The sequence below is a fragment of the Nonomuraea sp. NPDC004186 genome (genome assembly GCF_053603495.1).
The window spans coordinates 1-55,257 of sequence record NZ_JBSGFQ010000045.1; the positions used below are offsets into that span (position 1 = coordinate 1).

The following is a 55,257-nucleotide window of genomic DNA, read 5'->3' on the forward strand; positions in this document are numbered from 1 at the left end:
AACACTCCTCCCGCTCCCGCCGCGACTCCGTCGGCGACGTGCCGGGCCAGCGCGGGTTCGGCGAGGTCGCCACCGGATTCGAAGGGGGTCACCGGCCTCGGGATAGGACGGGATCGTCTCGCAGGCCAGCAGGTCGGCTCCGGCCGAGGCGAGGATCTCCCAGCGCGGCAGGTGCCAGTCGAACAGGCCGTCCTCGTCGAGGTCGTAGTCGCCGGTGTATTCGGCGCCGTTGGCCAGGAAGGCGCCGTACGGGCCGACCGAGGCCGCCACCAGCCCGTGCCCGGCCTCGTCGCGTGCCTGCGCGGCCAGCTCGACCGACAGCCTGATCAGCCGCTCGGCCGCCGCCACGTCCAGGCCGCGCCGGACGAACCCGGCGATCGTGGCCTGGTAGCTGGCGGTCGTGGCCACGTCGGCGCCCGCCGCGAAGTAGTCGGCGTGGGCGCGCCGGATCACCTCGGGCCGCTCCAGCAGCAGCCGCGCCGACCAGAGCTCGTCGCCGAGGTCGGCGCCGAGCCGTTCGAGCTGGGTGGACAGGCCGCCGTCCAGGACAAGTGCAGTCACCCCACCAGGGTACGAGCACGTGGGCGGGCCCGTGGCCGCCTACCGGTGGCGTGAGCCCGCGCCCACCACCGGAGGCCGACCGGGGAAGGCGCTGATCACGTGGTCGAGCAGGGCCGGCGTGTCCTCGGGGGACTCCACCGTGAAGTCCGCCACGCGGGCCAGCTCGTCGCCCGTCTCGGTGTTCGCCACCGCGACCCGGACGCCCATGAAGGCCGGGTCCCGCTCCTCCCTGCCGCGCAACGCGTCGAAGGCCCGGCCGTCGGAGAGGTCGTCGCCGAAGTACCAGGCGCGGGTCAGCGTCTCGATCTCGCGGGCGACGACCGTGCCCTTGTCGCGTTCGACGGGCGGCCTGAGCTCGACGACCATGCGCCCGTACTGCTCCCGCAGCCCCAGCTCGGCCGCCTTGCGGGACGACCACCGCTCGACCGCGCCGCGCAGCGCCGGGGCCGAGCGGTAGTGCAGCGCCACGATCAGCGCCTTGTCCTCGATCAGGATCTCGCGCGGCAGGTCGCGGGCGGCCTCCTCGGCCACCCGCCGCATGACGGGGGCCCACGGCTCGGCCTCGGCGTCCGTGCGCACGCGGCCGTCCTCGACGGTCTGCATGCCGTACAGGCCGAACAGGCGCAGCTGGGGAGCGCCCGAGAAGCGGTCCCGCAGGTACGCGGCCGGGCGGGAGGACACGATCGCGACCTTGCTCACGAGCCTGGCCAGCACCTGCAGCCGTTCCAGCGCACCGGCCACGGGGAACACCGCGCCAGGGTCGCGCATGATCGGGGCGATGGTGCCGTCGTAGTCGAAGAAGAAGCCGGATCCGGTGCTCTCCGAGACGGTGGCGGACACTGCTTCGGCGAAGCGGAGCGGGGCGCGAGAGGTCGCCATGCTCAGTGACGATAGAACAGCGCGACCGGGTCGGACAGACGCCTTCCCGTGAATTTCCCGGCCCTTGCCCGCCACCCGCCGTTCATGATCACGACGCCTGGCCCAGTTCCTCCGGGGGCCCGGCCGGACCCCCGGAGCAGGCCTACGAGCGCTTCCAGAAGGGTCCGCGGCGAGGGCCCCCGGACCCGCCCGGGCCGGAGCCGCCCACGAGGGTGGTGAGGACCTCCACCGCACGGTCGTGCAGGGCTTGGGCGTCGGCGCCCGGTCGCTCGGCGGCCTCCAGCTCGCGGGCCAGCGTCTCCAGCTCCGCGTTGCCCCCGAGGTACGCCGCCAGCGCCGCCAGTCGCGAGCCCAGGTCCGCCAGGTAGAGCAGGTCGGCCATGGGCAGCGCCTTCAGCCGGTCGAGCTCGGCCACCAACTGCGGCCGGACCGAGTCCAGCGGGTGACCGGGACGCGGCGCGGACTTCGGCGCCCTGCCACCACGGGGGCCACCACGGGGCCCGCCCGGCGCGAAGGGGGCCGGACTCGGAGGCCCGGCGAACCCTCCTCCGCCTCCCGCCGGCCCACCGGTCAGGAAGTCCGGTGACGCGTCGGCGGAACCGAGACCGGGGTCCGGCATCCGCATCCGCGGGGCGGCCGGCGGTGCGGCCGGCGGGGCGGCCATCACCGCCGCCTGCGCCATGAAGCCCATCATCGGCGGGTTCTGCGGCAGCTCCCACCCGCTCGGCGGCTCGACCGGCTGGATGACGCGATGCTCCGGCCCTCCGTCGGCGACCTGCCTGGTGTCGACCGCCACGTACGCGGTGAAGCGGCACAGCACGCCGTACTCCAGCGACGTCCGCACGATCCGCGGCTCCAGGTCGTGCTCGCCCATGGCGTAGCGGTCCTCCAGCTCCCGCAGGTGCGCGCGGGCCCACACGGCCTGGATGGCCGGATTGTCCACCGTTACGCCCGTGACCTGCTCCTCCCACGGTCCTCCGGCCGCCAGGCCGCGCACGGTCAGCGAGGAGCCCTCGCGGTGGCGCCCGTACACGCGCAGCGGCACGCCCGGGAAGATCGACCCGAGATGGGTGACGGTGTCCGGTTCGAGCTCGAGCCCCTTGAGGGAGAGGTCGGTCACCAGGGGGGCGCCGATCCTGCGGTGGATCTGCTCCATGGCCGCGTCCAGCCGGTCCTCCGACTCGACCAGCTCGCACCGGCCCGCGCCGAGCCCGGCCAGGCGGCCGAGGAAGCCGGCGTTCACGGCGCGGTCGATGCCGACCGTGTGCACGCGCATCGCGGACAGGGCGCCGCCCGCCTGCTCCAGGATCTGGTCCTCGTTGCCCACCTGGCCGTCGGTGACCAGGACCACGACCCGTTCGCGCTCGTCGCGGCCGCCCAGCAGGGCGACGGCCCGGCGCAGCGGCTCCAGCAGCTCGGTGCCGCCGCGGGCGTCCACCCGCGCGAGGTGCTCGACGGCGCGGTAGCGGTTGCGGTCGGAGGCCTCCACCAGGCCCTCGAACGCCTCCTCCACCACCGAGTCGAACGTCAGCACCGCGAACCTGTCCTGGGCCGTCAGCGTGTCGACGATGCGGGCGGCGGCCCGCCTCGCGGCGACCATCTTCCAGCCGCCCATGCTGCCGGAACGGTCGAGCACCAGCACCAGGTCGCGCGGCGGGCGCGTGGACTGGAGAGGCGGCGGCACGACCGTGAGCGCGAAGGTCCCCCGGCTGTCGAGCTGCAGGGACGTGGACGCGTCGAACGACAGCCGCAGGATGAAGTCGCGGTCGAGGCGCTCGCCGGGACGCAGGCGTACCGTGTGGCCCTCCTCCTCCACCACGTGCAGGCTGGAGGCCAGCTCGCGCAGCTCCAGCCCGGCCGCGTCCACGGTCGCGCTCAGCGACAGGCGCACCGGGTCGGGGAAGCCGGGCAGCAGGACCGGCGGGCTGATCCTGGACGCGTCCGGCACCGCGTCGGTGTCGGGCGCGACGCCGTCGCCCGCGGACGGGCCGTCGACGGGGTTGCCCGGGATGTAGCGCGGGGCCACGACCAGCGGGAACCGGAACGTGGCCGCCCCGTCCTCGTACGGCAGGGGCTGGCTCATGGTCAGCCGGACCGAGACGCGCTCGCCGGGCAGGATGTTGCCCACCCGGATCGTGAACACGTCGGGCCGGTCCTCCTCGGCGATCGCCGCCCGCCTGCCCTCGCGCAACGCCTGGTCGTAGTCGGCCCTGGCCTGGGCGCGCTCCTTCAGCACGCCCTCGATCACCCGGTCGTCGGCCTCCATCCGGAACCCGGTGACGGCCGCCCGGTCGGGCAGCGGGAAGACGTACGTGGCCTCCAGGGTGACGTCGAACGGATTCCTGAACCCCTGCGTCACCTCGACCCCGGCGATGAGGCCGGAGATGCCGGCGTTCACGTCAACGCTCTCGAGCGGCAGGTTGCCGCGCTCGGTTCGCAGCGCGCCGAACCCGGCGTCCGGCACCGGCAGGCACCGTGCGGGCTCCAGCGAAGTGATCTTCATATGAGCTCCCTTTCTTCGAGCACCGCGAGCAACGGCCCCGCTGCCGCCAGCACCGCCTGAACGTCCTCCTCCGACGGGACCCGGCCGGCGTCCAGCACCAGCCGCACCCCATCCCCCAACCTGACCCCCACGACAACCGCCCCACCCGGCCGGTTTTCGGGCATGCCGCCCGGCGCGGTCGAATGGGCCCCGCTTGGCGCGCCGGGCGCGCTCGGGCTGCTGCGATGCCCGTCGGCCGGCTCGGTCAGCTGATGTGCCGCCCCTGAAGCCCGCACGCTGCCCTTCCCCGGCCGCTCAGCCCAGAACCGCCCCCGCACCGACTCCCGGTCGCCGCCATGCCGATCATGCCCGGCTTCGGCCGTGCCCGGCACCTCATCGCCACCGGCCCGCACATCGCCGCCGGCCCGTGCATCGCCGTCGGCCCGTACATCGCCGTCGGCCCGTACATCGCCGTCGGCCCGTACATCGCCGTCGGCCCGTGTATCGCCACCGGCCCGCACATCGCCACCGGCATCCGTCGCTCCGCGCTCGGCCGCTTCCTGCCCGGTCGCGCCGCGCTCAGGCGCCCCGCGCTCGGCCGCGCCACTGCCCGGGCGGGCGCCGGCTGCCGGGTGCGCGCCGTCGGGTGCCTCGCTCGAGCCAGGGCCCACCCGGTCGCGCACGGCGCCGGTCATGGGGGGAGTGCCCGCACCCGCGGCGGTTTCCAGCATGCGGTCCGTGGCGCCCGCGAGGGCCGCCTGGATCTGGGCGATCGAGTGCCCGGCGGCCTGCAGCCGTTTCACGGCCACGAGTTGCAGCAGGTGCCGCCGCCCGTACTGGGCGATGCGGCCGCGCCTGGTCAGCGGCGGGTCCACCAGCCCGATCGTCGTATACCACCTGATCAGCCGCTCGCCGGGCACATCGCGGACCCGGCCGTTGCCGGCGGATGCGCCGTCCGAGCTTGCGCGCAGCGCCAGCGCCGCGCGCTCGGCCAGCTCGCCGATGGTCCAACCGATGGGCTCGGTGGAGGCGGAGGTGTCGCTCATACCTCCACAATGACACTGTCATTGTTACACTGTCAACGTTGCGGAAGAATGGCCGCCGCCATGTCGTTCTAAAGAGGGAAAACTCCTATCGATGGGGAGGAACAGGACATGGCCATGATCACCGGCCCACTCTCGGGAGAGGCCAAGGACACCGTCGCGCGGGCCCTGCAGGGCGCCCTGGTCGATCTCATCGACCTCTCGCTGGTCGCCAAGCAGTCGCACTGGAACCTCATCGGCCCTCACTTCCGCCCGATCCACCTCCAGCTCGACGAGCTCACCGACCTCGCCAGGTCCCACATGGACACCATCGCCGAACGCGCCGTCGCCGTCGGGATCAACCCGGACGGACGTTCCACCACGGTCGCCAGGTCCACGAAGCTCCAGCAGCCGGAGTCCGGCTGGATCGAGGACGGGAAGGTCGTGGCGACGATCACCGACCTGCTGGACGGTGTCAGCAAGCGCATGCACGAGCGCGTCCGGGCCACCGACGAGCCCGACCCGGTCACCCAGGATCTGCTCATCGCGGTGGCGCAGGACATCGACAAGCAGCACTGGATGTTCCAGGCCCAGGCCTGACCTGCCAGAAAGCCCGGGAGCCCGCACGGGAGCCCGGGCTTTGGCATGCCCGCCGACATCCCCGCCGACATCCCCGCCGACATCGCCGCCGACATCGCCGCCGACATCCGCGCCGACATGCCCGCCGTCAGGCCCGCCGACATGCTTGCCGGCGGGGCCGTTCCCCCTGGCGGGGGCCCGCCGACGCGAGTTGGCCGGATGATCGCGCAGTGGGAGTTCGGGGTTTGCGCAGAGTTTGATGTCGCGAGTCCCTGCCATTCATGTCGGTGCGGTCGACTAGCGTGGCACCTAGAGGGAGGCCCCACGATGTCCCACAAGACTCTCCTCCGCACGGGCCCGCTCTTGCCGGGCGGCATCAGCCCGTACGGACCGCTCGGCCTGCCGGGCGCCGACGGCCTCGCGCTGCCCTCAGGCTTCACCGGCAGGGTGGTGGCCCGCTCGGGCCACAAGGTCGCCGGGCTGACCTGGCACGCGGCCCCCGACGGCGGCGCCTGCTTCCCCGACGGCGCCGGCTGGATCTACGTGTCCAACTCCGAGCTGCCCCTGCTCGGCGGCGCGTCGGCGCTGCGCTTCCGCGCCGACGGCACCGTCGGCGACGCCTACCGCATCCTGTCGGGCACCGACCTCAACTGCGCGGGCGGCGCCACGCCGTGGCACACCTGGCTGTCGTGCGAGCTGGGCCACCGCGGCCGCGTCTTCGAGTGCGACCCGTACGGCGCCCGCGCCGCCCGCCCCCGCCTGGCCATGGGCCGCTTCAAGCACGAGGCCGCCGCCTGCGACCCCGAGCGGCGCGTCGTCTACATGACCGAGGACGAGCCCGACGGCTGCTTCTACCGGTTCCGGCCGAGCGACTGGGGCGACCTGACGGAGGGCACGCTGGAGGTGCTGTGCTCCTCGGGCCACTGGCAGGTGGTGCCCTCGCCGGCGGCGCTGCGCACGGAGGCTCGCCACCAGGTCGAGGGCGCCCGCCACTTCGACGGCGGCGACGGCTGCCACTACGCGGGCGGGGTGTGCTACTTCACGACCAAGGGCGACACGGGCCTGTGGGCCTACGACGCGCAGACCTCCGCGCTCGAGCGGCTGTGCGAGGGCGTGCGCGCCATCACCGCCGCCCCCTCCGGCGACCTGTACGTGGCCAGGGAGACGACGGAGATCGACGTCATCACCCCCGACCGCGCGGTCACGCCGTTCCTCAGGCTGGAGGGGCACGCCGGGGCGGAGCTGACCGGGCTGGCGTTCTCGCCGGAGGGCGATCGGCTCTACTTCTCGGCCCGGCGCGGCCGCACCGAGGGCCACACCTTCGAGGTGTCGGGCCCCTTCCGCGGCTGAGCGCGCGGCCCGCGCTCGGCTCGGATAGCGCACCAGGGCCAGCTTCGGTCCGCGCTCAGCCCAGATAGCGCACCAGGGCCAGCTTCAGCTCCGCCACCAGCTCCGCGCCGCGCTCCGGCGTCGCGGTGGTGACCAGCGGCATCACCGCCTTCACCATGGCCACCGCCATCGTCCCCATGAGCGCGGCGCGCTCCTCCGCCAGACCGGGGGAGCGGCGGCGGAGCATGGCCGCGACCTGCCGGGCGATGTCGTCGTGCAGCCGCCGCGAGGCCGAGGCCAGCTGGTCGCCCGTCGCCGACCCGTACAGGAGCGACCAGTACGCCGGTGACGCGCTCTTGAACCTGACGCTCTCGTCCACGACCTGCCCCACCAGCGCCTCCAGCGGCACCTCCGGGGTGACGGCAGCCAGCCGGGCGGCCCAGAACTCCTGCCGGTCGTCGGTGTAGCGGGCCACGAGCCCGTCGAGGATCTCCTCCTTGTTGCGGAAGAACTGGTAGAGCGACCCGGGCGACATCCCCGCCCGCGTGGCGACGTGGTTCGTCGTCATGTCCGGGTATCCGACCTCGGCGATCACCGACTCGGCGGCGTCGAGGATCTCCGCCATGCGCTTCAGGCCGCGCGCCTGCCGGCGGACCGTGCGTTCAGGCATGGGTCTCCTCGTTGACAAATGCGAGCATTAACTTGTATTTCTGGTTGGGAGAGCAAACACGAGTAGTTTACCGAGTTTTGAGGCGGGGGCACCTTACATGGCGCTGAACACGCGGCCACGGCCGGTCCACACGAAGACGGCCGGGCCACCGCTGCGCAGGCTGGGCTTCCTTATCGCCCGGCGCCGCCGGGCCGTGCTCGTCCTGGCCCTGGTCGTGCTCGCCGTCGCCGCGGCGCTGGCGGCCGGGACGGTGCCGCGGTTGTCGCTGGCCAGGTTCGAGGCGCCGGGGTCGGAGTCGGACCGGGCGCAGGCCGAGCTGGTACGGCGGTTCGGGACCGGCAGTCCCGACATGATCTTCCTGGTGACCGCGAAGGCCGGCACCGTGGACGACCCCGCGGTCGAGGCCGAGGGCAGGGCGCTGACCGCGCGGATCGGTGGGCGGGAGGGGGTCGCCGAGTCCGCCTCGTACTGGACCCGCGGCAGGCCCGCCACCATGCGCAGCGAGGACGGCAGGCACGCGCTGATCGTGGTGCGCATCCCCGGGGACGCCGACCACGTGCGCGGGCGGGTGCTGCCCGGGCTCGTGCCCGAGGTCACCGAGGGCACCGGCCTGCTCCAGGTGCGGGCCGGGGGAGGGGAGGAGGTCTTCAGGGAGGCCGTGCCGCTGTCCAGGCAGGACTTCGTACGGGCCGAGCTGGTCATCTTCCCGCTGGCGTTCGCGCTGCTCTGGCTCTACCAGCGGCGCGCCATGGCGGCCCTGGCGCCGATCCTGGCCGGGGTGTTCGCGATGGTGATCGGGCTGGCGCTGCTGCGGGTGCCCCTGGCCTTCACCGGGATCTCCACGTTCGCCCTGAACCTGACCCTCGCGATGGGGCTCGGGCTCGGCATCGACTACTGCCTGTTCGTCATCCAGCGCTTCCGCGAGGAGACGCGGCGCGGCGCTGACCGGGCGAGCGCGGTGGCCGGGGCCGTGGAGCACGCGGGGCGGACGGTGCTGTTCAGCGGGCTCACCGTGGCCTCGTCCCTGGCCGTGCTGTTCGCGCTGCCGTTCGACTTCCTGAGATCCTTCGCGTACGCGGGCATCGCCGTCGTCGCCGGCGGCCTCTTCGCGGCGGTGATCGTGCTGCCCGCCGTGCTGGCCTCGATCGGGGCCACGGTGCTCCCCAAGCGGGTCGGGCCGGAGCGGGAGGCGGGGTTCTGGCACGCGCTGGCCGTCCGGGTGATGCGGCGGCCGCTGGTCTTCGGCGGGCTGGCCACGGCGGTGCTGCTGCTGCTCGCCTCGCCGTTCCTGGGGCTGCGGTTCGGCGTGGCCGACGACCGCATCCTGCCCCTGGAGGCGTCGTCCCGGCAGACGCAGGAGATCATCCGGCAGTCTTTCCCGGCGGAGGAGACCGATGCCATCCAGATAATCGCCAAAAATCAGACGTCAGGCGATATTTCGCAGTATGCGGTGGCGTTGTCCCGGCTCCCCGGGGTCGCCCAGGTCGACTCCGCCGCCGGCTCGTTCGCGGACGGCGACCGGGTGGGCGACGGCGACCCCGAGAGGTTCCGGCGCGGGTCGGTCCGGGACGCCTGGCTGTCCGTGGTCCCGTCCGCCGAGACGCTGGCCGACGACCCGGTGCGGCTGGTCCAGTCCGTACGCGCCGTCGAGCCGCCCTTCGAGATCCTGGTCGGCGGCTACCCGGCCGAGCTGGCCGACTACCGCGCCTCCATCGTCGACCGGCTCCCCCTGGTGCTGGCCCTCATGCTCGGCGTCACGTTCCTGGTCCTCTTCGGGATGACCAGGAGCCTGATCATCCCGCTCAAGGCGTCCCTGCTGAACCTGCTCAGCATGGGCGTCATGTTCGGCGCCATCGTCTGGGTCTTCCAGGACGGCAACCTCGCCGGCCTCCTCGGCTTCACCCCGACGGGCACGCTCGACCCCAGCATCCCGATCCTGATGCTCTGCGTCGCGTACGGCCTGTCGATGGACTACGAGGTCTTCCTGCTCTCCCGCATCAAGGAGGAGTACGACCGGACCGGCGACACCGAGGAGGCCGTGGCCACCGGCCTGCAGCGGGGCGCGCCGCTGATCACGGCCGCCGGCGGGATCCTGGCGCTCACGTTCGCCGCCTACGCCACGGCGCAGGTGATGTTCGTGCAGATGCTGGGCGTCGGCATGGCGGTGGCCGTGCTGGTCGACGCGACCGTGATCAGGGCGGTGCTGGTGCCGAGCCTGATGCGCCTGGCGGGCCCGCTCAACTGGTGGCCTAGAGGTCGCGTGACCACATCTGCTCGGTGACCTCGACCCCGTTCTCCACGCCCCTCTCCTCCGAGTCCAGCGCGAACCCGGTCCCCTCGTAGATCCGCCGCGCGCTCACCAGGCTGTCGCGGGTCCACAGCGTGATCCGCTTGTACCCCTCGGCCCGCGCGTGCCGCAGGCACTCCTCCACGAGCCGCCGCCCGAGCCCCAGCCCTCTGGCGGACGGCTCCACCAGCAGCAGCCGCAGCTTGGCCGTCGTCTCGTCCTGCCGCACGCAGAACACGCAGCCGGCCCGCTCCCCGCCCACCTCGGCGATCCACCCGGCGTCCCGGGAGAAGTCCAGATCGCCGACGATCCTGGCGACGAGCTGCTCGAACTCCGTGCCCCAGCCGTACTCGCGGCTGTAGAGGTCGCCGTGCCGGTAGACGACCCAGCCCAGGTCGCCGGTGCGCGGGGGCCTGATCACGTACGGCTGCCCGGCGCCCCCGTCGCCCAGCAGCTCCCTGATCGTGGCCATGCCGGCCACCAGCCGCCCCTGGCTCTCGTCCGGCAGCCCGGACAGCAGCCGCTCGATCTCCTCGGCCGAGCGCCTGTCGAGGTCCGCGAACGTCTGCGTGCCCCCGGAGGTGAGCCGTACGAGCTGCTTGCGGGCGTCCGACGAGGAGCGCTCGCGCGAGATCAGCCCGTCGGTCTCGAAGCGCGCCAGGATGCGGCTGAGGTAGCCCGCGTCCAGGTCGAGCAGGGAGCGCAGCGCCCCGGTCTCCATCGGCGCGGCGTGCGCCAGCTCGAACAGCACCCTCACCTCGGTCAGCGAGTACGGCGAGTCGAGCATGCCCGCCTGCAGCACGCCGATCACTTTCGTATAGAACCGGTTGAAGGCCCTGACCTCAGAGACCCTTGCCTCTGTCAACGAACTCATTGCTACAGTCAACCATGAGAGGATCCCTGTTGTGAAGCGCGTCTACATAGGCGGATACGGCCCCGGCATCGTCACGGTCGGCGGCGGGCTCACCAGAGTGGCCTCGCCGTCGTTCCTGGCCGCCCATCCCACCCTGCCGGTGCTGTACGCGGCGGGCGAGCTCGAACGCGGCTGGCTCACCGCGTTCCAGGTGGGCGAGACCCTCGACGTGCTGGACGAGCGGCCGAGCGAAGGCTCCCTGCCCTGCCACGTCGCCGTGGATCCGACCGGCAGCGTGCTCGCGGCGGCCAACTACGGCGACGGCGTCGCCGTCGTCTACCGCCTCGACGATCGCGGCGCGTTCGAGGGCGAGCCGATCGTGCTGCGCCACCAGGGCTCGGGCCCGGACCCGGAGCGCCAGGAGGGCCCGCACGCCCACGAGGCCGTCTTCCACGACGGGATCCTGCACGTCTCCGACCTCGGCACCGACGAGATCCGCCGCTACCGCTACGACGGCACCGCGCTGGAGCCGATCAGGCTCGAGCCCGGCACGGGCCCGCGCCACTTCGCCTTCTCCGGATCGCGCCTCTACGTGGCGGGCGAGCTGGCCGGCACCGTCACCCTCATCGAGGACGGGCGCCACACGGTCGTCCCCGCCTCGCGCGCGCAGGGCAAGAACGCCCCGTCCCACCTCCAGCTCGCCGGCGACCTCGTGTACGTCGCCAACCGCGGGCCCGACACCGTCACGGTGCTGCGCGCCGCCGACCTGTCGTACGTGGCGGAGGTGTCGGCGGGCGGCGACTGGCCCAGGCACTTCGCCCTCGACGGGACCACCATGTACGTGGCCGACCAGCACTCGGACGCCGTCACCGTCTTCCGGCTCGAGGACGGCGTGCCCGAGCCCTCGGAGGAGTCGTACGAGGTCGAAAGCCCGGCCTGTGTGCTGATCATGTAAGGAGTTCGCCAAGTCACGGCTCATCGGGTCGTTCGGTCATGACCATGGACGGGTGCGAAAGATCCTCGTCATGCTGTCGTCGCTGGTCGTCGTCGCCGGGTGCGGCGGCTCGCCCCCGGCTCCCGCCCCAGTCCCGGTCCAGCGACCTGACCAGGCCGGGCCGCCTCCGCCCGCGGCGGAGGTGCAGGAGTCGTGGCACATCACCCGGCGCGGCGCGGAGCACGAGATCGAGGGCTACGCCGACCGGGTGAGCGTCCTGCCGGGCGAGCGCTTCGGGCTGCGGGTCTCGACGACCGCTCCGCGCTTCTCGGCGCGCGCCTTCCGCATGGGCGCGAACCCGGTCAAGGTATGGGAGTCGCCCGCCGTCCAGGGTGTACGGCAGGCGCCGATGCGGCTCGTGGGCGGCACGGTGAGCGCGGCCCACTGGCGGCCCTCGCTCACCGTGGACACCGCGGGCTGGCCCGAGGGCGCGTACCTGATCAGGCTCGACGCCTCGACCGGCGCCCAGCGGTACGTCCCGATCACCGTGCGCTCGGCCTCCACCGCCGGCCGGGTGGTGATGGTGAACGCGGTCACGACCTGGCAGGCGTACAACCGGTGGGGCGGCCACAGCCTCTACACGGGCCCGCGCGGGTACGCCGACCGCTCCCGCGCCGTGACCTTCGACCGCCCGTACGACGACGACGGCGCCCGGCTCTTCCTGGACTTCGAGAAGGAGGCGCTGGCCGTGGCCGAGCAGAGCCACGTGCCGCTGGCGTACCTGACGAACCTGGACCTCAAGCCCGGCGTGCTCGACGGCGCCCGCGCGGTGGTGTCGCTGGGGCACGACGAGTACTGGTCGCCCGGCATGCGCACGGTCGTCACCACGGCCAGGGACGCCGGCACGAACCTGGCCTTCCTCGGCGCCAACGCCGTCTACTGGCGGATCGCGATGCACGACCGGACGATCGCCTGCGACAAGGAGCGGCTCTGCCGGCTGTGGCGGGACTCCAAGCCGGAGAGCACGCTGGTGGGGCAGATGTACGACTGCTTCCCGGCGGAAGGCGCCTACCGGGTGACGCGGCCGCACCACTGGATCTTCGCCGGGACCAAGGGGAGGCGCTTCCCGGGGATGGTCGGCGTGGAGTCCGACAAGGTGTCGCGCGGGTCGCCGGGGAACGTCCAGGTGCTGGCGGAGTCGCCGTACTCCTGCGGCGGCGGGCGGGCGACCCACTCCGACAGCACCTACTACGTGGCGCCCAGCGGGGCGGGGGTGTTCGCGTCGGGGACGATGCGCTGGGTGTGCGCGATGCGGGGGGAGCGGTGCGGCCACGGCGTCTCCGACCGCGCGGCTGCCTTCACCCGCCGCGCGACCACCAACCTCCTGACCCGCTTCGCCCAGGGCCCGGCAGGCGCCCCCTGACGCGCCCCTCCCGGGACACCAGGTCTCGATCAGGCCATGGTGTCCCGCAGGATCTCGCCGAGCGTCCGGACGATCTCACGCTCGGCGGGCTCCCTGGTCACGCCCAGCTCGGCCAGCGCCCGGGTCACCGGCTCGTCGTCCAGCGACAGCACGCCCAGCAGCAGGTGCTCGGTCCCGACGAAGGGGTGGCCCAGCCGCAGCGCCTCGCGCAACGTCAGCTCCAGCGCCTTCTTGCTCTGCGCCGCGAACGGCACCGCCTCGATCGTCGGCTCCCCGCCCGGCCCGAGCGCTGCCCTGGCGGCCTCCGCGACCGCCTCCGGCGAGGCCCCGAGCGTCACCATGGCCTTGGCCGCCAGCCCGTCCGGCTCGCTCAGCAGCCCCAGCACCAGGTGTCCCACCTCGATGTGGCCCTGCCCCGCATCCTGGGCCTCCTTCTGCGCCCGCACGACGACCCGGCGGGCCCGATCGGTGTAGCGGGCGTAGGCCCGCAGCTCCCCGGCCAGGGAGCCGCCGTCCTTGGGCACGAACCGCTTCTGCACGGCCTGCTTGCTGACCCCCATGCTGCGCCCGATGTCGGTCCAGGACGCCCCGGACCGCCTGGCCTGGTCCACGAAGTGCCCGATCAGATGGTCGGCCACCTCGCCGATGTGCTCACCCAGCGTCACGGCGTCGGCCAGCTCTTCCAGCGGGTCGCCGTCCGGATGGCGGCCCTTGATCGCGTTGATGAGGTCGTCGAGACGAACGATTCTCTCCATGCGTCAACCATAGGTTGACGACCCACTCCCGTCAACCTTGGGTTGACGCTCGGAACTTGCCGGCATGAGGCGTGCTGGGACGGGGGCCGGCATCGGGACGCGCTGACACTGTTGTCGGCGATGCCGGAGAGCGTACGACGCTCCCAGGAAGTCCGGGCGACGGCCCGCTGGATCTACGAGGCGATCGGCTGGTACGCGCACGCGCTCGACGAGGCTCGGTGGCTCGCGTACTTCAGCGGATGGCGCCGGATCAGGTTCGACTCCGGAGCGCGCCCGCGGGCGAACCCGGGCACGATGACGGTGTCGGCGGCGCCGGCGGCCCCGCCCCTCATGCCCGAACGGACGCGTGTGTCGCGATCGTCAGGTCGAAGGCCACGACCGACGGCAGGGCGAGCACGGCGACGCGACGCGTGGCGGATTCCCTACGCACGATGGCAAGGTTGCCACTCGCCGGGACGGCGCCGCGGCGAGATCATGGCTGCGTGCGAATCGAGATCGTGGTCTTCGACGGCTTCGACGAACTGGACGTGTTCGGGCCGTTCGAGGTGTTGTCCATAGCCGGGCTCACCGTCGAGCTGGTCGCCGCCGAGCGGCCCGGCACCGTGACCAGCATGCGCTCCGTCAGGGTCGAGGTGCCCAGCGTCCTGGGGCGGGCCGACGGGGTGATCGTGCCGGGCGGCGGATGGCTGAACCGGGCCCCGGCGGGCGCCTGGGCCGAGGCGCAGCTCGGCGTGCTCCCGTCCAGGCTCGCGGAGGTGGCGCCCTCGACCCGCTGGATGGCCTCGGTGTGCACCGGCGGGCTGCTGCTCGCCGCCGCCGGGCTGCTGGCCGATCGGCAGGCGACCACCAACCACAACGCGTACGAGGAGCTGCGATCCTACGGCGTGGACGTCGTCGAGGAACGCGTCGTCGACGCCGGCGACCGCATCACCGCCGGAGCGCTGAGCGCCGGGCTGGACCTGGGCCTGTGGATCACCGAACGCGAGCTGGGCACCGCGACCGCCGACCGCGTCGCCGCCTCCATCGGCTACGCGCGGACGGCCCGCGTCTTCCACGCACGAGGGCGGTGACGAACCGCGGGCGCGTCCTATCGCCGGGAGGCCAGCTGGACGGCGGCCCGCCAGCGCTCGTAGGCGGCGTCGTCCCGCGGGCCGGGCTCGAAGCGGCGTTCGAGCTGCCACGTATGGCGCAGCTCGGCCCGCGAGGCCCACACGCCCGCTCCCAGCCCGGCCAGGAAGGCGGCGCCGAGGGCCGTGGTCTCCTGGATCGCCGGGCGCTCCACCGCCGCCCCGAGCTGGTCGGCCTGGAGCTGCATGAGCAGGTCGTTCGAGGCGGCCCCGCCGTCGGCCTTGAGCACCGGTACGGCGCCCCCGGTCATCACCTCCACCACGTCCCGCACCTCGAACGCGATCGCCTCCAGCGTGGCCCTGACCAGGTGCGCCCGCGTCGTGCCCCGCGTGATGCCGGTGATCAGCCCGCGCGCGCCGGGGGCCCAGTGCGGCGCCCCGAGCCCCGTCAGAGCCGGTACGAACACCACGCCCCCGCTGTCGGGCACCGTGCGCGCCACGGCCTCGGACTCCGGCGCCGTGCCGATCAGCCCCAGCCCGTCGCGCAGCCACTGCACGGCGGCCCCGGTCACGAAGATCGACCCCTCCAGCGCGAACGTGCGCTCGCCCGACGGCGTCTGCCAGGCCACCGTGGTCAGCAGCCCCTTGTCGGAACGGACGATCTCCCCGCCGAGGTTGGCCAGCACGAACGAACCCGTGCCGTAGGTGCACTTGACGTCCCCCACGTCGAAGCACGTCTGCCCGAACAGCGCCGCCTGCTGGTCGCCGGCCACCCCGCTGATCGGCAGCTCCAGCCCGAGGAAGGCGGACGGCTCCGTGAGCCCCAGCGGCCCGTAGTTGGGCACGATGTCGGGCAGGGCCTCCATGGGCACCCCGAACAGCTCGCACAGCTCCGGCTCCCAGTCGCCGGAGGCGAGGCCGTACAGGAGGGTGCGTGAGGCGTTGGACGGGTCGGTCACGTGCCGCGCGCCCGCCGTGAGCCTGGCGATGAGGTAGGAGTCCACCGTGCCGATGGCGATGTTCCCGGACCGGACGCCCGCCCACGTGGTCTCGTCGTGCTCGGCGAGCCAGGTCAGCTTCGTCGCGGTGAAGTACGGGTCGAGCCGCAGCCCGGTCAGCTCCGACACGCGCGGCTCGTGGCCCGCCTCGCGCAGCCGATCGCAGATCCCGGCCGTACGCCGGTCCTGCCACACGATGGCCCGGCACGGCGCGGCCAGCGTGTGCCGGTCCCAGAGCACGGCGGTCTCGCGCTGGGTGGTGATCCCGACGCAGGACGGGGAGCCTGTGGCCCCGCTCAGCGCGGTGCCGCACGCGGAAAGCGTGGCTTGCCAGATTTCTTCGGGATTGTGCTCCACCCATCCGGGGGAAGGAAAGTGCTGTGCGAACTCCTCGTAGCCCCTGGACTCGATTTGTCCGTTTTCAGTGACTACGAGAGCGGTTACGCCTGTCGTCCCGGCGTCAATGGCCAACACACTCACGAAATACCCCCGCAATCTGGGCAGCCTGGCGTTTGGTCTAGACCACTGCCCGCGACGACGGGCAGAATGCGAGTCTGACATCAAGGTGACCCCCATCGGGAGGAACCCGCCATGCGTATTGGAGTGCTGACCGGGGGCGGCGACTGCCCCGGCCTCAACGCCGTGATCAGGGCCGTGGTGCGTAAGGGGGTGAGCGTCTACGGTCACGAGTTCGTCGGATTCCGTGACGGCTGGCGCGGCCCGCTTGAAGGCGACACGATGCCGCTCGACATCCAGGCCGTGCGGGGCATCCTGCCGCGCGGCGGAACGATACTGGGTTCTTCCCGCACGAACCCCATCAAAATTGAGGGCGGGGTCGACCGGATCAAGGAGAACCTCGCCACCACCGGCGTCGACGCCTTGATCGCCATCGGCGGCGAAGACACGCTGGGCGTCGCCAAACAGCTGTACGACCGCCACGTCAATGTGGTGGGCGTGCCCAAGACCATCGACAACGACCTGTCGGGCACCGACTACACCTTCGGTTTCGACACCGCGGTCAACATCGCGACCGAGGCCATCGACCGCCTCCACACCACCGCCGAGTCCCACCACCGGGCGCTCATCTGCGAGGTCATGGGCCGCCACGCGGGCTGGATCGCGCTGCACGCCGGCATGGCGGGCGGTGCGAACGTCATCCTCATCCCCGAGCGGCCGTTCGACATCGACCGGGTCTGCGAATACGTCGAGTCCCGCTTCCGCACCCGCTATTCGCCGATCATCGTGGTCGCCGAGGGCGCCCACCCGATCGAGGGCCAGATGGAGCTGCAGACGGGCGAGCTCGACGCGTTCGGGCACGTACGGCTGGGCGGCATCGGCGAGATGCTGGCCAAGGAGATCGAGAAGCGCACCGGCAAGGAGGCCCGCACCACGGTGCTCGGCCACATCCAGCGCGGTGGCACCCCGACGGCCTACGACCGGGTGCTGGCCACCAGGTTCGGGCTGCAGGCCATCGACGCCGCCCACGAGGGCGACTACGGCAAGATGGTCGCCCTGCGCGGCACCGAGATCGTCCGCGTCGGGCTCGACGAGGCCACGGCCGAGCTGAAGACCGTGCCCGCCTCGCGCTACTCCGAGGCGGAGGTGTTCTTCGGCTGAGTGAAAGCCGCTTGCAAGCGCGCGGCCGTACCTTCTGAACCAGCGGGGGCAATCACCGACGACAACCCCGCCTCAGGGTACGGCTTGCGCCGCGGCGAGTCGGCGGCCCACCACGCGTCGCAAGCCGTACCTGGGAGATAGCTCAACCGCGGGGCGTGCCGAAGAGATCCACTTCCGGCGCGCCCTCGTCGTTCCCATGCAGCCGCGCCCGGTATTCCGCCTCGCTGCGCAGCTCCTTCTCCGAGGGGGAGAGGATGACGGCGAGCAGCAGCCCGACGGTGATCACACTGATGCCGACGATCAGCGGCAGCAGCAGGTCGACGGCCTTGACGCCGGGCACGGGCACCATGTCGGAGTGCACGGCCACCGACATCGAGTACATCCCCGTGTAGTGCATGCCCGAGACCGCCACTCCCATGACCAGCGCCGCACCGCCGATCTTGAGGGCGCCGCTGACCCGCACCGTGAACCAGAGCGCCACCGTCGCCGCCGCCACCGCGATCAGCACGGACACGGAGACGATCACCGGGTCGAAGGATACGAGGGCCGACATGTTCATCGCGTACATGCCGAGGTAGTGCATGCCGGCCACGCCGAGGCCGGTCAGGACGCCGCCGCCGAGCAGGTAGGCCGGCCGCTCGCCGCCGTAGGAGACCAGGAACAGGCCCATCCCCACGACGACGACCGCGATGAGCGCGGACAGGGCGGTGAGCGGCACGTCGTAGCGGATCACCGAGCCGGTCACGGAGAAGCCGAGCATGGCCAGGAAGTGCATCGTCCAGATGCCCGTGCCGCCGATCGCGAAAGCGGCCCCCACCAGCCATAAATGACGCTCGCGCCCGCCGGCGAGGCGGGCTCTCGAGGTCAGCAGCAGGCCCAGCATGGAGCCCACGCTGGACATGACGTACGCGAGCACGGGCGTTGACAGCCCGAAGGAAAAATGATCGATCGGCGACACGACCCCCACCCCAAACCCCTACGCACCGATAAGGGAGTATGAACAGGGAGTCGCCGACCGCGCAACTATCTTCTGCGGCCCTGCATGGCCTGGCGGCGCGGCCTCGGCATCGGCGGCGGCGGCGCGGGGTAGGTGAGCTGCTCCTGCTGGGTGGTACGCCGGCGCAGCTCCAGCTTGGCGACCAGCTCGGCGTCCTCGTGCAGCTCCTCCTCCGAGGGCGAGAGGATCACCATGAGGAGCATGGTCAGCGTGATCAGGCTGATCACGGTCATGAGGGGCACGAGGAAGTCGAGCGCGTCGGCGCCCGCGACCACGCCGGGTTCGGCGTCGACCGTGACGTGCATCGCGTAGATGCCGGTGTAGTGCATGCCCGAGACCGCCACGCCCATGACCAGGGCGGCGAGGGTGATCCAGATGGGCTTCTTGACGCGCAGCGTGAACCACAGCGCCACCGTCGCGGCCACGACCGCGATGACCACGGAGGCGGCCACGGTGAGGCGATCATAGGAGACGTGGGCGGACATGTTCATCGCGTACATGCCCAGGTAGTGCATGGAGGCCACGCCCAGGCCGGTGAGCAGGCCCCCGCCGAGGAGCGCCAGGACCCGGCCGCCACCGTACGAGACCAGCAGCAGGCCGGTGCCCACCACGACGATGGCCACGACCGCGGAGGCGACGGTGAGCCACACGTCGTACTTGATCTGGGTGCCCTCCACCTCGAAGCCCATCATGGCGATGAAGTGCATGACCCAGATGCCGGTGCCGCCGATCGAGATGGCCGCGCCCAGCAGCCAGCGCACCCGGGAACCGCCGCGGGAGGCGTGCGCCTGGGCGGTGAGCCGCAGTCCGAGCATGGATCCGATGCAGGACATCACGTAGGCGAGCAGAGGGGTCAGCAGGCCGTAGGTGAAATGATTCACAGCGGAGGTCATCTATCGGTCCTTGGTAATTAGGGGTTCCCGGATTGTGCCATCCGGGATGTCCCATTCGCATGGATATCACCACTATCTGTCAACCTCCCTGTCGGAACATGAGAAGGACTCATGGCTATCGAAGGCCCGTTCTGGCGAGCGATCGCGGTCTACCGGGTGGCGTCGCTGGTGTACGCGGCCGTGCTGATGGCCCAGCACCGCGGCTACGAGCAGCCCGTGCTCGGCTGGCTGGTGATCGGGGTGATGGCGCTGTGGACGGCGGGGGCGACGTTCGCCTATTCGGCCGGGTCGGTGCGCCGGTGGCCGCTGCTGACGATCGACCTGCTGGTCGCCGTGGCCTGCCTGCTGGTCTCTCCGTACGTCGAGGGCGCCGGTCAGGGCGCGGAGGGCACCATGCCCGTGCCCGCGACGTGGATAGCCGCTCCCGTGCTGGCCTGGGCCGTGCACGGGGGCAGGCGGCTGGGCGCGGTGGCGGCGGCCGTCGTCGCGGCGGGCGACCTGTGGCTGCGCGTCCGCACCGGCCAGGCGCCCATCCTGATCAACGGCGCGGTCCTGCTCTTCCTGGCGGGCGTCGTGGTCGGCCACGTGGCCCGGCTGGCCAGGCAGGCCGAGGAGCGCATGCAACGGGCCATCGAGATGGAGGCCGCCCAGCGCGAGCGCGACCGGCTGGCCCGTGACATCCACGACTCGGTCCTGCAGGTGCTGGCCCTGGTCCAGCGGCGCGGCCGGCAGATCGGCGGTGAGGCGGCGGAGCTGGGGCGGCTGGCCGGCGAGCAGGAGGCCGTGCTGCGCAGGCTCGTCGCCCCGGCCTCCGCCCCCGTCCCCGTGGGGTCCGCCGACCTGCGTAACCTCCTCCTGGCGCACGCCTCGCCCCAGGTGACGGTCTCGACGCCCGCCACGCCGATGATCCTGCCCGCGCCGGTGGCCGCGGAGACGGCCGCCGCCGTCCGGGCGGCGCTGGACAACGTACGGGACCACTGCGGGCCCGGCGCCCGCGCCTGGATCTTCGCCGAGTCGTCGGACGGCGCGATCACGGTGACGGTGCGGGACGAGGGTCCGGGCATCGCCGAGGGCCGCCTGGCCGAGGCCGCCGCGGCCGGTCGCCTGGGGGTCGCCCAGTCCATCCGCGGCCGGATCGCCGACCTCGGCGGCACGGTCGCCTTCGCCGGCGGCGTGGGGGAGGGCACGGAGGTCGAGATCAGTGTGCCCGCCTCGGGGGCGCCGCGGCCGGAGGGCGGGGCCGGGGCGCGCGGTTAGAGTTGCGGCATGGTGCGGGTGATGGTGGTGGACGACCATCCGATGTGGCGTGACGGCGTCGCCAGGGATCTCGCCGAGGCCGGATATGAGGTCGTCGCCACCGTGGGGGAGGGGCGGCAGGCGGTACGGGCGGCCGGGGCGGCGCGGCCGGACGTCGTGGTGCTCGATCTGCGGTTACCGGATATGTCGGGCGCGGAGGTGGCCGCCAGGCTGGCCGCGGTGGAGCCGCCGCCCAGGGTGCTGGTGTTGTCGGCCAGTGCCGAGCAGGACGACGTGCTGGAGGCGGTCAAGGCCGGCGCATCCGGATATCTGGTGAAATCGGCCAGCCGGGAGGAGTTCCTCGACGCGGTACGCCGCACCGCCGACGGCGACGCCGTGTTCACCCCGGGCCTGGCCGGGCTCGTGCTCGGCGAATACCGGCGGCTGGCCGCGCAGCCGGCGCCCGCCGAGGGGCCGCGGCTGACCGAACGCGAGACCGAGGTGCTCAGGCTGGTCGCCAAGGGCCTGTCCTACCGGCAGATCGCCGAGCGGCTCGTGCTCTCCCACCGCACGGTGCAGAACCACGTCCAGAACGCGCTGCGCAAGCTCCAGCTCCACAGCCGGGTCGAACTGGTCCGATATGCGATCGAGCACGGGCTGGACGCGGACTAAACTCGATGGCGCGCGGCGTTGCCTTCGACGCGTGCCCTTCCCCGTCTTCCCGGAGGTTCCACCATGACGATGTCCGCCCTGGGCGAGCCATGTGTTCTGCTCAAGCTGGGCGAGATCGTCCTGAAAGGCAAGAACCGCGAGCTGTTCGAACGCCGCCTGATCAGCAACATCCGTGACGCGCTCCGGTCGCTCGACCTCAAGCTCGACGTGCGCAAGCGGCACGGCGTGATCGCGATCTTCCTGCCCCAGGGCGCCACGGTCGAGCAGGCGCAGGCCGTGGCCCAGCGGGTCGCCGACGTTCCCGGGCTGGTCTGGATCCACCGGGCCTGGCGGGTCGCCAAGGACCCCGACGCCGTGCTGAAGGCCGGTCTCGAGCTGGTCGGCGAGACCGAGGAGGCCAAGCGGGGCGCCCGCTTCGCCGTCCGCTCCCGCCGCCGCGACAAGCGCTTCCCGCTGCACTCCAACGAGCTCGACCGCCTCGTGGGCGGCGCGATCAACGACGAGTACGGCCTGCCGGTCGACCTGAAGAACCCCGAGCTGACGGTGTTTATCGAGGTCGACAGGGACGAGGTGTTCGTCTTCACCGGCGGCATCCCCGGCCAGGGCGGCCTGCCGGTCGGCAGCAGCGGCCGGGCCCTGGTGCTCATGTCGGGCGGCATCGACTCGCCGGTGGCGGCCTACCGGATGATGCGGCGCGGGCTGCACGTCGACTTCCTGCACTTCTCCGGCATCCCGTTCACCACCTCCGAGTCGATCTACAAGGCGTACGCGCTGGTCAAGAAGCTCGACCGGTTCCAGGGCAGGTCGCGGCTGTGGGTGGTGCCGTTCGGCAAGGCGCAGCAGTCGATCCGCACCTCCGGCCAGGACCGCCTGGCGGTGATCGCGCAGCGGCGGCTCATGCTCAAGACGGCCGAGGAGGTCGCTCACCGCATCCACGCCGCCGCGCTGGTCACCGGCGACGCGCTCGGCCAGGTCTCCTCCCAGACCCTGACCAACATCACCGCCCAGGACAACGCGGTGGAGCTGCCGATCCTGCGGCCGCTGGTGGGCTGGGACAAGACCGAGATCATGGCCGAGGCGCGGCGCATCGGCACGCTGGAGATCTCCGAGCTGCCCGACGAGGACTGCTGTTCGCTGCTGGCGCCCAAGCGGGCCGAGACCCGGGCCAAGATCGAGGACCTGAAGCAGATCGAGAAGCGGCTCGACGCCGAGGAGCTGTGCGTGCAGCTCGCCGACTCGATCCAGGAGTACACCCTCGACTAGCGCCCTCAGGCGTTGACCTTGAAGGGGTCGTGCTCGGTCAGCAGCTTGTCCAGCCGCGCCTGGTCGACGCGCTGGCTGACCTCCGACTGCTCCTGCCGGTCCCGTACGACCTTGCACAGCGTGATCGTCGAGGTGACGACGTACAGCAGGCCGAGCCCGAGGAACGCCCTTACCCACCCCTCGACGGGCAGGTAGACCAGGGCGATCACCACGGAGGACAGCGAGACGGCGAACGACAGGAGCGTTTGGACGTAGTACGCGGTGGTCTGCGTGGGTTGGATGGGCTTCGTCATGCGGCCATCGTCGCGCCGCGCGACAGCCCGCCGCATGGGGTCACGTACTCAAGTTACTTCTGAGTACGGCCGGCCGCTCAGCTCGTGGCGGCGGCCGGCCGTACATCCGCGCGGGATCGCTCGTGGCAGGCCGGAATACGGCATCGGATCAGCGGGTCAGACGGCGACCGCGACCGCGGCGGACTTGCCGAGCAGCGCCGGGAAGTCGTTCATGACCTGGGCCAGCTCGCCCAGGTCGGAGTCGACCAGGGCCTGCGGGCCGTCGCAGAGCGCCTGCTCCGGCTGCGGGTGCACGTCGATGATCACGCCGTCCGCGCCCACCGCGATGGCCGCGCGGGTCAGCGGCAGCACCAGGTCGCGCCGCCCGCCCGAGTGGGACGGGTCGATGATCACCGGCAGGTGCGACAGGCGCTGCGCCACCGGCACGGCCGAGACGTCGAGCGTGTTGCGGGTCGCCGTCTCGAACGTCCTGACGCCGCGCTCGCACAGGACGATGTCCAGGTTGCCGCGCTGGGCGATGTACTCGGCGGCCATGAGCCACTCCTCGATCGTGGCGGTCATGCCGCGCTTGAGCATCACCGGCTTACCGGCCGCCCCGACCGCCTGCAGCAGCGCGAAGTTCTGCATGTTGCGGGTGCCGACCTGCAGCATGTCGGCGTAGGAGGCCACCAGTTCGACGTCCTGGGCGTTCACGACCTCGGTCACGATGGGCAGCCCGGTCTCCTCGCGCACGTCGGCCAGGATGCGCAGGCCCTGCTCGCCCAGCCCCTGGAAGGCGTACGGCGACGTACGCGGCTTGAAGGCCCCGCCGCGCAGCAGCACCGCCCCGGCCGCCTGCGCCATCCTGGCCGCGTCCAGCGTCTGCTGGTGCGTCTCCACCGCGCACGGCCCCGCGATCAACGTCACGGTGTCGGGGCCGATCGGCACGCCGCCCACGTGGACCGTGGAGCGTTCCGGGTGGTTCTCCCTGCTGACCAGCTTGTACGGGGTGGACACGCGCATGACGTCGCGCACCCCGCCCATGCCCCGCAACGTGACCGGGTCGAGCTGGGTCACGTCGCCGACCAGCCCGACGATCGTCCGTTTCACGCCCTTGCTGACGAAAGCCTCGACCCCGGCCGCCTGGACGACCGACACGATCGCCGAAAGATCATCCGCGGTGGCCTCGGGGCCCATCACGATCACCATCTGAGCTTCTCCTTTGTCCGGAAACACAGAAGGCCCCGGGTCCTGTCGGACCCGGGGCCTTCGTTCGCCTGTCTGCTAGCGCAGCGTCAGATGGCGAACGGACTCGGGTCCGTCGCCATACCAAAACAGGAACGCGTTGCGCATAGGCCGTAAGGATAGCGCACCGAACCCGGCCGCGAAGCATCATCGATCCGATGGCAGGATGGCCCCACACGGCGAGTCAGGTGAGGAGAGTGATCGTGGAGGAGTCGCGCCTGCCTCCAGGCCAGTACGTGCCGCGCGGCCGACCCGTGATCCACTACGGCAGGGTGCCCCGGTTCAAACCGGAGAGCTGGGACTTCCGGGTCTTCGGCGCCACCGTGTCCGGGGCGGAGCACCAGTTCTCCTGGAGCGAGTTCGAGGGGCTGCCGCGGGCCACCCGCATCGCGGACTTCCACTGCGTCACCAAGTTCTCGCTCATGGCCAACGAGTGGACCGGCGTCACCCCCGCCACGATCATGGCGGCCGCCCCGCCCGCTCCCGGCGTGCGCCACGTGATGATCTGGGCCGAGTACGGCTACAGCGCCAACCTGCGCATGGCCGACTTCGTGGCCCCGGACACGCTGTTCGCCATGGAGCTCGACGAGAAGCCGCTCAGCCCCGACCGCGGCTTCCCGCTGCGGATCGTGGTGCCCCACCTGTACGCGTGGAAGAGCGTCAAGTGGGTGCGCGGCATCGAATACCTCGTCGAAGATCGACGGGGCTTCTGGGAGGAGCGCGGCTACCACAACGTCGCCGACCCCTGGCGCGAGCAGCGCTACTCCTACCAGGAAGAACCCGGAGAGGGACCCCCCTAGACTTCACTCTTGGTTTTCCCCCGGACACGCTCTGTATTGGCTACGGTTTTCCCCGTGCTGACCACCGCGTGCGTGGCGCTGTCCTCCTCCTTGGCCTCCTTGGCCTTCGTCGCCGGCTACGGGCTCGCCCGCGCCCGGTGGCGCCCGGCGGCGCTGCCGGAGGGCCGTAGATCGGACGAGGCGACGTTCACCACGCTGCACATCGCCGCGATGGCCGCCCCCGCCCTGCGGGCCGGGCTCAACCGGGACTCCGCCCGCAAGGCCGTACGGCACCTGCGCACGCTGCTCGGCACCCGGGCCGTCGCGATCACCTCGACCGAGGCCGCGCTGGCCTGGGAGGGGCCGTGCACCGACGACGTGCTCACCTACGCCCGGGCGACCCTGGCCGCGGGGCGGTCCCAGGTGTTCACGGGCGAGCCGCACAGCGCGGTCGTGGTGCCGCTGACCGTGGACGGCACGGTCGTGGGCACGCTGGCGGCCTTCGACGACGAGGTGAGCGCCGCGCTCGTGCGTACGGTCTCGGAGGTCGCCCGCTGGGTGTCGGGCCAGCTGGAGCTCGCCGACCTGGACGCCTCGCGGCGGCGCGCGCTGGAGGCGGAGATGCGCGCGCTGCGGGCGCAGATCTCGCCGCACTTCGTCTACAACGCGCTCACGACGATCGCCTCGTTCGTCCGTACGAACCCCAAGCGCGCCCGCGAGCTCCTGCTCGACTTCGCCGACTTCTCCCGGTACGCGCTGCGCCGGGCGCACGACTTCACGACCCTGGCCGACGAGCTGACCTGCGTCGACCGCTATCTGCTTCTGGAACGTGCCAGATTCGGCGACAAGCTGCGCTTCAGCATGCAGGTGGCGCCCGAGGTGCTGCCCGTGCCCGTGCCGTTCCTGTGCCTGCAGCCGCTCGTCGAGAACGCCATCAAGCACGGCATGCGCGGCCGCGGCGGCAGCGGCGAGGTACGGGTCGTGGTGCGCGACGCGGGCCCGGAGGCGCACATCACGGTCGAGGACGACGGCGCGGGCATGGACCCGGAGTGCGCGCGGCGGATGCTCGACGAGGACCCGGCCCGCGAGGGCAGCGGCATCGGGCTGGCCAACGTGGACCTGCGGATGCGCCAGATCTACGGCGACGGCTACGGGCTCGTCGTGGAGACGGCGCTGGGCGCGGGCACCAAGGTGTGGCTGCGGGTGCCCAAGAGTCAGCTTAGCTCGTTGTAGTCATTTCATTACACTGAGCTGGCGTGTCGCTTGTGACCTTTGCTTTCATACGGCAGCGTGGAGGACATGCTGAGAGTCCTGGCCGTCGACGACGAGGTGCCCGCTCTGGAGGAGCTCGCCTACCTGCTGCGCCAGGACGAACGGATCGAACACGTCGCGACCGCCGCCGACGGCGTCACGGCGCTGCAGGACATGGTGCAGATGATCGGCGGGGGCGAGCGGCTCGACGGGGTGTTCCTCGACATTCGCATGCCCGGGCTCGACGGGCTCGACCTGGCCCGGCTGGTCGGCGGGTTCCCCAGCCCGCCCCGGCTGGTGTTCGTGACGGCGCACGAGGAGTGCGCGGTGCAGGCGTTCGAGCTGGAGGCCGTCGACTACCTGCTCAAGCCGGTCAGGGCCGAGCGCCTGGCCGAGGCCGTGCGCCGGCTGGAGGCGACCTCCCTGCCCGCGCCCGAGCCCGGCCAGGACGAGGTGATCCCGGTCGAGCTGGGCGGGCGCACCAGGTTTGTGCCGCAGCAGGCGGTCTGGTTCGCCGAGGCCAAGGGCGACTACGTGCGGCTGCACACCGCCGACGGCAGCTACCTCGTCCGCATGTCGCTGGCCGCGCTGGAGCGGCGCTGGTCGGAGGCCGGGTTCATCCGCATCCACCGCAGCACGCTGGTCTCCGGTCGGCACGTCAGCGAGCTGCGCTTCGAGGGCGGGCGGGTGACGCTCACCGTCGGCACCGAGACGCTTCAGGTCAGCAGGCGGCACAGCCGGCAGGTACGCGAGCAGCTCGTACGCCACCACCGGGGTGTGATCTCGTGACGGCGGAGCGGCGGGTGATCGTCTCCCGCAGGCCGGCCGCGCTCGGGCGCTCCCGCGACCGGTTCGACCCGGACGACGGCGGGCCCGACGTGCCGGCGATCGTGGGGCGGCAGTTACGGCAGGCGCTGCTGACCGTGGGCGCCGTGGCCGCGCTGCTGGCGGGCGTCCCGGTGATCGCCGTGTGGGTGCCCGCTCCCTGGGCCTGGTTCGCGCTCTCGCTGGCCGTGCAGGGGGTCTGGGTCGTGCTGGCCGTGCTGCAGCTGAGGCGCGCGGAGCGGCTGGAAAGGTGAGCGGGCTGCGGCTGGGGCGGGCGGGGCGGCTGGAGAGATGAGCGGGCTGGGGCGGGAGAGATGACCGTCGCGGTGCTGACCGGGATCGCCTTCGTGCTGGTTCTGGGCGTCATGGTGGGCTCCGCGCGACCGCGCCGCTCCAGCGGCGTCTCCGACTTCTCCGTGGCGGCCAGGGCCGTTCCGCCCTGGTGGAACGGCGCCGCCATCGCCTCCGAGGTCACCTCGGCCGCGGCCTGCCTGGGACTGGCCGGGCTCATCGCCACCCGGGGCGGGCCGATGCTGTGGTATCCGCTGGGGGCCACGGCCGGGTTCGTCGTCATCCTCGCCCTGGTCGTCGCACCCTTGCGGCGCTCGGGGACGTACACGCTGCCCGACTTCGCCGAGTGGCGGCTGAGATCGGTCAGGCTGCGGCGCTCCGCCACGTTCCTCGTCCTGGTGATCGGGCTGGCGTTCATGGTCGCGCAGCTCCACGCGGCCGGGGCGGTGGTGCGGCTGCTGACCGGGCTCCCGCCGTGGCTCGGGTGGGTGGCCATCGCCTCGGCGGCGCTGGTCGTGGCCTGCGTGGGCGGGCTGGGGAGCGTGACGAGCGTGCTGGCCGCGCAGTTCTGGCTGAAGCTGGTCGTGTTCGCCGGGGTGGGGGCGGTGTGCTGGTGGGCGGCAGGCGCGCGGTCCGTCACCTGGTTCGAGGGGGCGTACCGGGCGGCCGAGCCGGGGCTGGCGGGAGTGGGCGACCCGTCGCTGCCTGGCGTGCTGACCGTGCTGGTGGCCTGCGCGCTGGGCACGATGGGGCTGCCGCACGTGATCGTCCGGGTCTACACCAACAGCGACGGGCGCGAGGCCAGGCGGTCGATCGTGGCGACGCAGGTCATGCTGGCGGTGTTCTGCGTCGTGCCGCCGCTGTACGGGCTTCTGGGGCACGGGCACGTGCACGAGGGGCCCTCGGACGAGATCGTGTTGCTGCTGCCCGCCAGGCTGCTCCCAGGGCCCGTGGGGGACGCGCTCACCGGGGCGCTCGCCGCCGGGGCCTTCGCCGCCTTCCTGGCCACCACGGCGGGCGTGCTGGTGGCGGTCGGGGGAGCGGTGTCGGCGTGCCTGGCCAGGGCCGGGGTGCGCGCCTTCCGCACGGCCGTGTGCCTGGTGCTGCTGGCCGCGCTCGCCCTGACGGCGCTGACCGGGCCGCAGGCGTCGGTGGCGCTCGTCCTGCTCGGCTTCAGCCTCTCGGCGGCCACGCTCTGCCCGCTGCTGGTGCTCGGGATCTGGTGGCGGCGGCTGACGGACGCCGGGGTGGCGGCCGGGTTCGCGCTCGGCGGGGGCGTGACGGCGGTGCTGGTGATCGAGGAGCAGGCGGGCGTGAAGATGGGCGTGCTCACGTCCAACCCCGCGCCGGTGGCGGTGCCGGTCGCGTTTGCCGCGATGGTAATGATTTCCCTGGTCACACCGGGTCGGATGCCGCGCGGGGTGGGGCGGATGATGGCCAGGATGCACCTGCCCGAGCATCTCGCGGGCCCACGGGACTACCGCTCGTCGCAGCACGGCGACCGCTCATCGTAACAGCACTCTCCGTATATCGATGACTACGGACCGTTCAACGAGCTGTCCGAAAACAGGGTATCGCCCGCAAGATCGCGACCGTAGTGTTTCGGCAACGAAAGCCACTCCGGCGCATCGGGGGGGACGAGCCGGGGGGCTCACAACAGGCCTGATGCGCCGGCTTCACCGGTGACCGCCCAGGTCACCACGGCTGCCGGGCCCCCATCCGGGGGTGGGGCCCGCCACGCCGGTCAGGTGAAGGGGCGCCTGCTGAGGCCCTCAGCCGGCCCCGCGATTCGGCCCTTCGGGGGCGGCCGGATCGCGCGAGCAGGCGCCCCTTTCACGACGAGCCGGCCGGGTCAGGAGTCGCGGAGCTTCTTCAGCAGGGCGATGTCCTCGGCGTGCTTGGGCGCCTTGCCCGGCGTCTCGATGCAGATCGGCACCCCCGCCACGGCCGGGTGGCGCATGAGGTCGGCGAACGGCTGCGCGCCGATGTGGCCGGCCCCGATGTTCTCGTGCCGGTCCTTCTTGGCGCCGCACACGTCCTTGGAGTCGTTGGCGTGGATCAGCTTGAGCCGCCCGGGGGCGATCTCGTGCAGCGCGTCGAACGTCTCCTTCACCCCGCCCGGCGCCGCGAGGTCGTGGCCGGCGGCGAAGGCGTGGCAGGTGTCGAGGCAGATGCCGACGCGCGGATGCCAGTCGAGCGCGGCCAGGTAGGGCTCGATGTCCTGGACGGTGGCGCAGAGCATGGCGCCCTGCCCCGCCATCGGCTCCAGCAGCAGGTCGGGCCCGCCGTCGGGGATCTCCTCCAGCAGCGGCAGCAGGTTTTCGCGCACCTGGCGCAGCGCGTCGTCGCGCGACTGGGTGACCGCCGAGCCCGTGTGCACCACGACTCCCTTGGCGCCGATCTCGGCGCCGCGCCGCAGCGTGTGGCGCACCAGCGCGATGGAGTTGGCCAGGGTCTCCGGGCTGGGCGAGCCGAAGTTGGCGAGATAGGGCACGTGGACGAACGCCTCGACGCCCGACTCGGTCAGCTTGGCGTCCTCGTCGGGCTTGCCTTCGGCGAGCGCCCAGGCGCGCGGGTTGGTCACGAAGACCTGGATCATCTCGGCGCCGATCTCGGCCATGTATGCCAGGCCGCCCGTCGCGAGGCCGCCCGCGACGAGCACGTGCCCGCCGATCAGGGATGTTGGGGTCATGATGGGTCTCAGTGTAGGCGCACGCCCCGACATCCCGGGGGCCGGCGCGGACCGGGCGCGTCGGCACGCCGGTTGGATGATGACACGAAAAGTCCTGGCCGCGGGGGTGGCAGGTTCGGAGTTCTCGCGGATGGACCGGGCACGAAGCGGGTGTGTGTACTTCTGACATGCCCGACACGCTGAGCGACTTCAACGCCGGCTCCCCGGCCGGCGCCGAGGAGGAGCTGCTGGCCTGCTGCGCCTCGCGCGCCTTCGCCGCGAAGGTGGCGGCGCTGCGGCCGTACGACGACGTCGACGAGCTCGTCGCGACCGCCGAGGCGGCCGTCCGGGACCTGGGGTGGGACGACGTGATGGAGGCGCTCGGGGCGCACCCGAGGATCGGGGAGCGGGCGGCGGGCGAGGCCAGGGAGGCGTCGTGGTCGCGCCAGGAGCAGTCCGGGGTGGAGGAGGAGGCGCGCCAGGCGTTGGCCGCGGGCAACAAGGCGTACGAGGACCGGTTCGGGCACGTCTACCTGGTCTGCGCCACCGGGCTCACCGGGGCCCAGATGCTGGCCAGGCTGCGCGAGCGGCTGGGCAACGACGAGGAGAGCGAGCGGGCGGCCGTGCGGGGCGAGCTGGCCGCGATCACCGCGCTGCGGCTGCGCAAGCTCATGAAGGAGGGGACATGAGCTTCTCGACGCACGTGCTGAACGCGGTCACCGGGCTGCCCGCGCGTGGCGTCCACGTCCGCCTGGAGCACGAGGGCCGGGTGGTGGCCGAGGGCCGCACCGACGACGACGGGCGCATCAAGGGCTGGAACCCGGGAGCCGGCGTCCACCGGGTCGTCTTCGACACCGGGGCCTACCTGGAGGAGACGTTCTACCCCGAGGTCGTCGTCACCTTCACCGTCGCCGACCCCGAACGGCACTACCACGTGCCCCTGCTGCTCAGCCCGTACGCCTACTCCACCTACCGAGGGAGCTAGATGTCCATCAGGCTCGGACCCAACCGCTACGGCAAGGCGGAGACCAGGCTCGTCCGCGTGGTCAGGGACGGCCCCGTCCACCACGTCAAGGACCTCAACGTCAGCACCTCCCTCTCCGGCGACATGGAGGCCGTCCACCTGACCGGCGACAACGCCGCCGTCCTGCCCACCGACACGCAGAAGAACACCGCGTACGCGCTGGCGAAGAAGCACGGCGTCGGCCAGATCGAGGAGTTCGCCCTCCTGCTGGCCAGGCACTTCGTGCAGGCGCAGCCGACCGTCCACCACGCCAGGGTCGAGATCGACGAGTACGCGTGGACCCGCCGCGGGCCGCACTCGTTCGTCCGCGACGGCGGCGAGGTGCGCACGTGCGTCGTCCACTGCGACCGGGACGGCCGCTCCACCGTGGTGTCCGGGCTCAAGGACCTGGTGCTGATGAACACGACCGGCTCGGAGTTCCACGGCTACATCGTGGACGAGTACACCACGCTGCCGCCCACCACCGACCGCGTGCTGGCCACCGCCGTCGCCGCGCGCTGGCGGCACGCGGGGGACACGCCCGCGTACGGCAAGTCGTACGAGCAGGTGCGGCAGTGCCTGCTGGACGCGTTCGCCGACACCCACAGCCTGTCGCTCCAGCAGACCCTTTACGCCATGGGCGAGCGCGCCCTGAACACCTGTCCCGAGATCTGCGAGATCCGGCTCGCGATGCCGAACAGGCACCACTTCGCCGTGGACCTGTCGCCGTTCGGCCTGGCCAACGAGAACGAGGTCTTCCACGCCGCCGACCGCCCTTACGGCCTGATCGAGGGCAGCGTGCTGCGGGAGGACGCACCCGGCGCCGGATTCGCCTGGGAGTAGGAGACGAGTAGCTGACATGGACTTCTTGCGACCCACGACGTGGGAGGAGGCGCTGGCCGCCAAGGCGGACCGGCCCGACGCGGTGCCCATCCAGGGCGGCACCGACGTGATGGTGGAGATCAACATGGACGTGCGCAGGCCCGCCGCGCTGCTCGACCTCAACCAGGTGGCCGAGCTGCGGGAGTGGGCCATGGTGGGCGCCATGTGCCGGCTCGGGGCCGCGGTGCCGTACGCGCGGATCATCGAGGAGCTGGCCGGGCCGCTGCCGGGGCTCGCCCAGGCCGCACGCACGGTCGGCTCGCCGCAGATCCGCAACCGCGGCTCCGTCGGCGGCAACCTCGGCGCTGCCTCGCCCGCCGGCGACAGCCACCCGCCGCTGCTGGCGGCCGGCGCGGTGGTCGAGGCGGAGTCGCGCGAGCGCGGCGTCAGGATGATCCCGGCCGACGACTTCTACCTGGGGGTCAAGCGCAGCGCGCTGGAGCCGGACGAGCTGATCAGGGCCGTGCACGTCAGGCCCGCGACCGGGCCCCAGTACTTCTCCAAGGTCGGCACGCGCAACGCCATGGTGATCGCGGTGTGCTCGTTCGGGATCGCGCTGCACCCGGACGAGCGGCGGGTCGGCACGGGGATCGGCTCCGCGGCGCCCACGCCGCGCCGGGCGCTGGAGGCGGAAGAGCTGCTGGCCCGCGAACTAGACTGGACGGCGCCGCTCGATCCGGCGCTGACCAGGCGATTCGGCGAGCTGTGCGCGGCGGCCGCGGCGCCGATCGACGACGTACGGGGCAAGGCCGCCTACCGGGTGCACGCCATCGGCGTGATGGCCCGCCGCACGCTGGCCTGGGCCTGGAACGACCATCTGGGAAAGAGGGCCGCCTGATGCGCGTCACCTTCACCGTCAACGGCCGGGAAGAGATCGCCGACGACGTCTGGGAAGGCGAGAGCCTCCTGTACGTGCTGCGCGAGCGCGTCGGGCTCCCCGGCTCCAAGAACGCCTGCGAGCAGGGCGAATGCGGATCCTGCACGGTCTATCTGGACGGCCTGCCGGTCTGCTCCTGCCTGGTCGCCGCCGGGCAGGCCGAGGGGCGTCAGGTGCGCACCGTCGAAGGGCTGGCCGAGGAGGACCGGCTCGACCCGGTCCAGCAGGCGTTCGTGGAGTGCGGGGCCGTGCAGTGCGGGTTCTGCACGCCGGGGCTGCTGGTGCAGGCGCACGACCTGATCGCGCGGGTGGAGCGGCCCTCCGACGCGGAGATCAGGGAGGCGCTGGCCGGGAACCTGTGCCGGTGCACGGGCTACGAGAAGATCATCGAAGCGGTACGGCTGGCGGCGTCGCGGAAGGCGGCCGCCGAGTGAGCCTGCTCATCGAGAACGTCCACATCGCGCCGGTCGCCGGCCCGGAGATCCAATCCGGATATATCAGGATCGAGGGGGACCGGATCGCGGAGCTCGGCCCCGGTCCCGCCCCCACCACTCCGGGCACGGGGCCCGGCGTTGCCAGGATCGACGGCACCGGCTGCCTGGCCACCCCCGGCCTCGTCAACACCCACCACCACCTCTACCAGTGGGCCTCGCAGGGCCTGGCCCAGGACGCGACGCTGTTCGAGTGGCTGGTCGCGCTCTACCGGGTGTGGGCCGCCATGGACGCCGAAGTGGTCAACGGGGCGGCCACGGCGGGCCTCGGCTGGCTGGCGCTGTCGGGCTGCACCACCTCCAGCGACCACCACTACATCTTCCCCAAGGGCAGGGGCGACCTGTTCGCGGCCGAGATCGAGGCCGCCCGCGAGGTGGGCATCCGCTTCCACCCCGCCCGCGGCTCGATGGACCGTGGCGAGTCGCAGGGCGGGCTGCCGCCGGACGTCGTGGTCGAGGAGCTGGACGAGATCCTGGCCGCCACGTCGGAGGCCGTGGACGCCTACCACGACCCGTCCTTCTCCTCGATGCTGCGGATCGCGGTCGCGCCGTGCTCGCCGTTCTCCTCCAGCGCCGAGCTGATGACCGAGTCCGCCGCCCTGGCCAGGGCCAAGGGCGTACGCCTGCACACGCACGTCGCCGAGACCTCGGACGAGGACGAGCACTGCCTGGCCCAGTTCGGCCTTCGCCCCGTGGACTACATGGAGAAGCTGGGCTGGCTGGGGCCCGACGTATGGTTCGCGCACTCCGTACACCTGAGTGACGACGACATCGGCAAGCTCGCCGCCACCGGCACGGGATCGGCGCACTGCCCCTCGTCGAACGGCCGGCTCGGCGCCGGCATCGCCCGCGTCTCCGAGATGCTGCGCCGCGGCGCGAACGTGGGCCTCGGCGTGGACGGCAGCGCCTCCTCCGAGCTGACGCCGCTCGTGGGAGAGCTGCGGCAGGCCCTGCTCTTCCAGCGCGCCAGGTACGGCCCCCAGGCGCTCACCGCCCGCCAGGCCCTCGAGATCGCCACGCTCGGCGGGGGCCGCAACCTCGGCCGCGAGCACGAACTCGGCACCCTCGAACCCGGCAAGCTGGCCGACCTCGCCCTCTGGCGCGTCGATGGCCCCTTCACCTCGGCGGTGGCCGACCCGGTCTGCGCGCTCGTCTTCGGCCCCCCGCCGCCGCTGGCGCGGGTGCTGGTCGGCGGCCGGGTCGTGGTCGAGGACGGCGAGCTGCGGACCGTCCCCCAGGACGCCGCCGGGCGCGCGGGAGCCGAGGCCCACCGCCGGCTGATGCGGCTGGCGGACGAACGTGGCCTGACCGCCGCCAAGGAGCTCCACTGACCGGGAGACTAGGGTGGGAATGTCCCGAACGAGCAGGAAGGCGATCCCATGCCCGAGGAACTCCCCGACGAGCGGCTGGCGCAGCTCAAGAGCACTTTCGCGTCGATCGACACGGACGGCGACGGCTACATCAGCGAGGCCGAGCTGACGAAGCACTTCCCGGGTCTCCCGGCGGAGGCGCTGGGGGCGATGAGCCAGGCCGCCGACTCCGACCAGGACGGCCGCTACTCGCTGGAGGAGTTCATCCGCACGGTCTCCTGACCTTTCCGGGTCACCTGGCGCATCCGCGTCGAAGAACCGGCCGCGACGCCCGTCGGTCAGGCGGGCAAGCCGGTGTGGTCCTCCTCGAAGATGTCGGCCGCCGACCGGACGATGAGCGGGTCCGGGGTGCCGACCACCTCGTAGTCCTTGTTGTCGTAGTGGAACAGGCTCAGCACGTGACGCATGGCCTCCACCCGGCCGCGCTTCTTGTCGTTGCTCTTGATGACCGTCCAGGGAGCCTCGGCGATGTCGGTGTGGAGGAACATCTCCTCCTTGGCGAGGGTGTAGTCGTCCCACCTGTCGAGCGAGGCCAGGTCCATCGGCGACAACTTCCACTGCCTCACGGGGTCGACCTGGCGGATGATGAAGCGGGTGCGCTGCTCGGAGCGGGTCACCGAGAACCAGAGCTTGATCAGACGGATGCCGTCGCGTACCAGGGCCCCCTCGAACTGCGGCGCCTGCTGCATGAACTCGCGGCACTGGGCCTCGGTGCAGAAGCCCATCACGCGCTCGACCCCGGCACGGTTGTACCAGGAGCGGTCGAACAGGACGATCTCCCCGGCGGCGGGCAGGTGGGCGATGTAGCGCTGGAAGTACCACTGGGTGCGCTCGCGCTCCGACGGCTTCTCCAACGCGACCACCGTGGCGCCGCGGGGGTTGAGGTGCTCCATGAACCGCTTGATGGTGCCGCCCTTGCCCGCCGCGTCCCGGCCCTCGAACAGGATGACCAGCCGCTCCCCGTTCGCCTTGACCCAGTACTGCAGCTTGAGCAACTCGATCTGCAGCAGCCGCTTGACGCGGTCGTACTCCTGCCGCTGCATTCGCTCGGGATACGGGTAGTGCTCGCGCCAGGTGTCGAACGGGCTGCCGTCAGGCCGCAGCAGTACCGGATCGTCATCGTCACTGTCGTCCACGATCAGGCCCGGCGTCGAATCCAGCAAGCGAACCTGCTCCGTGTCCGGAAGGGCAACCTGCTTCACGCCCACCGCCTCGTCGTTTCCGCCTCGCATCAGCTTCCCGTACCCGCCAAGCCATCAGGGGAACAATTCGGGATGATCGGGTTAATGCCGTACGGCATCACCAGCACCGTGCGGTCGTCCTGGCCGCCGGCGTACCGGTGTGGTTCCTTGGAACACGCCAGTGTCAAGATGATGGGTCACGCCTTCCTGCCCGCTCGCACCGGGCAGGAAGGCGTGTCAGGACATTGTTCACCATCCTGTAGGGGTTCGTAGTGGTTCAGCAGGTTCTGGTCGCCCCCGACAAGTTCAAGGGGTCGCTGACGGCGGCCGAGGTGGCCGCCCGGGTCTCGGCCGGGCTCGGCGTGCCCACGGTGGAGCTGCCGGTGGCCGACGGGGGCGACGGCACCGTGGACGCGGCCGTGGCCGGCGGGTTCAGCCGGGTCACGATCGAGGTCACCGGGCCCACCGGCGAGCGGATCTCCGCCTCGTACGCCTGGCAGGACGCCGACGCGACGGCGGTGGTGGAGCTGGCGGAGGCGTCGGGGCTGCGCCGCCTCCCCGGCGGGCACGAGCCGCTGACCGCCACCAGCCACGGCACGGGCGAGCTGATCGCGGACGCCGTGCGCCGGGGCGCCAAGCGCGTGGTCCTGGGGCTGGGCGGGAGCGCCTGCACCGACGGGGGAGCGGGCATGGCGCAGGCGCTCGGCGCGCGCCTGCTGGACGCCGACGGCGGCGACCTCCCCCGGGGCGGGGCCGCGCTGAAGGAGCTCGCCCGGATCGATCTGTCGGGGTTCACGGACGTCTCCGGCGTGGAGTTCGTGGTGGCCAGCGACGTGGACAACCCGCTCCTCGGCCCGCACGGCGCCGCCGCCGTCTACGGGCCCCAGAAGGGCGCCACCCCGGACGACGTCAAGACGCTGGAGGCCGGCCTGACCCGGCTGGCCGCCGTCGCGACCGCCACTCACGGGCTGATGGGCGCGGTCGAGCACGACGACACGCCGCGCGCGATGGGCGTGGCGGGCGCGCCGGGGGCGGGGGCGGCCGGCGGGGTGGGGTTCGCCGCGCTGGCGTTCCTGCACGCCGAGATCCGGCCCGGCATCGGCTACCTGCTCGACCTGCTCGGGTTCGGCGAGCTGGTCAAGGACGCGCGGCTGGTGATCACCGGCGAGGGGTCGCTCGATGAGCAGTCCCTGCGCGGCAAGGCCCCCGTCGGCGTGGCGCGGGCCGCGGCCGAGGCGGGCGTCCCCGTGGTGGCCGTCTGTGGGCGCCGTACGCTCACCGACGACGAGCTGAGGGCCGCCGGCATCGAGGCCGCCTACGCCCTCACCGACCTCGAACCCGACCCCGAGCGCTGCATGGCCGAGGCCGGGCCCCTGCTCGAACGCCTGGCCGCGCGGCTGGCCGCCGTCCATCTCCAAGAGGACTAGATGATCGATCTGGTGATCCGATCCCGCCGCACCGTCACCCCCGAGGGGGAGCGGGCGGCGGCGGTGGCCGTGCGGGGCGAGAAGATCGCGGGCCTGTACGACTACGACGCCCCGCTCGACGCCGCCGAGGACATCGACCTGCGCGACCTGGCCCTGCTCCCCGGCCTGGTCGACACCCACGTGCACGTCAACGAACCGGGGCGGACGCACTGGGAGGGGTTCGGCTCGGCGACCAGGGCGGCCGCCGCCGGAGGCGTCACCACGATCCTCGACATGCCGCTCAACTCCCTTCCGCCCACCGTGAACGTGGCCGCCTTCGAGGCCAAGCTGCGGGCCGCCGAGGGGCAGTGCCACGTGGACGTGGGCTTCTGGGGCGGGGCCGTGCCGGGCAACGTCAAGGACCTCGCGCCCCTGCGCGAGCGCGGGGTCTTCGGGTTCAAGTGCTTCATGTCGCCGTCGGGGGTGGAGGAGTTCCCGCCGCTCGGCGACTCCGAGCTGCGGGAGGCGCTGACCGAGGTCGCCGCGGTCGGCGGGGTGATGGTGGTGCACGCCGAGGACCCGGCGCTGCTCGGGGAGCCGGCCGGGCCGACGTACCGGGAGTTCCTGGAGTCGCGGCCGGGGGAGTCGGAGCGCAGCGCCGTCGCACGGGTGGTGGGGCTGGCGGCGCGGACCGGCGCCCGGGTGCACATCCTGCACGTCTCCAGCGCCTCCTGCCTGGAGGTGCTGGAGTCGGCCCAGGCCGAGGGCGTGGCGGTCACGGCGGAGACGTGCCCCCACTACCTGACGCTGGCGGCCGAGCAGGTGCCCGAGGGGGCGACCGCGTACAAGTGCTGCCCGCCCATCCGTTCCGAGGCCAACCGCGACCTGCTGTGGGACGGGCTGGCCAGGGGCGTGCTGAGCTGCGTCGTGTCCGACCACTCGCCCTCACCCGCCGACCTCAAGGTGCCCGACTTCGCCGCCGCCTGGGGCGGCATCGCCTCGCTGCAGCTCGGGCTGCCCGCGGTCTGGACGGAGGCGTCGAGGAGGGGGCACGGGCTGGGGGACGTGGTGCGCTGGATGTCGGCCAATCCGGCGGCGATGGCCGACATTCCCGGAAAAGGCGGGATAAAGCCGGGTAATGATGCCGATCTGGTGGCCTTCGACCCGGCCGCCGACAACCCCGTGGACGCCGCGCGCCTGCACCACAAGAACCCGGTCACCCCGTACCACGGCCAGGTGCTCAAGGGCGCCGTACTGACCACCTGGCTGCGCGGGCGGCCCGTGGACGACGTGCCGCACGGACGATTCCTGTTGGGAGAGCAGTAGATTTGCCAGGTTTCAGCACCCTGCCGGACCTCGCCCTGCGCACGCTCGGCGGCTCGGTCGTGGCGGCCAGCGACGAGTCGTTCGCCGAGAAGGAGAGCCTGATCCGGCCGGGGCGGCCCGGTTTCCAGGCGGAGACGTTCGGGAGCAAGGGGCAGGTCTACGACGGGTGGGAGACCCGCCGCCGCCGCTCGCCCGGCCACGACTGGGCCCTGGTACGGCTCGGAGTCCCCGGCGTGATCCGCGGTGTGGTGATCGACACGGCCTGGTTCAAGGGCAACTACCCGCCCCACGCCCGCGTCGAGGCGGCCTCGGTCGAGGGCCACCCCTCCCCGGCCGAGCTCGAGGCCGCTGCGTGGACGGAGATCGTGCCCCGGGCCGAGCTCACCGGTGACAGCGAGCACCACTTCGCCGTCACCGACGAGCGCCGGTTCACCCACGTGCGGCTGAGCATCTTCCCCGACGGCGGCGTCGCCCGCCTCCGGGTGCACGGGGAGGCCCGGCCCGACCTGTCCGTGTACGACGGGCTCGGCCTCGACCTGGCCGCGCTCGCGAACGGCGCGCTGGTCACCGCCTGCTCCAACGAGTTCTACTCGGCCCCCAACAACGCCATCGCCCCCGGCCTGGCCCGCCACCAGGCGGAGGGCTGGGAGACCGCCCGCCGCCGCGGCGACGGGAACGACTGGCTGGTCATCCGGCTGGCCGGGCGCGGCGTGATCGGTCTGGCCGAGATCGACACCACGAACCTGCTGTTCAACGCGCCGGGCGCGGTCTCGCTGACGGGCCTGGACGGTGACCGGGAGGTGGAGCTCCTCCCGAGGACGCGCCTGCAGCCCGACACCCCACACCGCTTCCGTCTCGCCCACCCTGACCCGGTCACGCACGTACGGGTGGACATCTACCCGGACGGCGGCCTGGCCCGCGTCCGCCTCCACGGCCACCTCGCCACGCCCTGACCAACCCGCGTCCGCCTCGCCAACCCCGGGCCGTGGCGGCCGCCCAAGCCTCAGCCCTTCACCTGTGCGACGGCTCTGTGCAGGCGGCGCGGGCCGAGGTCCCTCAAGGCCCTGGCGTGACCGACGCGTTTCGGCGTCCGGTGATCGCCCGTGTGTCGCCGAAGGGACCTCACTGCCAGAGGACGACCGTGGCCCCCTGCGGCCGCTCGCTGTTGGGCAACGGCCGCTGGAACTGGACCACCCCGCGGTTGCCCAGCCGCTGCACCCGCACCTTGAACCCCAGCGCCTCTAACTCCGCCTTGGCGTCCCTGACCTCCTTGCCGATCACCGCCGGCACCAGGGCGAACTGCTGGTCGTCGCGGGCCTCGTCGTCCCTGTCGCCGTTGAACCAGTCCCAGAAGTCCGTCTGGCACCGGGCCACCGTGACCATGACCTGCGCGCCCTTGTCCACCTCGGACTTCGCCTTGGGCGTCTGCGCGATGACCGTGCACGGCTCGGCGTCGTCGTCGACCTCGTTGACCTGAACCTGGAAGCCCAGACCACCGAGATACTGGGCGGCCTCGTCCTTGGGCATGCTGTTGACGTCGGGCATCACCATGCCGGCGCTGACGTAGATGTCGACCTTGGCGCCCTCCCGCACCTTCTCGCCGACCTGCGGCGAGGTGCGGATGACCTTGTCGCGCTCGACCTCCTGGTTGGCCAGCCGCTTGACGACGCCCACGGTCAGCCCGGCATCGGCGATCTTGGCCCGGGCCTGGTCGCCGGTCATGCCCTCGGTGTTGGGCACGGCGACGCGCTTGGGCCCGAGCGAGGGGACCAGCGTGATCGTGGTGCCCTTCTCCACCTCGGTGGCGGCCGCCGGGTCGGTGCTGAGGACTAGGCCCGCGGCCATCTTCTCGTTGTTGACGCCGTCGGCCTCCTGGACCTTGAAACCGGCCGCGGCGGCGCTGCTCTTGGCCAGCGCCAGGTTCTTGCCGACCAGGTCGGGGACGGAGACCATCTCGGGCTGCGCGAAGTACCAGCCGGTCAGCCCGACCGCGACCACCATGACCCCGGCCAGCAGCACCAGGAACCAGTTGGGCTTGAACCCCGCCCGCTGCCCCTGCGGCGGCACCTCCGCCCGCGGCTGGATCAAGGTGTGGGCGGGGGCGGGCTGGGGCATCGAGGCGGCGCCGGAGGCGTTGAACACCTGCGTCTGGGCGTGGGAGGCCGGCGGGTTGGTCAGGCGCGGCAGCATCCGGTGCGCGTCGACGGCGGCCACGAGCATCGCGGTCGCGTCGGCGGGGCGCTGGTCCGGCTCGCGGGCCGTCGCCTGGGTCACCAGCGTGTCGATCAGCGGCGGCACGTCGGGGAACACCGAGGACGGCGCGGGCACGGTGTCGTGGACGTGCCGGTAGGCCACCGACATGGGCGTCGCGCCGTCGTACGGCTGCTGGCCGGTGACCAGCTCGAACAGCATGATGCCCGCGGCGTAGACGTCGCTGCGCACGTCGGCGGCGCCGGTGGTGACCTGCTCGGGCGCCATGTAGCCGATGGTGCCGATCATCACGCCGGTGCGGGTCTGGTTGGTGGCCTCGATGGCCCGGGCCAGGCCGAAGTCGACGACCTTGACCCGGCCGTCGTCGGTCATCAGGACGTTTTCCGGCTTCACGTCGCGGTGGACCATCCCGGCCTGGTGGGCCGCGCCGAGGGCGGCGAGCACCGGGATCATGATCTCGAGCGCCTCGCGGGCGGGCAGCCTGCCGCGCTCGCGCAGGATGTCGCGCAGCGTCTTGCCGGGCACGTACTCCATCGACAGGTAGACGACGTCGTTGTCCGTGCCCTGGTCGAAGACGTGCACCACGTTGGGGTGTGAGAGGCGGGCAACCGACTTGGCCTCGCCGATGAACCTCCGCACGAACGCGGGGTCCTCGGCCAGTGAGCCGTGCATGACCTTCAGCGCCACCGTCCGGTCCAGGCGGACGTCCAGCGCGAGGTAGACGGTCGCCATACCGCCCCGGGCGATCCGGCTCTCGATGCGGTAGCGCCCATCGAGGAGCCGCCCGACCAGGGGGTCCGCAGTCGTCGTATCCACCCCGCTGAGTTTACGGGCGTTTTGCCACTGGGAGGGCCTCGCCGCCCGAAACCGATGCTGAGACGTTCCCGTTGGAACGTCCCAGCTCCCCACGCGTCCCTCGGGTCAGCGAGCCCCCGTCACTCCGGCCGGGGGCCACCGGCACTCGGGCCGGGGAGTCGTCGGCACTCGGGGGAGGGGGCATCGGCACTCCGGTCAGGGAGCCATCGGTGAGGAGGCCTCGGCGTAGCGCCTGCGCGGGATGCGGCCCGCCAGCCGCGCCAGCCGTCCGGCCTCCACGGCCTGCTTCATGGCGACCGCCATGAGATCGGGCCGCTGGGCCCTGGTGACCGCCGTGGCCAGCATCACGGCGGCGCAGCCCAGCTCCATCGCCAGCGCGGCGTCGCTGGCCGTGCCGATGCCCGCGTCGAGCACCACCGGCACGGAAACGGCCTCCACGATCAGCTCGATGCTGTGCGGGTTGCGGATGCCGAGACCCGAGCCGATCGGCCCGCCCAGCGGCATGACGGCCGAGCAGCCCGCCTGCTCCAGCCGCCGGGCCAGCGCCGGGTCGTCCCCGATGTACGGCAGCACCACGAACCCGTCGGCCACCAGCCGCTCGGCCGCGTCGAACGTCTCGATCGGGTCGGGCAGCAGGGTCCGCTCGTCGGAGATGACCTCGACCTTGATCCAGTTCGTGCCGAGGGCCTCCCTGGCCAGCCGTGCCGTCAGCACGGCCTCGCCCGCCGTGAAGCAGCCCGCGGTGTTGGGGAGCACCTTGATGTCCCGCTTGCGCAGCACGTCCAGGACCGAGCCGCGGGCGTTCGGGTCGAGCCGCCGGATCGCCACCGTGGTCAGCTCGGTGCCGGACGCGGCCAGCGCCTGGTCGAGCACGTCCAGCGAGGGCGCGCCGCCGGTGCCCATGATGAGCCGGGAGGAGAAGCTCTCCCCGGCGATGATCAGATCATCCACCTTGCACCGCCGTCAGAACCTCCACCCGGTCACGGTCGCTGAGCGCCGTCGTCTCCCACGAGCTCCGCGTGACCACCTCGTCGTTGACGGCCACGGCCACTCCGGTGGTGGCCGTGGTCAATGTGCGTACGGCCTGCGCCACGGTCGTGCCGTCGGCCACCTCGTGGGAGGCCCCGTTGATCATCACAATCATGAAATATCCCGAAATCTCCCAGGCGAGCACATTGCGGCGAGCTCGCCCTCCTCGCCCAGCAGGATGTCCGCCGTGAGCGGCGCCAGGAGCACGCCGCCCCGGTGATGGCCGGTGGCCAGCGCCAGCCCCGGGGTGCCGCTCGGGCCGATGAGCGGCAGGTTGTCCGGCGTGCCCGGCCGCAGCCCGGCCACCACGTCGGAGACCTCCAGCTCGGTGATGCCCGGCACCAGCTCCCTGGCGTCGCGCAGCAGCTCGTAGAGCCCGCCCGCGGTCACCCTGGTGTCGAAGCCCATCTCCTCCTGCGTGGCCCCGACCACCAGCTCGCCGTCGCCCCGGGGGACGAGGTAGACCGGCGTGCCGTGCACGGTGCCGCGGACGCACCGGGTGAGCAGCGGCTGCGGCGAACGCAACCGCATGATCTGCCCCTTGACCGGCCGGACCGGCACCTCGGCCAGCCCGGCGCTCCACGCCCCGGCCGCCAGGATCACCCGCTCCGCCCGCAGCTCGGCTCGCCGGTCGTCGCCGCCGGGCGGCTCCAGGCGTACCCCTGTGACCCGGCCGCCGTCGCGCAGCAGCTCGCCGACGCGCGCCCGTACGAGCTGGACTCCCCGCCGGTCGAGCGCGGCGAGCAGCGCCGCCGTCACGCGGCGCGGGTCCACCCAGGAATCGCCGACGGCCAGCAGCCCGCCCCGCACCGAGGGAGCCAACATGGGCTCCAGGCGGCGGCACTCGCGGCCGGTCAGTCGCCGGACGGGGAGCTCCAGCTTCTCCAGGTACGCGGCCAGCTCGTCCAGCGCGGCCAGGTCGTCCGCCCCGAACGCCACGTCGAGCGTCCCCTCGGAGCGCAGGTCCAGGGCCTCGGGGCCGGCCAGCCCCGCGTCGGCGGCCAGCTCGGCGGCGAAGGCGGGCCAGCGGCGCAGCGACGCCACGCCGAGCCGCAGCAGCGGCACCTCCGTGTAGGTGACCTCGCTGACCGGCGCCAGCATCCCCGCGGCCGCGTGTGAGGCCCCCGAGGCGGGGGCCGGGTCCACCAGGGTGACGGGCCGCCCTTCGCGGGCAAGCCGCCAGGCCAGCGAGAGGCCGACGACCCCGCCGCCCACGATCACATCCATCCGCGCTCCCTTCGCCGGCATGATCCGGATCAGGTGTCTTGCGGTCGAAGGCCCGATGGCAGCCTTCCTCTCAGCCCGGTCACGGCCGGACTCCCGCGCGTCTTACGCCCCCAGCCTACGGCCTCGCTGCGACGCCCGGACACCGGCCCACGTTAGGGTCATGAACGTGAACGAAGTCGTGGTGGTGGGAGCGGGCCTGGCCGGAGTGCGCACCGTGGAGGCGCTGCGCGCACAGGGGTTCGGCGGGCGGATCACGCTGGTGGGCGAGGAGCGGCATCGCCCCTACGACCGTCCACCCCTGTCCAAGGCCGTGCTGTTCGGCGACGCCGACACCAGCTACGTCGACACCGACCTGGCCTCGCTCGACGTGGTGTTCCAGCCGGGGGTCAGCGCCAAGGCGCTGCGCGAGGGGGTCGTGGAGACCACCGAGGGCGAGCTCGGCTACGACGGGCTGGTCATCGCCACCGGCGCCGAGCCGATCAGGCTGCCCGGCGACGGCCCGCAACACGTGCTGCGCACGCTCGACGACGCCCACGAGCTCAGGGCCATGCTCGTCCCCGGCGCCCGCGTCTCGATCATCGGCGCCGGCTGGATCGGCGCGGAGGTGGCCACCGCCGCCCGCCGCGCCGGGTGCGCGGTGACCGTGATCGAGGCCGGCCCGGCGCCGCTCGCGACGGCCGTCGGCGCCGAGATCGGGGCCCGCACCGAGCGCTGGTACGACGGCATCGACCTGCGGCTCGACACCATGGTCGACTCCGTGGACGAGGGCGGCGTGCGGCTGGTGGGCGGCGAGTTCGTGGACGCCCACGTGGTGGTCACGGGCATCGGCGTGCGCCCGGCCGTCGAATGGCTCACCGGCGCCGACATCGACCTCCACAACGGCGTCGTCGTGGACGAGCACCTGCGCGCCTCCCTCCCGAACACGGTCGCCGTCGGCGACTGCGCCGCCTGGTGGTCGCGCCGCTGGCAGACCAGGCTCAGGGTCGAGCACTGGGACACCGCGCTCAACGCCCCCGAGGTGGCCGCCGCGAGCTTGCTGGGCGAGGACGTCGCGTACGATCCCGTTCCGTACTTCTGGTCGGAACAGTTCGGGCACATGGTGCAATACGCCGGTCATCATTTGGCAGGCGAGCGCCTGATCTACCGGGGCGAGCCGGAGGGCAAGTGGTCGGCCCTCTGGCTCACGGCCGACGACGCCCTCGCCGCGGTGCTCGCCGTGGATCGGCCGCGAGACCTCGTTCAGGGGCGCAGAATCATCGACGCGGGACACCGTCTCGACGCGGAACGCCTGGTAGATCCAGAAGTCCCTCTACGGGATTGTGTTGTTTGAGCAAGCGCGGCATGTGGTAGTTGTGGTTTCGTGACGCTTTCTGTTGCACAGATCGACCGGGAGACCGACCAACTCGTCGACGAGTGGCTCACGCTCCCCGAAGTGGCCTCGCGCCTAGACCTTCCGATCGGGCGGGCCAAGCAACTCCTCAAGGACCACAAGCTGCTCGGCGTACGCCGGGGGGGCGGCGGGCCACAGGTGCCCGCTGTGTTCCTCGATGGAAAGGATGTGATGAAGGGCCTGCCCGGCACGCTGACCGTGTTGCTGGACGCCGGCTACGACGATGTCGAGTCGCTGCGCTGGCTCTTCACCCCTGACGAGTCCCTGCCCGGATCGCCCATCGAGGCGATCAAGGCCGGCCGTCATACTGAGGTCAAGCGGCGTGCCCAAGCCCTCGGTTTCTGAAGCCCGCCTCTATCTCTGCACCGACGGCCGCCGCGACCGCGGCGACCTGGCGGAGTTCCTCGACTCGGTGCTGGCCGGCGGCGTGGACATCATCCAGCTGCGGGAGAAGGGTCTGGAGGCCCGCGAAGAACTCGCGCTCCTCGAGGTCTTCCGCGACGCCTGCGACCGGCACGGCAAACTGCTGGCCGTCAACGACCGGGCGGACGTCGCCTACGCCGCCCGGTCCGACGTGCTCCACCTGGGGCAGGACGACCTTCCTGTGACGGTCGCGCGAGAGATACTCGGCGACGACATCGTCATCGGACGGTCCACCCACTCCGTGGCCGAGGCTTCCGCCGCGGCAGCGGAGCCGGGCGTCGACTACTTCTGCTGCGGCCCCATCTGGCCCACGCCCACCAAGCCCGGCCGCCCGGCCCCCGGCCCGCCGCTGCTCCGGCACGCGGCGGCGCTGGAGACCTCGCGGCCGTGGTTCGGGATCGGCGGCATCGACCTCGCGAACCTGGACGAGGTGATGTCGTACGGCGTGCGCCGCGTGGTGGTCGTACGCGCGATCACGGACGCGGAGGACCCGGGCGCGGCGGCGGCGGAGTTCGCCAAGCGCCTGTCCTCCGCCTGACCGACAAGCCCGTGACCGACAAGCCCCTGACCGACATGAGCCCCTGACCGCGGCGGCCACCTGACCACAGGAGGCCGCCCGGCCGTACGGGGCCCTGCGACCCACGAGGCGCCCGCCACCACACGGGCGCCTCCGAGTCGGAGGCCCGGGCCCAAGGCGGCGATCCCCGGGCAGGTCAGGTCAGGTCTTGCGGGAGGTGGCGGCGATGGCCAGCTCCGTCAGAGCCGCGCGCGCCTCCGCCGTGATCGGCGCCTCGTCCAGCGCGGACAGCGCGTCCCCCAGATAGTCGCCGATCAGGTCCTCGCACTCCTGCAGCGCGCCCGTCTCGTCGATGATCTGCCGCAGCGTCTCCACCCCGTGCTCGTCCAGCCCGGGATCCCCCAGCAGCCGCCGGACGGTCTGCGCCGCACCCGGGGACGCGGCAGCCAGCGTGCGGGCCACGAGCATCGTCCGCTTGCCCTCCCGCAGGTCGTCTCCGGCGGGCTTGCCCGTCTGCGCCGGGTCGCCGAACACCCCCAGGATGTCGTCACGCAGCTGGAACGCGATCCCGACCCGCGTGCCGTAGCCCGTGCACAGCTCGTCCATCCAGGGCGCGAGCTGGCCGCCGGCGAGCACCAGCCCGAGCCTGAGCGGCTGCTCCACCGAGTATTTGCCGCTCTTGAACAGCGCCACCCGCAGCGCCGACTCGAACGTGTTCTCGCCGTGCGCCTGCTCCAGCAGGTCGAGGTACTGGCCGCACATCAGCTCCGTACGCATGTGGTCGTGCACGGGCTGGGCCGCCGCCAGGGACTCGGGCGGCAGACCGCTGGTGCGCCACATCTCGCCCGACCAGATCAGCAGCAGGTTGCCCAGCAGGATCGCCGCGCCCTCGCCGAACTGCTCCGCGGACCCGTACCAGGCGGACTTCTCGTGCAGCGCCTGGAACCGGCGGTGCGCGGACGGCATGCCCCTGCGCAGGTCGCTCTTGTCCATCACGTCGTCGTGCACCAGCGCGCTGGCCTGCAGCAGCTCCAGCGAGGCCGCCGCGGTGAAGATCGCGGGCACGTCCGTGCCGCCCGCGCCGCGCCAGCCCCAGTAGCAGAACGCCGGACGCAGCCGTTTGCCGCCGGCCAGCAACTCGTCGGCGGCTGTGCGCAGCGGCTCGAGCTCGGGGTCACCGGGGGCGGGCAGCTGTCGTTCGACGAACTCTCCGAGGGCACGCTCCACCTGTGTGCGCAGGGTGTTCATGCCAACGGCGTCAGTGGTCATGCCTTGAGACTAGTGGCCGCGTGCGGGGGAGCGGATGTGCAGGTGTCCTAATAGGGGCATCTGAGGTGGCGTGGACGGTGATGTGCCGCTCGTGCCGGTGACATGGCTGTGGCGGCAGGGGTGACACGGCCGTGACCTTGAGTCGGTGAGGTCCCTGTAACCTTGGCACATGGCGCTTGGTCGACCCTCCATCCTGCCCGATCGTGTTCCCACCGTCCGCGACATGCTCGCCGCCGGTGGCCGGTCGTTCTCCTTCGAGTTCTTCCCGCCGAAGACCGACGAGGGAGAGCGGCAGCTCTGGAAGGCGATCAGGGAGCTGGAGTCGCTGCGGCCGACGTTCGTGTCGGTGACCTATGGCGCGGGCGGCTCCACGCGTGACCGCACGGTCGACATCGTCGAGCGGATCGCCCACGACACGACGCTCACGCCCGTGGCGCACTTCACGGCGGTCAACCACTCGATCCGCGAGCTGCGTCACCTGGTGGGGCGCTTCGCCGACGCCGGGGTGCGCAACATCCTGGCCGTCCGCGGCGACCCGCCTGGCGACCCGACTGCCGAGTGGTTGCAGCACCCCGAAGGCGTCCTCTACGCCGAGGAGCTGGTGCGGCTGATCAGGCAGGCGGGCGACTTCTGCGTCGGCGTCGCCGCCTTCCCGTACAAGCACCCGCGCTCGCCGTCCATCGAGAGCGACACCGAGTTCTTCGTGCGCAAGTGCGAGGCGGGCGCCGACTACGCGATCACGCAGATGTTCTTCCGCGCGGACGACTACCTGCGGCTGCGCGACCGGGTGGCGGCCCGGGGGTGCGACACGCCGATCATCCCGTGCATCATGCCGGTGACGCAGATGAGCACGATCGCGCGCTCGGAGCAGCTGTCGGGAGCGCCGTTCCCGGCGGAGGTGGCGGCCCGCTTCGAGGAGGTCGCCGACGACCCCGCGGCGGTGCGGCGGCTGGGCATCGAGCACGGGGCCGAGCTGTGCCGGCGGCTGCTCGACGAGGGCGCGCCGGGCATCCACTTCATCACCTTCAACCGCTCCAGCGCCTCGCGCGAGGTCTTCCAACGCCTCGACGCGGTGCCCCTTTCCGCCTGAAACCCGCCTGAAAGCCTTTCGTTCTTTACGGCGGAGCACGGGCGGCGCCACCCGCCGCCCGTGGCCGGTGGCCTCCAGGAAGACGCCCGCTGACCCGCACGTGGCCGGCCGCCGCAACGGCGCAACGTGGGCCTCTTCGGGGGTTCACAAGCGTTGACCCTGGGCGGTGGGCAAGATCGCCCGACGAAGGCCCCCCAACGCCTCCCACCGACCGCACCGATTGCGCCACCCCACCGCCCCCGCGCCGCACGCATTGCGCCGCCCCCACCGCCCATCTTCCCGCCGCACGCATTGCGCCAGAGAGGGGTTGTGTGGACCTGGGCCTCACGCCGGGTGGGAGGTGCGCTGGGCGGAGTCGGACTCCGAGTGAGGGAGGCGCGCTGGGGTTGGGCGCGTCGCTTCGCGTTTCGCTGGCCGTCCTTCTGCCGCCGCGCCGTGGGACCGGGCACGAGCCCGTCGCTCGCAGCGCTGGGTCCCGCGGGCCGTCGCCTCGGAGTGCTGGCTCCACCCGGGTCGTTGCCCGCAGCATCGGGACCGTCGGTCGTCGGTTGCCGTGGGGTTCGTCGGGGTGGTGAGTGCGGTGGGAGGGAAGGGGCCCGTCACCCGCCCGCAGGGGGACCGGGCGGGTGACGGGCAGGGGACAGTAGACGGTCAGTAAAGGGGTGACTACCTTGCGTAATGGATGGTGCCCCAAGTGGTCGGCAGACAAACCCAATGGTCACGGGTTCGTCAGGGACGTGATCCTCACGTCAAGGGCAGGGGCCGACCCATGATGGCGTAATCCTCGTAGCCGCCCGGGAAGATGAACCTCGTGAGCAGGTCAGTGAAGCCCATGCTGGCGTAGAGGTGGCGGGCGGCCGTGGGCTGGTCGTGGGTGGACAGGACGGCCGAGCGCTCGGGGCGGCCCGCGCAGAGGGTGCGGATCATGGCGCGGCCGATGCCCTTGCTCTGGAAGTCCGGGTGGACGTGGATCTCGGCCAGCTCCAGCGCGTAGCCGAGCCAGGCGGTGGCGGCCTCCTGGCCGATCCGGTCCGTCAGGGCGCGGAAGACCACGTCGTGCCACCACTGCCCGGGGGTGCCGCGGAAGCCGTAGGCGAAGCCGACGGTGAGGGGGGTGGAAAGGGACGGATCGCGCAATTCTGCGAAATAACACTGAAAATGGGGATAAGTCGCGTGATTTCGCATGATGGTTTTGCGGCCGTTGATCTGGTCCGCGGGCGGGTTCATGGCAGCCGCGTAGACGTCGATCACCGTGTCCAGCCGCTCGACGAACTCGGCCGGCCCCGCCCCGCGAAACTCGATCACCCGTCGCACACTACTCGACGTCCACCGCCGTACCGCCGGTGATCCGCACGAGCTCGTCAAACGTCGTCGGGAACACGGTCAGCGGATGCCCCCCGGCCGCCCACACCACCTCGTGCTTGCTCAGCCAGTTGTCCACCAGGGTCCGCACGGGCGCCGGATGCCCCACCGGGGCCACGCCGCCGATGGGCTGGCCGGTCGCCGCCCTCACGAACTCCGGCGTCGCCCGGCGTACCTTCCCGACCCCCGCGGTGCGGGCGATCAGCTCCACGTCCACGCGGTGCGCCCCGCTGGTCAGCACGAGCAGCGGCGCGCCGTCCGCGTCGAAGATCAGGCTGTTGGCGATGGCCCCGACCTCGCACCCGACCTGGGCCGCGGCGGTCGCCGCCGTGGGCGCCTTCTCGGGCAGGACGATGACCTCACCGTCCGCCCCCAGTTCGCGCAGGGCGGATTGAACGACGACCGCGTTGGACGGCAACTTCTCAGACATGGACACACTCTAAACAGGTTGACCGCTTCATTACCGATTCATGATGAGTGGTATAAGGTCAACTGATCGTTTGCTCATGGTATGCGAGGTGGTACTGGTGGGGGCTCGACGGCTGCCCGGAGTGGCTGCTCTCCTGACGGCAGGCGCCGTCGCACTCTCGGGCTGCGGCGCGCATGGATTGCATCGTTCGACGGCGTCCATGAGGACGGCGTCCCCGACCGCCACACATACCTCCGCGGGAGCCCGATCCGGTCCCGCCGCCATCGCCCCCGCCACGGTCACCGCGCCGCGCAAGACGCTCAGGCTCGGCGCCAAGGGCAAGTCCGTCCAGTGGCTGCAGAGGCGCCTGGCCCAGCTCGGCTACCGCCCCGGCAGGGCCGACGGCCGGTACGGGGGCGCGACGCTGGCGGCCGTGTGGGCGTTCCAGAAGGTGAACGGCATCAAGCCGACCAGCACCGTCGCCAGGCGCACGTGGGACGCCCTGGAGACCCCCAGGTCGCCGCAGGTCCTGGTCAGGAACGGCAAGCCGACCCGCGCCGAGGTCAACCTCACCAAGCAGATCATGGTCCTGTACGTGGACGGCGAGGTGAAGCTGATCACCCACGTGTCCTCCGGCAGCGGCGTCCCCTACTGCGAGACCGCCGCGTGGCAGGGCAAGCAGCAGCGGTTCTGCGGCTCGGCCACCACGCCGACGGGCGACTACGCGACGACGTGGCGCGCTCGCGGCTGGCACAAGTCGTATCTGGGGCAGCTCTACAACCCGATCTTCTTCAACGGCGGCATCGCCTTCCACGGCGCGCTGTCGGTGCCGCTGTATCCGGCTTCGCACGGATGCGTGCGCATGCCGATGAACGTGGCCGAGGTCCTGCCCGGGATGCTGGGCAAGGGCGTTCCGGTGCACGTCCGGGGCAGGTTCAAGCGGCTCTGAGACGCGCGTTCTGAGCACGCCCGCCGCGTCGCCGGCGGCATAACGCCCGCATAACCAGAAGCGGTGACGGGCCCGTTATGCCGCCTTTGCTGGACTCCCTCCTGACTTTCTTGGGGGGAGAGCATGACGACTGCGTTCATGACGCCGGCGCCCGTTCACACGACGGCGCGGCATACGGGACGGGCCCGCCTGTGGTGGCTGCTGGCGGCCGGGTGGGTCGCCCACGTCGCGTTACGGCTGTGGCTGTACCGGTATCACACGGGACCGGTGGCGAACCCGGACGAGACCGGATATCTCCTCGCCGCCCGCTGGCTGGCCGGCGGACCGGGCGCCGACCTCACCGGCTCGACCTTCTACCAGGGCGGCTATCCGCTGCTGCTGGTCCCGGTCTTCTGGCTGACCTCCGACCCCGTCCTGGCGTACCGGCTGGTGGCCGGGGTGGGATCGATGGCGGCGGCGAGCGCGTACCCGCTGGCGTACCTGCTGCTGCGGCGGCTGGGCCTGGGCGGGCGGGCGGCGCTGATCACGGCGTTCGTCGCGGCGCTGTCGCCGGCGCTGGTGGTGTTCTCCGGGCTGGCGCTGACCGACGCGATCCTGCCCGTGCTCGTCCTGGCCTGGCTGCTCGCGCTGCACGACCTGGTCGCGTACGGGTCGGCGCGGGCCGGGGCGGTGGCGGGCGCGCTGGCGGCGTTCGCGATGGCGGCCCATCTGCGGGGGACCGTGGTCCTGGCGGTCTGCGTCCTGGTCGTCGTGGTGGCGTGGGTCCGCAGAAGGGCGGTGGTGCCGGTCCGCGGCAGGGCGGTGGGTCCGGCGGATGCGGCGGGGCCGGCGAGGGCGGTGGGTCCGGTGGTCGCGGCGCTGGTGAGCGCGGCCGTGGTCGCGGTGGCGGGCAAGGCACTCAACGGGGCGCTGGGCGCCGCGCTGTATCCGGGCGGGCCCCGCGACCTGTCGGGGCTGCTGGTGTCCAGGCTCACGAGCCTCGAAGGCCAGGCGTGGGCGCTGTCGGGCGCGATCGGGCAGCTCTGGTACCTCGTCGCCGGCACCTGGGGACTCGCGGGCATCGGCCTGGCGGGCGCGGCGGCCACACTGGTACGGCGGTCCGCGCCGTACGCGCACCGCGTCCTGGCGGGCACGCTGTTGCTGACGACCCTGGGCATCGCGTACGCCTCCTCGGCCGCCCTCCCGGACGAGCACCGCGTCGGCAACTACGTCTACGGGCGCTACCTGGCCTGCGTCGCCGTGGCCTGGACGCTCGCCGGCCTGATCGTCCTGATCAAGGGTGGGCGCCTGGCCGTGGTGCGGCACGCGCTGGCCGCCGCCGGGCTGATGGCGGTGACCGGCGGGGTGGCCGCCTGGTACGCGGGGGACCGGCTGGAGCGGTACGCGTTCATCGCGTTCGACTTCCCCGAAGTGATCTTTCTCACGGGTGAGAACGACGCGCTGAACCTGGTCGAGGCCTCCGTACCCGCCCTGATCCTGCTGGCCTGCCTGACCGGGGCGGCCTTCCTGACCGCGCGCCGGGCCAGGCTGCTGCTGGTGGTGGGCGTGCTGGCGCTGATCGACATCGCGTTCACGGCCGGGCAGGCGCCCGCCCGGCCGTCGGGCGGCGTGGACTGGCTGCCCGCGCCGCCTCCCGGACGAGTGGCGGTGGACCGGCGGGTGCGGTGGAACATCTGGGTGCCGCTGTCGTACCGGGTGTCGTGGACCCGGATCGAGCTCTACAACGGCCGGCCCCCGGCGGGCGCGTGCACGGCCGTGGTCCCGTACGGGACGGCTCCGCCGGCGGGCTGGGCCGCCACGGGACGCGGCGGCGCCCAGATGGGCTGGACGACCTGGTCGAACGACGGCTGCCGCTGAGCCCTCAGGCCCGGGCGCCCGCGGCCCGCCTGACCTCAGGCCCGGGCGCTCGCGGCCCGCCTGCCCTCCGCGGCGGCCATCGCCACCCCCGCGGCCTGTGCCAGCCCGGCCGCCACCAGGACGAGTACGGTGGCCGACTGCCACCCGGGAAGGCCGCCGGCGAAGTCAGGGGTGTCGTAGAGCCCCGCCAGCGCCCTGGCGGGATTGATCAGCGCGACGAGGACCGCGAGGGCGTACGGGACGATCAGGACGCCCGACAGCACGAGCAGGGGCGTGCGGCCCCGGCCGCCCCGCCGCAGGAGCACGCCGATGACGGCGTACACCACTCCCAGGACTCCCACGACCACGGCGGTGGCCAGGACCAGCCGCCAGGCGTCCCTGCCCAGCCCCGTCATCCCGTCGGCGGCGAGCCGGCCGCCCGCCCACTCCGGGCCCGCGATCTGCGCCTTGACGGCCGCCTCGATGGCCACGTGGTTGACCCCCGCGTACGCCGCCGCCAGGACCGGCCCCAGCGCCGGCAGGACGAAATCGATCAGCCGCCTCTTGCCCGCCATCCGCCCCCCTCTCCGCTCCGGACAGCTTCTCAGAAAGCGGGCATCCGGAGCTATCCGAGGGAGCGCAGGCCGGCGAGCGTGATCTCGGCCGCCCGGCGCGCCGTGCTCGACATCTGCTCCGCGGACAGGTCGTGGCCGAGGTCGGCGACGATCGCCAGCTTCACCGCCCCGAACATCGCGCCCACCGCGGCGGCCGCCTCCACCGGGTCCAGCTCGGGGTAGGCCTCCCGCAGCGCCCGGGCCAGCGTGGTCTGGCTCTCGAGCAGCATCACCAGCGCCCGCGCCCGCAGCGTGGGCTCCTTGAGCACGAGCCGGATCCGCAGCTCCGCGTCCTCGAACGTGAGCTCCTCGTACGTGGTCAGCCAGGTCAGGCTCTCCTCCACGATCCGCAGGAGGACGTCGCCCGGCGACTCGCCGGGAGCCCTGTGGGCCATCGCCGCGGCGGCCAGCTCCATCTTGCGGGCGGAGTCGTAGAAGACCACGTCCTCCTTGCTCGCGAAGTAGCTGAAGAACGTGCGCGTCGACACGTCGGCCTCCGCGGCGATCTCCGCCAGTGTGGTCTCGTCGAAACCCTTCTCGTCGAACAACCGGAGCGCGGCCTCGACCAGTGCCCGGCGCGTGCGCTGCTTCTTGCGCTCCCGCAGTCCCACGCCGCCGTTATCCACCATGACGGAACTATACTGCATGCATATATGATTTTCATGCATTGAAATTTTGCAATGAATGAGGTTTTCTGGAGGTGAAGCTCGGAAAGGAGCCGAAACATGTCCGACGTGACCTTTCCCACCGACCGGCAGCGCCCGTTCGATCCGCCCGACGAAGCCACTGAGCTGCGAGAACGGGCGAACATGCACCGTATGACCTTCGCCGACGGCCACCGGGGCTGGCTGGTGACCGGCTACTCCGCCGCCCGCGCGGTGCTCGCGCACCCGCGCTTCAGCAACCGCTCAGAGCTCGCGCACCCGCCGATCGAGGGTTCTCTGCTCCGGATGAGGATGCAGAAGGACGCGAAGACGCCGCCCGGGTTCTTCCTGCGCATGGACGAGCCCGAGCACGCGCGCTTCCGCAGGCTGCTGACCGGCCAGTTCACCGTGCGCAGGATGAAGATGCTCGAACCCAGGGTCGAGGAGATCGCCAACGCCTGCCTGGACGACATGGCCGCCGCCGGCGGGCCCGTGGACCTAGTCGAGAAGTTCGCGCTGCCGATCCCGTCGCTGGTGATCTGCGAGCTGCTCGGGGTGCCGTACGAGGACCGCGGGCAGTTCCAGGAGGACACCAAGCTCCTGGTCAACCTGGAGTCCAAGGCCGAGGACGCGATGGCCGCGCTCGGCCGGATCACGGCGTTCATGTACGGGCTCGTCCAGCGCAAGCGCAAGGAGCCGGCCGACGACCTGATCAGCGGGCTCATCGAGGGCGGGGAGCTGAACGACGAGGAGCTCGCCGGGGTGTCCCTGCTGCTGCTGGTGGCCGGGCACGAGACGACCGCCAACATGCTGGGGCTCGGCACGTACGCCCTGCTCACCAGCCCCGCGCAGCTCGCCGCCATGCGCGACGACCCGTCGGTGGTGGAGAACGGGGTCGAGGAGCTGCTGCGCTACCTCACGATCATCCACCTCGGCCCGATGCGCACCGCGCTGGAGGACGTCGAGATCGAGGGCAACCTCATCAAGGCGGGCGAGTGCGTGGCGCTCCACCTGCCCACCGTCAACCGCGACTCCTCCCGCTTCCCCGACGGTGACCGGCTCGACGTCGCCAGGCCCGCGGGCG

The 55,257-nt window shown here is 72.1% G+C and carries 56 protein-coding genes and 1 riboswitch (1 of these 57 only partly in view); of the genes, 32 read left to right on the top strand and 24 right to left on the bottom strand.

The genetic code is table 11. The features are described 5' to 3' along the window. The 4 genes from mmuM to ACWEPL_RS32090 all read right to left on the bottom strand — a co-directional run. The coding region (gene mmuM / locus ACWEPL_RS32075) for a homocysteine S-methyltransferase (protein ID WP_452438399.1) at positions 1–561 on the bottom strand (561 nt) is incomplete at its 3' end. A 39-nt stretch (positions 562–600) separates the two neighbouring features. Further along, positions 601–1,440 (bottom strand): trehalose-phosphatase, encoded by an 840-nt coding sequence (otsB, locus tag ACWEPL_RS32080; protein ID WP_452438400.1) that lies wholly within the window; start codon positions 1,438–1,440, stop codon positions 601–603. A 142-nt stretch (positions 1,441–1,582) separates the two neighbouring features. After that, entirely contained in the window at positions 1,583–3,943 is a 2,361-nt protein-coding gene (locus ACWEPL_RS32085; protein WP_452438401.1) for a VIT domain-containing protein, read from the bottom strand. Next, complete coding sequence (locus ACWEPL_RS32090; protein ID WP_452438402.1) at positions 3,940–4,968, bottom strand: MerR family transcriptional regulator; 1,029 nt, start codon at positions 4,966–4,968, stop codon at positions 3,940–3,942. Before ACWEPL_RS32090 ends, ACWEPL_RS32085 begins: the two co-directional genes overlap by 4 nt. A gap of 108 nt (positions 4,969–5,076) precedes the next feature. Between ACWEPL_RS32090 and ACWEPL_RS32095 the strand changes: the two genes are divergently transcribed. After that, positions 5,077–5,544, top strand: a complete 468-nt coding sequence (locus tag ACWEPL_RS32095; protein WP_350728998.1) for a Dps family protein — start codon at positions 5,077–5,079, stop codon at positions 5,542–5,544. Positions 5,545–5,850: 306 nt separating this feature from the next. Next, positions 5,851–6,873, top strand: a complete 1,023-nt coding sequence (locus ACWEPL_RS32100) for an alkaline phosphatase PhoX (protein ID WP_452438403.1) — start codon at positions 5,851–5,853, stop codon at positions 6,871–6,873. A gap of 55 nt (positions 6,874–6,928) precedes the next feature. On the opposite strand, the gene ACWEPL_RS32105 is transcribed toward ACWEPL_RS32100, so the two are convergent. Next, on the bottom strand, positions 6,929–7,522 hold the full coding sequence (locus ACWEPL_RS32105) for a TetR/AcrR family transcriptional regulator (protein ID WP_350729002.1): 594 nt from the start codon (positions 7,520–7,522) through the stop codon (positions 6,929–6,931). A 97-nt stretch (positions 7,523–7,619) separates the two neighbouring features. Here ACWEPL_RS32105 and ACWEPL_RS32110 point away from each other — a divergent pair, with 97 nt between their 5' ends. Beyond that, positions 7,620–9,803, top strand: coding sequence for an MMPL family transporter (locus ACWEPL_RS32110; RefSeq protein ID WP_452438404.1), 2,184 nt, complete (start codon positions 7,620–7,622; stop codon positions 9,801–9,803). Here the strand turns inward: ACWEPL_RS32110 and ACWEPL_RS32115 are convergent. After that, complete coding sequence (locus ACWEPL_RS32115) at positions 9,772–10,620, bottom strand: bifunctional helix-turn-helix transcriptional regulator/GNAT family N-acetyltransferase (protein WP_452438405.1); 849 nt, start codon at positions 10,618–10,620, stop codon at positions 9,772–9,774. The two genes, ACWEPL_RS32110 and ACWEPL_RS32115, sit on opposite strands and share 32 nt — an antisense overlap. Before the next feature lie 94 nt (positions 10,621–10,714). Here ACWEPL_RS32115 and ACWEPL_RS32120 point away from each other — a divergent pair, with 94 nt between their 5' ends. Beyond that, positions 10,715–11,617, top strand: coding sequence for a lactonase family protein (locus tag ACWEPL_RS32120; RefSeq protein ID WP_452438406.1), 903 nt, complete (start codon positions 10,715–10,717; stop codon positions 11,615–11,617). 52 nt (positions 11,618–11,669) lie between these two features. Then, positions 11,670–13,019, top strand: coding sequence for a N,N-dimethylformamidase beta subunit family domain-containing protein (locus ACWEPL_RS32125; RefSeq protein ID WP_452438407.1), 1,350 nt, complete (start codon positions 11,670–11,672; stop codon positions 13,017–13,019). Positions 13,020–13,048: 29 nt separating this feature from the next. On the opposite strand, the gene ACWEPL_RS32130 is transcribed toward ACWEPL_RS32125, so the two are convergent. Together ACWEPL_RS32130 and ACWEPL_RS32135 are read right to left on the bottom strand one after the other, a co-directional pair. Continuing rightward, positions 13,049–13,774, bottom strand: a complete 726-nt coding sequence (locus ACWEPL_RS32130; RefSeq protein ID WP_452438408.1) for a Clp protease N-terminal domain-containing protein — start codon at positions 13,772–13,774, stop codon at positions 13,049–13,051. Positions 13,775–13,947: 173 nt separating this feature from the next. Beyond that, the gene (locus ACWEPL_RS32135) at positions 13,948–14,106 is read right to left on the bottom strand and encodes a hypothetical protein (protein WP_452438409.1); all 159 of its coding nucleotides are present in this window, start codon (positions 14,104–14,106) and stop codon (positions 13,948–13,950) included. Between the two features lie 150 nt (positions 14,107–14,256). On the opposite strand from ACWEPL_RS32135, the gene ACWEPL_RS32140 reads away from it, so the two are divergent. Then, on the top strand, positions 14,257–14,844 hold the full coding sequence (locus ACWEPL_RS32140) for a DJ-1/PfpI family protein (protein WP_452438410.1): 588 nt from the start codon (positions 14,257–14,259) through the stop codon (positions 14,842–14,844). A 17-nt stretch (positions 14,845–14,861) separates the two neighbouring features. Here ACWEPL_RS32140 and ACWEPL_RS32145 read toward each other — a convergent pair whose 3' ends face one another. After that, on the bottom strand, positions 14,862–16,319 hold the full coding sequence (locus ACWEPL_RS32145; RefSeq protein ID WP_452438411.1) for an FGGY family carbohydrate kinase: 1,458 nt from the start codon (positions 16,317–16,319) through the stop codon (positions 14,862–14,864). 111 nt (positions 16,320–16,430) lie between these two features. On the opposite strand from ACWEPL_RS32145, the gene ACWEPL_RS32150 reads away from it, so the two are divergent. Next, positions 16,431–17,456: a 6-phosphofructokinase gene (locus tag ACWEPL_RS32150; RefSeq protein WP_363963555.1), complete on the top strand. Its 1,026-nt coding sequence runs from the start codon at positions 16,431–16,433 to the stop codon at positions 17,454–17,456. A gap of 142 nt (positions 17,457–17,598) precedes the next feature. Here ACWEPL_RS32150 and ACWEPL_RS32155 read toward each other — a convergent pair whose 3' ends face one another. Together ACWEPL_RS32155 and ACWEPL_RS32160 are read right to left on the bottom strand one after the other, a co-directional pair. After that, positions 17,599–18,414 carry an MHYT domain-containing protein gene (locus ACWEPL_RS32155; protein ID WP_452438412.1) on the bottom strand — a complete coding sequence of 272 codons (816 nt, stop codon included), beginning with the start codon at positions 18,412–18,414 and terminating at the stop codon, positions 17,599–17,601. 65 nt (positions 18,415–18,479) lie between these two features. After that, positions 18,480–19,346 carry an MHYT domain-containing protein gene (locus ACWEPL_RS32160; protein ID WP_452438413.1) on the bottom strand — a complete coding sequence of 289 codons (867 nt, stop codon included), beginning with the start codon at positions 19,344–19,346 and terminating at the stop codon, positions 18,480–18,482. Between the two features lie 111 nt (positions 19,347–19,457). Here ACWEPL_RS32160 and macS point away from each other — a divergent pair, with 111 nt between their 5' ends. The 3 genes from macS (at position 19,458) to thiI (ending at position 22,517) form a co-directional block, all read left to right on the top strand. Beyond that, positions 19,458–20,603 (top strand): MacS family sensor histidine kinase, encoded by a 1,146-nt coding sequence (macS, locus tag ACWEPL_RS32165; RefSeq protein ID WP_452438414.1) that lies wholly within the window; start codon positions 19,458–19,460, stop codon positions 20,601–20,603. 9 nt (positions 20,604–20,612) lie between these two features. Then, on the top strand, positions 20,613–21,254 hold the full coding sequence (locus tag ACWEPL_RS32170; protein WP_319710515.1) for a response regulator transcription factor: 642 nt from the start codon (positions 20,613–20,615) through the stop codon (positions 21,252–21,254). Between the two features lie 63 nt (positions 21,255–21,317). Continuing rightward, a complete protein-coding gene (gene thiI / locus ACWEPL_RS32175) occupies positions 21,318–22,517 on the top strand; it encodes a tRNA uracil 4-sulfurtransferase ThiI (RefSeq protein ID WP_363963563.1) in 1,200 nt (399 codons plus the stop codon). A gap of 5 nt (positions 22,518–22,522) precedes the next feature. On the opposite strand, the gene ACWEPL_RS32180 is transcribed toward thiI, so the two are convergent. Together ACWEPL_RS32180 and aroF are read right to left on the bottom strand one after the other, a co-directional pair. Beyond that, on the bottom strand, positions 22,523–22,810 hold the full coding sequence (locus ACWEPL_RS32180; protein ID WP_363963565.1) for a YiaA/YiaB family inner membrane protein: 288 nt from the start codon (positions 22,808–22,810) through the stop codon (positions 22,523–22,525). A 156-nt stretch (positions 22,811–22,966) separates the two neighbouring features. Then, positions 22,967–23,998, bottom strand: a complete 1,032-nt coding sequence (aroF, locus tag ACWEPL_RS32185; protein ID WP_452438415.1) for a 3-deoxy-7-phosphoheptulonate synthase — start codon at positions 23,996–23,998, stop codon at positions 22,967–22,969. 239 nt (positions 23,999–24,237) lie between these two features. Between aroF and ACWEPL_RS32190 the strand changes: the two genes are divergently transcribed. The 5 genes from ACWEPL_RS32190 (at position 24,238) to ACWEPL_RS32210 (ending at position 28,694) form a co-directional block, all read left to right on the top strand. Beyond that, positions 24,238–24,834 (top strand): molybdopterin-dependent oxidoreductase, encoded by a 597-nt coding sequence (locus ACWEPL_RS32190; protein WP_452438416.1) that lies wholly within the window; start codon positions 24,238–24,240, stop codon positions 24,832–24,834. 54 nt (positions 24,835–24,888) lie between these two features. Continuing rightward, on the top strand, positions 24,889–26,046 hold the full coding sequence (locus ACWEPL_RS32195; RefSeq protein WP_452438417.1) for a sensor histidine kinase: 1,158 nt from the start codon (positions 24,889–24,891) through the stop codon (positions 26,044–26,046). Positions 26,047–26,112: 66 nt separating this feature from the next. Beyond that, positions 26,113–26,853 (top strand): LytR/AlgR family response regulator transcription factor, encoded by a 741-nt coding sequence (locus ACWEPL_RS32200; RefSeq protein ID WP_363963572.1) that lies wholly within the window; start codon positions 26,113–26,115, stop codon positions 26,851–26,853. Continuing rightward, positions 26,850–27,143: a hypothetical protein gene (locus ACWEPL_RS32205; protein WP_350729031.1), complete on the top strand. Its 294-nt coding sequence runs from the start codon at positions 26,850–26,852 to the stop codon at positions 27,141–27,143. Before ACWEPL_RS32200 ends, ACWEPL_RS32205 begins: the two co-directional genes overlap by 4 nt. Positions 27,144–27,203: 60 nt before the next feature. After that, positions 27,204–28,694: a sodium:solute symporter family transporter gene (locus ACWEPL_RS32210; RefSeq protein WP_452438418.1), complete on the top strand. Its 1,491-nt coding sequence runs from the start codon at positions 27,204–27,206 to the stop codon at positions 28,692–28,694. Between the two features lie 338 nt (positions 28,695–29,032). On the opposite strand, the gene ACWEPL_RS32215 is transcribed toward ACWEPL_RS32210, so the two are convergent. After that, a complete protein-coding gene (locus tag ACWEPL_RS32215; RefSeq protein ID WP_363963576.1) occupies positions 29,033–29,872 on the bottom strand; it encodes a deoxyribonuclease IV in 840 nt (279 codons plus the stop codon). Positions 29,873–30,039: 167 nt separating this feature from the next. Here ACWEPL_RS32215 and uraD point away from each other — a divergent pair, with 167 nt between their 5' ends. The 7 genes from uraD to ACWEPL_RS32250 are packed head-to-tail and all read left to right on the top strand — an operon-like array spanning position 30,040 to position 34,696. Then, complete coding sequence (uraD, locus tag ACWEPL_RS32220; RefSeq protein WP_355191621.1) at positions 30,040–30,540, top strand: 2-oxo-4-hydroxy-4-carboxy-5-ureidoimidazoline decarboxylase; 501 nt, start codon at positions 30,040–30,042, stop codon at positions 30,538–30,540. Then, on the top strand, positions 30,537–30,836 hold the full coding sequence (uraH, locus tag ACWEPL_RS32225; protein WP_185072939.1) for a hydroxyisourate hydrolase: 300 nt from the start codon (positions 30,537–30,539) through the stop codon (positions 30,834–30,836). The genes uraD and uraH overlap by 4 nt, the downstream gene beginning before the upstream one ends. Then, a complete protein-coding gene (gene pucL, locus ACWEPL_RS32230; protein WP_363963579.1) occupies positions 30,837–31,697 on the top strand; it encodes a factor-independent urate hydroxylase in 861 nt (286 codons plus the stop codon). 16 nt (positions 31,698–31,713) lie between these two features. Beyond that, entirely contained in the window at positions 31,714–32,574 is an 861-nt protein-coding gene (locus ACWEPL_RS32235; RefSeq protein ID WP_452438419.1) for an FAD binding domain-containing protein, read from the top strand. Then, positions 32,574–33,047: a (2Fe-2S)-binding protein gene (locus ACWEPL_RS32240; protein WP_350729040.1), complete on the top strand. Its 474-nt coding sequence runs from the start codon at positions 32,574–32,576 to the stop codon at positions 33,045–33,047. Before ACWEPL_RS32235 ends, ACWEPL_RS32240 begins: the two co-directional genes overlap by 1 nt. Beyond that, on the top strand, positions 33,044–34,435 hold the full coding sequence (locus tag ACWEPL_RS32245; RefSeq protein WP_452438420.1) for an 8-oxoguanine deaminase: 1,392 nt from the start codon (positions 33,044–33,046) through the stop codon (positions 34,433–34,435). The genes ACWEPL_RS32240 and ACWEPL_RS32245 overlap by 4 nt, the downstream gene beginning before the upstream one ends. 48 nt (positions 34,436–34,483) lie before the next feature. Then, positions 34,484–34,696 carry an EF-hand domain-containing protein gene (locus tag ACWEPL_RS32250; RefSeq protein WP_350729043.1) on the top strand — a complete coding sequence of 71 codons (213 nt, stop codon included), beginning with the start codon at positions 34,484–34,486 and terminating at the stop codon, positions 34,694–34,696. Positions 34,697–34,752: 56 nt separating this feature from the next. Here the strand turns inward: ACWEPL_RS32250 and ppk2 are convergent, their stop codons facing one another. Continuing rightward, on the bottom strand, positions 34,753–35,637 hold the full coding sequence (gene ppk2, locus ACWEPL_RS32255; RefSeq protein ID WP_452438421.1) for a polyphosphate kinase 2: 885 nt from the start codon (positions 35,635–35,637) through the stop codon (positions 34,753–34,755). Between the two features lie 290 nt (positions 35,638–35,927). Between ppk2 and ACWEPL_RS32260 the strand changes: the two genes are divergently transcribed. The 3 genes from ACWEPL_RS32260 to alc are packed head-to-tail and all read left to right on the top strand — an operon-like array spanning position 35,928 to position 39,340. Next, positions 35,928–37,082, top strand: coding sequence for a glycerate kinase (locus ACWEPL_RS32260; protein ID WP_363963588.1), 1,155 nt, complete (start codon positions 35,928–35,930; stop codon positions 37,080–37,082). Continuing rightward, positions 37,083–38,387, top strand: coding sequence for an allantoinase AllB (gene allB / locus ACWEPL_RS32265; protein WP_452438422.1), 1,305 nt, complete (start codon positions 37,083–37,085; stop codon positions 38,385–38,387). A gap of 2 nt (positions 38,388–38,389) precedes the next feature. After that, positions 38,390–39,340 (top strand): allantoicase, encoded by a 951-nt coding sequence (gene alc / locus ACWEPL_RS32270; RefSeq protein ID WP_350729049.1) that lies wholly within the window; start codon positions 38,390–38,392, stop codon positions 39,338–39,340. A gap of 169 nt (positions 39,341–39,509) precedes the next feature. On the opposite strand, the gene pknB is transcribed toward alc, so the two are convergent. The 4 genes from pknB to thiO form a co-directional block, all read right to left on the bottom strand. Then, positions 39,510–41,414: a Stk1 family PASTA domain-containing Ser/Thr kinase gene (gene pknB / locus ACWEPL_RS32275; protein ID WP_452438423.1), complete on the bottom strand. Its 1,905-nt coding sequence runs from the start codon at positions 41,412–41,414 to the stop codon at positions 39,510–39,512. Positions 41,415–41,609: 195 nt separating this feature from the next. Next, the gene (locus ACWEPL_RS32280; protein WP_363963594.1) at positions 41,610–42,365 is read right to left on the bottom strand and encodes a thiazole synthase; all 756 of its coding nucleotides are present in this window, start codon (positions 42,363–42,365) and stop codon (positions 41,610–41,612) included. Further along, complete coding sequence (gene thiS / locus ACWEPL_RS32285) at positions 42,358–42,558, bottom strand: sulfur carrier protein ThiS (RefSeq protein WP_350729053.1); 201 nt, start codon at positions 42,556–42,558, stop codon at positions 42,358–42,360. Before thiS ends, ACWEPL_RS32280 begins: the two co-directional genes overlap by 8 nt. Continuing rightward, complete coding sequence (gene thiO / locus ACWEPL_RS32290) at positions 42,555–43,670, bottom strand: glycine oxidase ThiO (protein WP_397365995.1); 1,116 nt, start codon at positions 43,668–43,670, stop codon at positions 42,555–42,557. The genes thiS and thiO overlap by 4 nt, the downstream gene beginning before the upstream one ends. Next, positions 43,660–43,777: riboswitch (TPP riboswitch) on the bottom strand. It overlaps the preceding gene by 11 nt. A 53-nt stretch (positions 43,778–43,830) precedes the next feature. Here thiO and ACWEPL_RS32295 point away from each other — a divergent pair. From ACWEPL_RS32295 to thiE, 3 genes are read left to right on the top strand one after another with little or no spacing between them, the layout of a single operon-like run. Beyond that, the gene (locus ACWEPL_RS32295; protein ID WP_452438424.1) at positions 43,831–45,000 is read left to right on the top strand and encodes an NAD(P)/FAD-dependent oxidoreductase; all 1,170 of its coding nucleotides are present in this window, start codon (positions 43,831–43,833) and stop codon (positions 44,998–45,000) included. 30 nt (positions 45,001–45,030) lie between these two features. After that, positions 45,031–45,405 (top strand): Rv2175c family DNA-binding protein, encoded by a 375-nt coding sequence (locus tag ACWEPL_RS32300; protein WP_350729058.1) that lies wholly within the window; start codon positions 45,031–45,033, stop codon positions 45,403–45,405. Then, positions 45,383–46,021, top strand: coding sequence for a thiamine phosphate synthase (gene thiE / locus ACWEPL_RS32305; RefSeq protein ID WP_363963601.1), 639 nt, complete (start codon positions 45,383–45,385; stop codon positions 46,019–46,021). Before ACWEPL_RS32300 ends, thiE begins: the two co-directional genes overlap by 23 nt. Before the next feature lie 180 nt (positions 46,022–46,201). On the opposite strand, the gene ACWEPL_RS32310 is transcribed toward thiE, so the two are convergent. After that, positions 46,202–47,269 (bottom strand): polyprenyl synthetase family protein, encoded by a 1,068-nt coding sequence (locus tag ACWEPL_RS32310; protein ID WP_452438425.1) that lies wholly within the window; start codon positions 47,267–47,269, stop codon positions 46,202–46,204. Positions 47,270–47,438: 169 nt separating this feature from the next. Here ACWEPL_RS32310 and metF point away from each other — a divergent pair, with 169 nt between their 5' ends. Then, positions 47,439–48,359 carry a methylenetetrahydrofolate reductase [NAD(P)H] gene (gene metF / locus ACWEPL_RS32315; protein ID WP_363963605.1) on the top strand — a complete coding sequence of 307 codons (921 nt, stop codon included), beginning with the start codon at positions 47,439–47,441 and terminating at the stop codon, positions 48,357–48,359. Between the two features lie 744 nt (positions 48,360–49,103). On the opposite strand, the gene ACWEPL_RS32320 is transcribed toward metF, so the two are convergent. After that, the gene (locus ACWEPL_RS32320; RefSeq protein ID WP_363963607.1) at positions 49,104–49,664 is read right to left on the bottom strand and encodes a GNAT family N-acetyltransferase; all 561 of its coding nucleotides are present in this window, start codon (positions 49,662–49,664) and stop codon (positions 49,104–49,106) included. Positions 49,665–49,674: 10 nt separating this feature from the next. Beyond that, entirely contained in the window at positions 49,675–50,151 is a 477-nt protein-coding gene (locus tag ACWEPL_RS32325; RefSeq protein WP_350729065.1) for a YbaK/EbsC family protein, read from the bottom strand. Positions 50,152–50,350: 199 nt separating this feature from the next. On the opposite strand from ACWEPL_RS32325, the gene ACWEPL_RS32330 reads away from it, so the two are divergent. Beyond that, positions 50,351–51,079 (top strand): L,D-transpeptidase family protein, encoded by a 729-nt coding sequence (locus tag ACWEPL_RS32330; protein ID WP_452438426.1) that lies wholly within the window; start codon positions 50,351–50,353, stop codon positions 51,077–51,079. A gap of 123 nt (positions 51,080–51,202) precedes the next feature. After that, entirely contained in the window at positions 51,203–52,936 is a 1,734-nt protein-coding gene (locus ACWEPL_RS32335) for a hypothetical protein (protein ID WP_452438427.1), read from the top strand. A 35-nt stretch (positions 52,937–52,971) separates the two neighbouring features. Here the strand turns inward: ACWEPL_RS32335 and ACWEPL_RS32340 are convergent, their stop codons facing one another. After that, positions 52,972–53,490: a hypothetical protein gene (locus ACWEPL_RS32340; RefSeq protein WP_452438428.1), complete on the bottom strand. Its 519-nt coding sequence runs from the start codon at positions 53,488–53,490 to the stop codon at positions 52,972–52,974. Positions 53,491–53,540: 50 nt separating this feature from the next. Continuing rightward, a complete protein-coding gene (locus ACWEPL_RS32345) occupies positions 53,541–54,158 on the bottom strand; it encodes a TetR/AcrR family transcriptional regulator (protein ID WP_452438429.1) in 618 nt (205 codons plus the stop codon). A gap of 96 nt (positions 54,159–54,254) precedes the next feature. Here ACWEPL_RS32345 and ACWEPL_RS32350 point away from each other — a divergent pair, with 96 nt between their 5' ends. Then, positions 54,255–55,257 carry the 5' portion of a cytochrome P450 gene (locus ACWEPL_RS32350; RefSeq protein WP_452438430.1) on the top strand. It continues 191 nt past the right edge of the window, so 1,003 of the gene's 1,194 nt are visible here — the first part of the coding sequence; its start codon is at positions 54,255–54,257; its stop codon lies beyond the right edge, outside the window.

Bases quoted from the DNA above. Each gene is read 5' to 3' on its own strand.
- otsB (WP_452438400.1), bottom strand. From the start codon at position 1,440: ATGGCGACCTCTCGCGCCCCGCTCCGCTTCGCCGAAGCAGTGTCCGCC.
- ACWEPL_RS32085 (WP_452438401.1), bottom strand. From the start codon at position 3,943: ATGAAGATCACTTCGCTGGAGCCCGCACGGTGCCTGCCGGTGCCGGAC.
- ACWEPL_RS32090 (WP_452438402.1), bottom strand. From the start codon at position 4,968: ATGAGCGACACCTCCGCCTCCACCGAGCCCATCGGTTGGACCATCGGC.
- ACWEPL_RS32095 (WP_350728998.1), top strand. From the start codon at position 5,077: ATGGCCATGATCACCGGCCCACTCTCGGGAGAGGCCAAGGACACCGTC.
- ACWEPL_RS32100 (WP_452438403.1), top strand. From the start codon at position 5,851: ATGTCCCACAAGACTCTCCTCCGCACGGGCCCGCTCTTGCCGGGCGGC.
- ACWEPL_RS32105 (WP_350729002.1), bottom strand. From the start codon at position 7,522: ATGCCTGAACGCACGGTCCGCCGGCAGGCGCGCGGCCTGAAGCGCATG.
- ACWEPL_RS32110 (WP_452438404.1), top strand. From the start codon at position 7,620: ATGGCGCTGAACACGCGGCCACGGCCGGTCCACACGAAGACGGCCGGG.
- ACWEPL_RS32130 (WP_452438408.1), bottom strand. From the start codon at position 13,774: ATGGAGAGAATCGTTCGTCTCGACGACCTCATCAACGCGATCAAGGGC.
- ACWEPL_RS32135 (WP_452438409.1), bottom strand. From the start codon at position 14,106: ATGAGGGGCGGGGCCGCCGGCGCCGCCGACACCGTCATCGTGCCCGGG.
- ACWEPL_RS32150 (WP_363963555.1), top strand. From the start codon at position 16,431: ATGCGTATTGGAGTGCTGACCGGGGGCGGCGACTGCCCCGGCCTCAAC.
- ACWEPL_RS32160 (WP_452438413.1), bottom strand. From the start codon at position 19,346: ATGACCTCCGCTGTGAATCATTTCACCTACGGCCTGCTGACCCCTCTG.
- macS (WP_452438414.1), top strand. From the start codon at position 19,458: ATGGCTATCGAAGGCCCGTTCTGGCGAGCGATCGCGGTCTACCGGGTG.
- ACWEPL_RS32170 (WP_319710515.1), top strand. From the start codon at position 20,613: ATGGTGCGGGTGATGGTGGTGGACGACCATCCGATGTGGCGTGACGGC.
- thiI (WP_363963563.1), top strand. From the start codon at position 21,318: ATGACGATGTCCGCCCTGGGCGAGCCATGTGTTCTGCTCAAGCTGGGC.
- ACWEPL_RS32180 (WP_363963565.1), bottom strand. From the start codon at position 22,810: ATGACGAAGCCCATCCAACCCACGCAGACCACCGCGTACTACGTCCAA.
- aroF (WP_452438415.1), bottom strand. From the start codon at position 23,998: ATGGTGATCGTGATGGGCCCCGAGGCCACCGCGGATGATCTTTCGGCG.
- ACWEPL_RS32200 (WP_363963572.1), top strand. From the start codon at position 26,113: ATGCTGAGAGTCCTGGCCGTCGACGACGAGGTGCCCGCTCTGGAGGAG.
- ACWEPL_RS32210 (WP_452438418.1), top strand. From the start codon at position 27,204: ATGACCGTCGCGGTGCTGACCGGGATCGCCTTCGTGCTGGTTCTGGGC.
- ACWEPL_RS32215 (WP_363963576.1), bottom strand. From the start codon at position 29,872: ATGACCCCAACATCCCTGATCGGCGGGCACGTGCTCGTCGCGGGCGGC.
- uraD (WP_355191621.1), top strand. From the start codon at position 30,040: ATGCCCGACACGCTGAGCGACTTCAACGCCGGCTCCCCGGCCGGCGCC.
- uraH (WP_185072939.1), top strand. From the start codon at position 30,537: ATGAGCTTCTCGACGCACGTGCTGAACGCGGTCACCGGGCTGCCCGCG.
- pucL (WP_363963579.1), top strand. From the start codon at position 30,837: ATGTCCATCAGGCTCGGACCCAACCGCTACGGCAAGGCGGAGACCAGG.
- ACWEPL_RS32235 (WP_452438419.1), top strand. From the start codon at position 31,714: ATGGACTTCTTGCGACCCACGACGTGGGAGGAGGCGCTGGCCGCCAAG.
- ACWEPL_RS32240 (WP_350729040.1), top strand. From the start codon at position 32,574: ATGCGCGTCACCTTCACCGTCAACGGCCGGGAAGAGATCGCCGACGAC.
- ACWEPL_RS32250 (WP_350729043.1), top strand. From the start codon at position 34,484: ATGCCCGAGGAACTCCCCGACGAGCGGCTGGCGCAGCTCAAGAGCACT.
- allB (WP_452438422.1), top strand. From the start codon at position 37,083: ATGATCGATCTGGTGATCCGATCCCGCCGCACCGTCACCCCCGAGGGG.
- thiS (WP_350729053.1), bottom strand. From the start codon at position 42,558: ATGATTGTGATGATCAACGGGGCCTCCCACGAGGTGGCCGACGGCACG.
- thiO (WP_397365995.1), bottom strand. From the start codon at position 43,670: ATGGATGTGATCGTGGGCGGCGGGGTCGTCGGCCTCTCGCTGGCCTGG.
- ACWEPL_RS32295 (WP_452438424.1), top strand. From the start codon at position 43,831: ATGAACGTGAACGAAGTCGTGGTGGTGGGAGCGGGCCTGGCCGGAGTG.
- ACWEPL_RS32310 (WP_452438425.1), bottom strand. From the start codon at position 47,269: ATGACCACTGACGCCGTTGGCATGAACACCCTGCGCACACAGGTGGAG.
- metF (WP_363963605.1), top strand. From the start codon at position 47,439: ATGGCGCTTGGTCGACCCTCCATCCTGCCCGATCGTGTTCCCACCGTC.
- ACWEPL_RS32325 (WP_350729065.1), bottom strand. From the start codon at position 50,151: ATGTCTGAGAAGTTGCCGTCCAACGCGGTCGTCGTTCAATCCGCCCTG.
- ACWEPL_RS32330 (WP_452438426.1), top strand. From the start codon at position 50,351: ATGAGGACGGCGTCCCCGACCGCCACACATACCTCCGCGGGAGCCCGA.
- ACWEPL_RS32335 (WP_452438427.1), top strand. From the start codon at position 51,203: ATGACGACTGCGTTCATGACGCCGGCGCCCGTTCACACGACGGCGCGG.
- ACWEPL_RS32340 (WP_452438428.1), bottom strand. From the start codon at position 53,490: ATGGCGGGCAAGAGGCGGCTGATCGATTTCGTCCTGCCGGCGCTGGGG.
- ACWEPL_RS32345 (WP_452438429.1), bottom strand. From the start codon at position 54,158: ATGGTGGATAACGGCGGCGTGGGACTGCGGGAGCGCAAGAAGCAGCGC.